Source organism: Bifidobacterium stellenboschense, from assembly GCF_000741785.1.
GTDB classification, from domain to species: Bacteria; Actinomycetota; Actinomycetes; order Actinomycetales; family Bifidobacteriaceae; genus Bifidobacterium; species Bifidobacterium stellenboschense.
Genome location: NZ_JGZP01000012.1, coordinates 57,672 through 115,342, shown reverse-complemented (window position 1 = coordinate 115,342; position 57,671 = coordinate 57,672). Strand labels below are relative to the sequence as shown.

The window sequence follows — 57,671 nt, the reverse complement described above, 5'->3', positions numbered from 1 at the left end:
GATACGCGAAGGGCGGGTCACCAAGGTGCGTTTCCGCGACGACCCGACCCAACGCTACCGGCTGGCGAGCGCCTGACCCGGCAGGCGTATACGCCGCGTATCATACGGCGCGTGAATCGTACGTCGCATCACATGAACACGAACCAGGAGGCCGTGTCCCACCAGATGGCGGCCGGCATGTTCATGCCCGAGGCGAACTGCTTGAAGAACAGGAACAGGAAGGCGGCCGCGATTCCGGTGGTGAACCATCCGAAGGTGAGGCGCCGCGTCACGTCCCGCCACGGACCATACCCCGCCCGGTTCGCCGCGCCGTCGACCGCGTAGAGCAGGACGAGCACGGCGGTCATGATCATGAAGCCGAAGTCGATCTCGTAGCGGAAGTCGACGCCGGGGACGCGAGCGTCGATGAGGAACGTCAGCGCGGATGCGGCGAGCGCGCCGACGATGAGACGCGTGGCGGCGACGCGGCGCAGCGCGAACCGCCACACGAGCATGGTGAACAGCAGGAGCGCGAACGGCGCGGCGGTGAACAGCCACCCGCCGAACATGGGGTGTTCGCTGCGCCATGTGGTCAACGGCACGCTCTGCAATTGGACGAACGGGAAATGCGCGGTGAGGTTCGGCGGCTGGAACAGGTATTGGAACACGAACGACAGGTATTGGGTCAACGGCGGATGCGTGTTCGTCATGTCGTATCCGGTGAGGTTGTATTTCGCGCCGAAGTCGGTGGACCTGCCGAATCGCGCCTGGTTGTAGGCGAGCTGCGGCAGGAAGACGATCAGGTACGGGATGGCCGCCCACGCCCACACGCGTGTCTCCTGCGTCAGCGCCCGCGCGTCATGCAGCCCATGCGTCCACAGGTCGCGGATCTCGTCGGCGAACAACGGGATCGCGACGAACGTGGCGAGGATGACCTGCGGCCGGCAGGCGATGGTCAGGGCCATGCATGCCGATCCCGCGGCGAGCAGCGGCAGATGCCGTTCCAGCCCGCGCAGCTTCGCCTCGATCCACAGCGCGATGCCGAGCGAGGCGAACGCCACGGCTATCTCCTGCGGGATCTGGTAGAACAGGCCGAGCTGGACGAGCATGGCGATGCCGTTGCCGAACATCATGGCGGTCACGCCGAGCATGGTCGCGCCGAGCGAGACGGGACGGCGCCGACCGAGCAGACGCGCCAGCTGGATGGCGAGCAGGGTGGTCGCCGCGGATGCGAGGGCGACGGCAATCGCCACTCCCGCGTTCGTGGGCAGGCGCATGCCGGTGACCGCTTTGAACGGGGCGAACAGGAGCAGCGCGGGAAGCACGCCGAAATACGAGTAGTACCGGCCGTCGTGGAAGGCCACGTCGAAGTAGACGGGCGTATCCGGACTGTCGAGGGCCTCCTGCGTGCGTGCGCGGGTGTCATACGGATTGTCCATGGCGGCGAGCGCGTCGTTGACCGGATAGTCGAGCCATGTCCTGCCATGGAGGATCGCGTCGGCGAGCCGCTGGTACTGGTCGGTCGCCTGGTAGGAGGCGAAGAAATCCCAGTACACGGGCTCGGGGCTTTCCAGCGGCGCGGCCATGGCGAACAGGGCGAGCGGCAGAGTGCATGAGACGGCGGCGCATACGGCGAGCGGCACAATCGTGGAGCGGCGGCGCAAGGCGAGGCGCATGCGGTAGAAGGGCGATGCGGGCCGGAAGGCGATGATGATGAGCGCCGTGAGAATCTCGACGACGAGGCGGATGGGGTCGAACCGCATCGGCACGTGCGGGTTGACGGTGATTGTGTTGACCGGAATGACCGCGCCCTTGTCCATCCGGTAGCGCAGGCGCACGTGCGTGGAGCCGTCGCCGATGCGCTGGTATCGGGAGTGTTCGGCGGACGGCGAATAGCCGACGTCCGCGTTGGCGTCGTACCAGCCGGAGTCGGTCGGCTTCATCGTGGACACCTGCCAGCGCACCGCGTCGTTCTGGCTGGGGCGTTCGGATGCGGCGTGGCCGATGTACAGGTAGTCGATCGGTTCGTCGGAGGAGATGTCGCGCCACGCGTGGTCCGGGTCGGTGACGACGGCGGTGCCGCCGGATTCGACGACGAGCCCGTTGCCGAACCCGTCGTCGTGCGCCGTCCGCGGCGTCGAGCCGAGCGTCTGCCAGAACGGCAGGTTGAACACGAACAGTTCGAGCGTGACGATCACGGCGAGCGCGACCACGCAGGGTCTCGTCCACGGCGAGAGCCGGGATGCGGAACGTCGGGGATCCGGCATCGGACTCACTGCTCTCCTCCCTTCGCTCCGCACCAGTCCGTCGCCATACCGGAATCCGAATCACCGCCGTCGTCATCGCCGTCGTCCGTCCACAGGCGGCGGGATGCCGGCGCGTACGCGATCTCCTTGACGCGTTCCAGTTCGTCCTCCTCGAGCTTGCGCTGGGTGCGCAGCACTTCGGAGACGATGAGCAGCAGCAGGGAGACGACCATCCAGATGAAGAACATGACGCCGAGCAGCAACGACTGCATGTGGCCGCGTCCCTGTCCGGCGAAGAAGAACGTGAGATAGCGCACGAAGACGACGAGCGCGGCGATGCCGGGCAGGATCGCGGACCACGTGAACACCGAATGCGCCCGGAACATGAGGAAGCTGCGCACGATCGCGCCGGCGGATTTGCGCATGTGCTCGAAGATGTTGTGGAACAGACGCGACCTGCGCGTCTTCGGATTGGTGACGATCGGCACGGAGGTGATGGCGATGCGCTTGTACCCGGCCTGGATGATCGTCTCCATGCAGTAGCTGAATTCGGTGACGATGTTGAGCTGGAGGAGCGAACGTTTCGAATAGGCGCGGAATCCGCTCGCCGCGTCGGGGATGTCCGTGCCGGCGGCGCGGTTGACGACCCATGAGCCGAATCGCTGCATGAGCCGTTTGAACGGGCTGAACTCCCTGATCGTGGCGGTCTGCCGGTCGCCGACGACGATGTCGGCCCGGCCCTCGATGATCGGGCGGACGAGGTCGCCGATGCGTTCAGACGGGTACTGGTTGTCGCCGTCCGTGTTGACGACGATGTCGGCGCCGTGCTTCAACGCGTAGTCGACGCCGTCGCGGAACGCGCGCGCCAATCCCATCGTGCCGTTGTGGCGTACGATGTGGCGGATGCCAAGACTCCTCGCGACGGCGACCGTGTCGTCGGTGCATCCGTCGTCGATGATCATCACGTCGAGCCGGTCGACGCCGGGGATGCGCTTCGGCATGCGCGCCATGACGAGCGGAAGTGTCTTGGCCTCGTTGAGGCAGGGTATCTGGACGAACACGTGCATCAGTCGCCATCCTTTTCCTTGGCTATGGTTTTCCTGGTCGCGGTCCCGCCGGTCGCCGATCCGTCGGCGTCCTCCGTCCGTTTCGCGAACATCGCCGCGATCCCACGCACGTCGAGGACGCCGATCCGCACGAGCACGGCCACGAACGCGCCGTAGACGACCGCGTACACCACCATGAGCGCGACGAAGTCCGTCACGTGGAACGTCGTCCGCGAGACCACGGCCATGACGATCCACAACACCGCGTCGCAGCCGATCGCCGCCCACGCGCGACGGCTCATCACGTCGCCGAACCGGCGCCGGACCTCGACGTACGAGACGGCCATGGCGGTGAACGTCGCGGCCATGCTGGAGACGGCGAGCGCGGTGATGCCGTAGCGGGCCGATGCGACGAACAACGGCACGACCACGGCGAGGGAGACGAGCGACAGCAGGTCGGAGAAGCGCGTGTCCCGCTCGGCGTTGAGCGTCATGTTGAGGATCACGGTGACGCCCATGAAGAAACTCGAGAACGCGAGACACGACAGGGCCGGCGCCGCGGTGGCGTAGGCGGGCGAGTAGAACGCGGCGAGCAGGTCCGGCGCGGTGGCGGAGATCGTCGCGGCGATCGGCGCCACGAGCGCGAACACGAGCAGGAACAGGCCGCGGGCCTTGGCGAGCGCCTCGCCGCGCGCGTCCTCGGCGATCAGACGGGAGACGACCGGCAGGATGATCACGGCGAACGCCTGCAGCAGGTAGTACGTGGTCTTGCCGAAGTTCATGGCGCCCGTGTAGTAGCCGGCCATCCGGTCGGGTAGTTCGGCCTTGACGACGAGCGTGTCGACGCTCAGGACCAGCGACGCCATGATGAAGAACAGGGAGAACGAGAGCGTGCCGTGCATGGCGTCACGCCACGGGAACGGCGTGCCGTCGCCGTCGGGCAGCAGACTCCGTGCTGGGACGAGCATGGCGAGGCCGATGAGGATGGTCAGGACCATGGCGCCGCAATAGCCGACTTCGACGCCGATGACTGGTTCGCGCGGGAACACGAGGACGATGAGCGGGATCGTGCCCAGTTTGACGATCGGATAGAACGTGGAGAGGAACGCGCTGCGGCCGAACCGTTGGAGCCCGTCGTTGATGCCGAGCATGACGACGTACAGTCCGTTGGCCGGCACGAGGAACGCTGCGTAGCGGAAATAGCGGTCCAGCGTTCCGTCGCCGAGCATGAGGCCGAACAGCGGGGCTCCCGCGAAGTCGATGAGGAAGAACACGGCGACGATGGACGCCTGCACGGCGAGCGTGCGCACGATCACCTGACGACCGTCATGACGATGGGAGGCGATGTTGCGCGACAGGGATTGCCGGGCGCCGTTGCTGACGAACAGGTATTCGAAGTCGAGCACGGTGATGATCGTACCGACCACGCCGTAGTCGGCAGGCGAAGCGAATCCGCCGAGGAACCAGTGGATCGCGTATCCGGCGACGAAGAACGCGATATTGCTGATCAGGTTGAGGACGAGACCACGTCTCATACGTCGGCCCTCCTGATGCTCCGCTCGAAGCCGTTCCCCCTGTCGCGCCTCGTATCTCGCCCGTCGTCCCACAGCCGTTCCGGCGCGACCATGTCGGCGCGGAGCAACGCCAGCATCAGCATGATCGTGACGGGGGCCCACATCATGTAGCGCGTGGCCGTCGGCTTCAACGGGATCGAGATCGCGTTCGGCAGCAGCGAGAGCAGCGACCAGAACAGCGGGATCGTGAACGGCCACCATGCGCGGCGCGGCGGCTTCTGCGGAAGGGTTGCGGCGCGCTCCCCCGGCCGGCCGGCGCGGCCGATGAGATGGAACGCGAGGAACAACGGGAGGATGAACGTCCACATCGCGGTGAACGCGGGAAGGTTCAGGACCGGCGTCGACCGCCACGTGTCCCAGAGCCGGTAGACGGCGGGGCGGTCGACGGTGAAGCGCGGCGAACGTTTCGCCAGCGGACGGAACGACGGGCTGACCGCGTCGTTGATCTGGAACCACATGGTGTTGCCGATCGCCTTGTCCGCGTGCCGGCACAACCGGTCGAGGGAGATGCCCCGGTTCGTGGTGTTGAGAGGAGTGCGGCGCAGCGAGAACCACCCGGATTCCAGAGCGGTGAACGCGGCGGCGTACGAGTCCGGGTGCCGTAATCCCATGACGGCCCAGACGCTCAGGTATTCGGGCACGGCCGCAGGGTCACGCAGCGAATACTGGATGACCGGGTCGGCGAGATACGGGTTGTAGCGTGACGCCATCTGTTCGAACGGCACACGGTTGACCCGGTCGATGATCCGACGTTCCCGGTCGGTCACGTCATGGGGATGGTCGAGCGCGTAGCGTGCGGTCATCTGCATGGGCACGACGAGCAGCTGGTTCGCATCCTCCCCACGCACGCGCAGCGGGCCTCGCACCATCGCAGGGAACGCCACGCCGGAGACGAACGCCACGACAAGCATGCAGGCGAGCGCCGCGATCCGCCGGCCGCGACGTGCGCGCAGCAACGGCAGACAGGCCGAGGTGAGGATGACGATAACCAGACCGGTCATCGTGGTGAGCGCGCACAGCGTCGAAACGACGATGAAGCCGATGAGGAACCGCCGCGAATCGAATACGGCGAGACGCGTGCGCGTCGCTTCGGCGACCATGACGAGCCATGGGATGAGCGCCATCATGTGCAACGTGTCCTTCACGATCGACATCGTGAAGATGGGGAACGCGGGGAATACGGCGAAGAACAGCAGCATGCACGTCGAGGCGGCGCGACCGCATCCGATGCGGCGCGCGTACAGGCACATGCCGGCCAACTCCATGCCGGTGACGATCACCTGGACGGCGAGATAGCAGGCGAGGCCGGCGCCGTAGCCGCCGAACAGGCTCTCCCCCATCCATGCGGCCGTTCCGAAGACGATGGTGTCCAGCAGAGGATGATGGGCGGACACCACGCCCGTGGTTCCGTCCGGCGAGACGACGGCGAGGAACTGGACGATCTGATCGCCCGTGTCGTACCATATCGTGCCCGGAGCCATCATCACGATGACCGGCAGCCAGCATACGAGGATAACCGTCGCGCAGACCGCCAGTCTCACAGGCGCGCGGAGCGCGTCGAACCGGTCGAATCCCCCGCGTGCACGGGCGACGAACCGTCTCGCGGGCCCGGGGAGGCCGTCGGGCATTCCGACACGCAGCCGGGCGGACAACAGCCATTCGCCCGCGGTGAACGCCGCGTACAGGACTCCAGCGGCCGCGCACGTCTCCAGCCAGAAGCCGCCGTCGAGCGGGCCGGCCACGGCGCGCACCGCCATGCGGTCGGCGAGGGAGATCACCAGTCCGCCGGCAACGCACGACGCGAGCCGCGCCGCAGCCGACGGTCCGATACTCCTCAACAACATGGTTACGACCATAGGCGCGACGGCATGCCGCTACGTTCCATTTGGCCTAAAGTTCATCCAATGCTGGCGTGCCGGTAACGTCCGCCGCACCGATGCCGGTGTATGTACCGGTGCGTATGCGGCGGTCTACTTGTGGTAAAGGCTCAGACGCTCGTACTTGGGTTCGCAGCACACGTTGACGCCGAGCTTACGGTAGAGCGCCTCGTCGGCGGCGGAGATGATGACCGAGAAGAACGCGTCGCAGCCACGCAATTGCTCCAGTCCGGCGATCACGCGCGCGGCGGTCTCGTCCTCGGCGCTCGTGATGGACAGGGCGATGAGCGTCTCGTCGGAGTGGAGGCGACGGTTCATGCTGTTGAGATGCTCGGTCTTGAGACGGCAGATCGGTTCGATCGCCTTGTCGTCGATCACCGGCAGGTCGGCGTCCACACCGGTGACGGCCTTCAACGCGTTCATGAGCAGGGCGCTGGCGGCACCGAGCAGCACGCCCGTCTTGCCGGTGACGACGCGTCCGTCGGGCAGGACCATCGCGCCGGCCGGTGCGCCGGTCTCCTCCTCGCGGCGCAACGCGGCGGCGCGCGCCGGCGACAGGTCCTCGTCCACGCCCGCCTTCTTCATGATGGAACGCAGACGTTCGATCTGCTCCTCGCCCGTGCCGGTGCGTTTGAAGTTCACGGCGGCGGTGAAATAGCGGCGCACGATCTCCATGTTCGCAGCCTCGCGGCACGCCTCGTCGTCGACGATCGCGTAGCCGGCCATGTTGACGCCCATGTCGGTGGGACTCTGGTACGGGCTTTCGCCCATGATGCGTTCCATCAGCGCCTTGAGCACGGGGAACGCCTCCACGTCGCGGTTGTAGTTGACGGTGGTCTCGCCGTGTGCCTCCAAGTGGAACGAATCGATGATGTTCGCGTCGTCCAGGTCGACGGTGGCCGCCTCATAGGCGATGTTCACCGGATGGTTGAGCGGCAGGTTCCAGATGGGGAACGTCTCGAACTTCGCGTAGCCGGCCTCCACGCCGCGCTTGTGCTCATGGTAGAGCTGCGACAGGCAGGTGGCGAGCTTGCCCGAGCCGGGGCCGGGTGCGGTCACGACGACGAGCGGACGGCTGGTCTCGATGTAGTCGTTACGCCCGTAGCCATCGTCGGAGACGATGCGTTCGATGTCGTGCGGATAACCGGCGATGGGATAGTGCAGGTAGCAGGTGACGCCGAGACGCGCGAGCCGACGACGGTACGCGTCGGCGGCCGGCTGCCCGGCATACTGAGTGAGCACCACGGAGCCTACGTAACAGCCGCGTGAGCGGAACACGTCGATGAGCCTCAGCACGTCCTCGTCATAGGTGATGCCGAGGTCGCCTCGCGTCTTCGCCTTCTCGATATGGTTCGCGTTCACGGCGATGACGATCTCCACATCATCGGAAAGGCTCTCCAGCATGCGGAACTTCACGTCCGGCTCGAACCCGGGCAACACGCGCGACGCATGATGGTCGTCGAACAGTTTGCCGCCGAATTCAAGGTAGAGCTTGCCGCCGAACCGGGCGATGCGCTCCTTGATCCTCGCGGCCTGCAGCTCGATGTACTTGTCGTTGTCGAATCCCTGTCGCATATGCTGTGGCAACCCTTTCGAACGGCGGAACGGCACGAATCGGCCTGAAATCCCGAAACGATGACCACAACAGTATAGGCGATGCCATACTTGCGCCACGAGGACGCGACGTGCGACTACGTAGCCGATCATCCGTTATAATCCCTATGTCGGCCATACGCCCCCTCGAAGAAGAAGGAGACGAGAGTCCCTTGGATGTGTCCTTTGCCTATTTCGTGCAGCAGGTGCTGTCGAATCCCGCACTCGCCGTCACGACGTTGCTGACATTGGGCGTGATCTTCGTCAACGGTTGGACGGATGCGCCGAACGCGATCGCCACCTGCGTGACCACGCGGTGCATGCGCGTACGCTCCGCGGTGATCATGGCGGCCGTGTTCAACTTCCTGGGCGTGTTCCTGATGACCCAGTTCAACGCGTCCGTCGCCTCGACGATCAGCAACATGGTCGATTTCGGAGGGGACACGGATGCCGCGCTGATCGCATTGTGCGCCGCGCTGTTCTCGATCGTCGTCTACAGCGTGGGCGCGTCGATGCTGGGCATCCCCACGTCGGAGAGCCATAGCCTCATCGCAGGTCTGACCGGTGCCGCCATCGCCATCCACGGCGGTGTGGACGCCGTCGACATGGGCGAATGGGTGAAGGTGTTGTACGGCCTGGCCGCGAGCCTCCTGTTCGGGTTCGCGATGGGCTGGATCGTGTGCAAGATCGTGACGCTGATCTGCGCCGGATTCGACCGTCGTCGCACGAACGGCTTCTTCACCGGCGCGCAGATCGTGGGCGCCGCCGCGATGAGCTTCATGCATGGTGCGCAGGACGGTCAGAAATTCATCGGCGTGCTGTTCCTCGGCATGGCGTTCTGCAACGGGCAGCCGTCCGTCGCGGGCGTGGTCATCCCCGTGTGGCTGATGATCCTGTGCAGCACGATCATGGGCGTCGGTACCTCGGTGGGCGGCGAGAAGATCATCAAGTCCGTCGGCATGGACATGGTCAAACTGGAGAAATACCAAGGATTCTCCGCCGACCTGTCCAGCGCGTTATGCCTGCTCGTCATGACGGTGCTTGGTGTTCCCGTGTCCACCACGCATACGAAGACCAGCGCGATCATGGGCGTCGGCGCCGTACGCCGCCTGTCCGCCATCAATTTCGGTGTAGTGCGCGACATGATGCTCACCTGGGTGTTCACGTTCCCCGGCTGCGGCATCATCAGCTTCATCATGGCGAAACTGTTCATGGTCGTGTTCTAACGATTCCGACCCGTATCCACGGTATGTTCAAAGGAGAGAACCACTCATGGCGAGAAAGAACGACGCCTTCTACTTCGACGGATTCCGCAGGAGCGCGGCCTACGCGTGTGAGGCGGCGCATCTGCTGTCCGATGTGATGCACGGTTTCGATCCGTCGACGCTCGAGGCGCGTACCGATGAGATGCACCGCATCGAACAGGCGGCCGACAAGGTCCGTCACGGCATCATGGACGAGCTGGTGACCGCGTTCATCACGCCGTTCGAACGCGAGGACATCGCCGAACTAAGCCACGCGCTCGACGATGTGACCGACAGCATCGAAGGCGTGCTCGACCGCCTGTACTACGACAATGTGACCGACATGCGCGACGACGCCGTCGAAATGACGGATATGATCGTCCGCGCCTGCGAGCAGCTGGAGAAGCTCGTCGACGAACTCCCCCGGTTCAAACGGTCGAAGGCGCTGCGTGAGCTCGTATTCGCCATCAACACGATCGAGACCGACGCCGACCACCTGTTCGTCAAGTCGATGCGTACCCTGCACACCACGGGCGGCGACCCGCTGCAGGTGTTCGCCTGGCATGACGTCTACCGACACCTCGAACAGTGCGCCGACGACTGTGAAAACGCCGCCAACGCCATCGACAACATCGTCATGAAAAACAGCTGACAGTTCCCGTCCACCCCGTTCGACCCCCAAGCCTCCACACGCCGTCTCCCGCTGAAAGGTAACGTGACGTTCTTCCTCCCGCTGGCGGGAGGTGGCGCGCGCAGCGCGCCGGAGGTGGTCCGGCGTGTGGCCTGTGTGGGGTCCACCCCCACCCGCTTCGCGGGAGCCCCCGCCGGCGGGGGCGGCATCCCGCGCGCGTGTGGTGTGTGGTGGGCACGGCTCCCGGTGTGGTCGCGCGTGTGGTGTGGTGTGTTCCTCCCGCTGGCGGGGAGGTGGCGCGCGCGGAGCGCGCGTCGGAGGGTGGTCCGCCGGCTTGCCGGCGGGGGGCGCGCGTGATGGTCCGGGGGATATGCGAAGGCCCTTGGGAGCTGTGCTCGACCAAGGGCCTTCCTTATCGTGTGGTGCGGCGGCGTGCTACTCTCCCACATCCTCTCGGGTGCAGTACCATCGCCGTGCCAGGTCTTAGCTTCCGGGTTCGGAATGGGACCGGGCGTCTCTCCTGGCTATGACCGCCGCAAATCTTCAATTATCAGGGATTTCATATCCCTGATGGCTGGTGGTTTGGGGACCGGATGGTGGACGCTGTTGATTGGTTCTGTTGTGACCACGGTTCGTGTTGCTCCGTGTCGCGTGTATCCGCAGAAAGAGGTCGATGCCGTCCCAACATGGTTGGGATGTGTGTGTCGCGCTTCCCCGTTAGTACCGGTCGGCTCCACCCCTCGCGGGGCTTCCACGTCCGGCCTATCGACCACGTGTTCTACATGGGGGGTCACGGGTTTCGAAAAGCCCAGGGAATACTTATCTTGGAGCGGGCTTCCCGCTTAGATGCTTTCAGCGGTTATCCCTTCCGAACGCAGCCAACCGGCGGTGCCACTGGCGTGACAACCGGCGTACCGGAGGTTCGTCCACCCAGGTCCTCTCGTACTATGGGCAGGTCTCCTCAGTATTCCGACGAGCGCAGAGGATAGAGACCAAACTGTCTCACGACGTTCTGAACCCAGCTCGCGTGCCGCTTTGATCGGCGAACAGCCGAACCCTTGGGACCTGCTCCAGCCCAGGATGCGACGAGCCGACATCGAGGTGCCAAACCATCCCGTCGATATGGACTCTTGGGAATGATCAGCCTGTTATCCCCGGGGTACCTTTTATCCGTTGAGCGATGCCGCGTCCGTACACCGGCACCGGATCACTAGTTCCGACTTTCGTCCCTGCTCGACCCGTCGGTCTCGCAGTCAAGCCCCCTTGTGCACTTGCACTCGCCACCCGATTGCCAACCGGGCTGAGGGGACCTTTGAGCGCCTCCGTTACTCTTTGGGAGGCAACCGCCCCAGTTAAACTACCCGCCAGGCACTGTCCCAGAGCAGGATCACTGCTCGTGGTGAGACATCCAATGCGAACAGAGCGGTATTTCACCTTGCGACTCCACACGATCTGGCGACCATGCTTCCCAGTCTCCCGCCTATGCTACACAATCCACACCGAATGCCAATACCAAGGTATAGTAAAGGTCCCGGGGTCTTTTCGTCCTTCTGCGCTTAACGAGCATCTTTACTCGTACTGCAATTTCGCCGAGCTCCTGGTCGAGACAGTGGGGAAGTCGTTACGCCATTCGTGCAGGTCGGAACTTACCCGACAAGGAATTTCGCTACCTTAGGATGGTTATAGTTACCACCGCCGTTTACCGGGGCTTGAATTCACCGCTTCACGCCGAAACGCTGACGGATCCTCTTAACCTTCCGGCACCGGGCAGGCGTCAGTGCATATACAGCGGCTTGCGCCTTCGCATGCACCTGTGTTTTTGGTAAACAGTCGCTACCCCCTGGATTGTGCCACCCCCAACCGCTCCCCGGGCAAGCCGGTTCACCATCGGGGGTCTCCCTTAAACCGAAGGAACGGGAGTGATTTGCCGAGTTCCTTGACCAGGATTCGCTCGATCGCCTTGGTATGCTCTACCTGACCACCAGTGTCGGTTTGGGGTACGGGCGCCCATGCGCCTCGCGCCGAAGCTTTTCTCGACGGACGGACCCACCGGAAGACACACCAGAGTGTGCCCCCATCACGCCTCGGGCCATGTTTTCCCCGGATTTGCCTGGGGAAGGCCCCGCACGCTTGGACCCGGAAAACCACCTCCGGACCCGGCATGCCATCCGCGTCACTCCACGCGCTACCCTACCGGGAATCGGTTCCCAACACCCGGCCCGTCACCCACCCGAAGAGGATCAGAGACGGACGGAGGTTAGCATCATCCTTTCAGGTCTGTTCGGTTCATGGCCGGTACGGGAATATCAGCCCGTTCATCCATTCGACTACGCCTGTCGGCCTCGCCTTAGGACCCGACTCACCCAGGGACGACGAACGTGGCCCTGGAACCCTTGGTCATCCGGCGGCGGGGATCCTCACCCCGCTCTCGCTACTCATGTCTGCATTCTCACTCCCATGCAGTCCACGGACCGTTTCCACGACCGCTTCGACCCGCATGGGACGCTCTCCTACCCAGCAGCCGAAAAGCTGCTGCCGCGTCTTCGGTGGCGTGCTTGAGCCCCGCTACATTGTCGGCGCGGAACCACTAGACCAGTGAGCTGTTACGCACTCTTTCAAGGATGGCTGCTTCTGAGCCAACCTCCTGGCTGTCTATGCGACTCCACATCCTTTCCCACTTAGCACGCGCTTCGGGACCTTGGACGACGGTCTGGGCTGTCTCCCTCTCGACGACGGAGCTTATCCCCCGCCGACTCACTGCCGGGATACACTTGACGGGTATTCGGAGTTTGGTTGCTGTCGGTACCCGGTATGGGCCCTCAAGCATCCAGTAGCTCTACCCCCCGCAAGCAATCACCCGACGCTGCACCCAAATGCATTTCGGAGAGAACCAGCTATCACGGAATTTGATTGGCCTTTCACCCCCAGCCCCAGGTCATCCCCCCGGTTTTCAACCCAGGTGGGTGCGGTCCTCCACACGGTCCTACCCGCGCTTCAACCTGCCCAGGGCTAGATCATCCCGCTTCGGGTCCAGGACAAGCGACTCAGACGCCTTATTCAGACTCGCCTTCGCTACGCGTACCCCACACGGGTTACGCTCGCCACCTGCCACTGACTCGCAGACTCATTTTTCGATAGGCACGCCGTCACCCCACAAGGAGGCTCCGACGGATCGTAGGCGCACGGTTTCAGGTACTCTTTCACTCCCCTCCCGGGGTGCTTTTCACCTTTCCCTCACGGTACTAGTTCACTATCGGTCGGACAGGAATATCTAGGCTTACCCCACGGTCGGGGCGGATTCACACGGGATTCCACGAGGCCCGCGCTACTTGGGACACGCGATCGCGAGACCATGCGCATACGACTACGGGGCCATCACCCTCCACGGCCAGGCATCCAATCCTGTTCGTCTCGCACACGGCTTTATCACTCACGCCCGGTCCGTCGGAACCGGGACACACGCTCCCGCAACCCCGATGCCGCAACCCCCGACGGGTATCACACGACACCGGTTTGGCCTGATCCGCTTTCGCTCGCCACTACTCACGGAACATCCTTTCCTACAGGTACTGAGATGTTTCACTTCCCTGCGTACCCCCCAGCACAAGGCTGGTGCCACCCCATCGAGGGTGGCGGGTTCCCCCATTCGGACATCCTGGGATCAAAGCCCTGTCGGCGGCTCCCCCAGGCCTATCGCGGCCCCACACGTCCTTCATCGGTCCTGTCCGCCAAGGCATCCACCACTACGCCCTCACCAGCAACACACACGCGTCACCGGCGAAAACCAAATTCGCGAATACATCGGACGACACATCAACACAACATGTCAAAATGATCACAAAACGACCGAACGAACACCCAAGACAAAAAAACATCTCGGAGTCCATTCGAAATCAACAGAAACAAGAAAAACACTTTTCTTGCTCGCGTCCACTATCCAGTTCTCAAACCACCAACACACACCCCGACCAGCCACACCGACGACAAGCCGGCAAGCCAAGCCAGGGAGGCATCGGACCCGCACACCGGAAGACCCACGCGGCAAACACCCGCGCGAACCCCGGCAGTGGCGGTCCGGGAACCCAAAAGCATGCCACACCACTTACCGGCCACCCCCAAGAGGGACGACCCGGAAAGCCAACGATCTCTTCCACACCAGCAACCCCGACCGACCGTGCGACGATCGCACGCGCGGGGCACACACCGGCCACCAGACAGTGGCCTGAATTCTCCGTAGAAAGGAGGTGATCCAGCCGCACCTTCCGGTACGGCTACCTTGTTACGACTTAGTCCCAATCACGAGCCTCACCTTAGACGGCTCCACCCCTCACGGGTTAGGCCACCGGCTTCGGGTGCTGCCCACTTTCATGACTTGACGGGCGGTGTGTACAAGGCCCGGGAACGCATTCACCGCGGCGTTGCTGATCCGCGATTACTAGCGACTCCGCCTTCATGGAGTCGGGTTGCAGACTCCAATCCGAACTGAGACCGGTTTTCAGGGATCCGCTCCATGTCGCCATGTCGCATCCCGCTGTACCGGCCATTGTAGCATGCGTGAAGCCCTGGACGTAAGGGGCATGATGATCTGACGTCATCCCCACCTTCCTCCGAGTTGACCCCGGCGGTCCCCCGTGAGTCCCCAGCCGAACTGCTGGCAACACGGGGCGAGGGTTGCGCTCGTTGCGGGACTTAACCCAACATCTCACGACACGAGCTGACGACGACCATGCACCACCTGTGAACCCGCCCCGAAGGGAAACCCCATCTCTGGAGTCGTCGGGAACATGTCAAGCCCAGGTAAGGTTCTTCGCGTTGCATCGAATTAATCCGCATGCTCCGCCGCTTGTGCGGGCCCCCGTCAATTTCTTTGAGTTTTAGCCTTGCGGCCGTACTCCCCAGGCGGGATGCTTAACGCGTTGGCTCCGACACGGGACCCGTGGAAAGGGCCCCACATCCAGCATCCACCGTTTACGGCGTGGACTACCAGGGTATCTAATCCTGTTCGCTCCCCACGCTTTCGCTCCTCAGCGTCAGTAACGGCCCAGAGACCTGCCTTCGCCATTGGTGTTCCTCCCGATATCTACACATTCCACCGTTACACCGGGAATTCCAGTCTCCCCTACCGCACTCCAGCCCGCCCGTACCCGGCGCAGACCCACCGTTAAGCGATGGGCTTTCACACCGGACGCGACGAACCGCCTACGAGCCCTTTACGCCCAATAATTCCGGATAACGCTTGCACCCTACGTATTACCGCGGCTGCTGGCACGTAGTTAGCCGGTGCTTATTCGACAGGTACACTCAACGCCAAAAAACGCCTTGCTCCCTGCCAAAAGCGGTTTACAACCCGAAGGCCGTCATCCCGCACGCGGCGTCGCTGCATCAGGCTTGCGCCCATTGTGCAATATTCCCCACTGCTGCCTCCCGTAGGAGTCTGGGCCGTATCTCAGTCCCAATGTGGCCGGTCGCCCTCTCAGGCCGGCTACCCGTCGAAGCCACGGTAGGCCATCACCCCACCGTCAAGCTGATAGGACGCGACCCCATCCCATACCAGTAAGACCCTTTCCCAGAAGACCATGCGATCAACTGGAACATCCGGCATTACCACCCGTTTCCAGGAGCTATTCCAGAGTACGGGGCAGGTCGGTCACGCATTACTCACCCGTTCGCCACTCTCACCACCAAGCAAGCTTGATGGATCCCGTTCGACTTGCATGTGTTAAGCACGCCGCCAGCGTTCATCCTGAGCCAGAATCGAACCCTCCACAAAAAAACATTGCAGAAAGACATCCGAAAGATGACCCTCAAAAAAGAAAAGACGGAACCTCTAATAAGGAAAGAGGTTCGCACAAAAACCCCGACACCCATCAAACCCCCTCGGGTACTCCGGAACAACCGAAGCGGGAATCGGACTGGCAATCATTGACTATAAAGAAGTAAGTAGTACAACACACTCTTGAGTTCTCAAACCACCACCACGCCAACACCACGGGAAACCAACCAGAACAAGGCAGACAACCCGCCGCGCCGAGCGGCAACAGACAGATAACCTACATGAACTCCCACCACAACGCAAACCCACCCCACCACAACACCACCGAAACCCCCGGAAACACACGAATCCACCGGCGTGTCGAAACACCACCGAAACACGACGACAAACCCGACAAACCACCCTCCGACGCGCTCCGCGCGCCACCTCCCGCCAGCAGGAGGAACACACCCAGCCCGCCGAAGCCGGACAGCTTCCCCACGGAGGGGGCCGGAAACGAATCGGCGGCGCCTCGAACCGCTCAGCGGCCGTAGAACAGGCGGTCGGTCACCTCGCGGGCCTTGCGCATGACGGCGAGCAGGTCGTTCTCGAAATGCTGTCCGCGGTTCGCGTCGTAGCCGAGGTAGACGGCGATGCCGCCGAGCGAATACATGTCGTCGGGCAGGATGTCGGCCTGGTTGACGCGTCCGGACCACAGGTAGTTGCCGTTGCGCGCCGCGGTGCACATCGTCCACGCGTGGCGCAGGGTCGCGGCGTCGGCGGCGTCGATGAGCTTGCGGCGTTCGAGCACGTCCAAGGCCGCCAGGGTGCCGCCGACGCGCAGCTCCTTGATGTCGCCGGCGTGCCGCAGCTGCATGAGCTGCACGGTCCATTCCACGTCGGACAGGCCGCCTTTGCCGAGTTTGAGATGACGGTCGCGGCGCACGTTGCGCGGCAGGCGCTCCGCCTCCATGCGTGCCTTGAGCTTGCGGATGTCGCCGATTTCGGCGTCGGTCAGGTCGACGTGCGGGTAGCGCAGCGGGTCGGCGAGATTGGTGAGGAAGTCGCGTGCGAGCGCCTCGTCGCCGGCCGCGTACCGGGCGCGCAGCAGCGCCTGCCGCTCCCACGTGCTCGACCAGGAGCGGTAGTACTCCTCGCAGGAGGCGTAGGAACGCACGAGCGGCCCGTTCTTGCCTTCCGGCCGCAGGTCCAGATCGAGTTCGATCTTCGGTTCCAGCGTGGTCGGCCCTTGCAGGATGGCGCGCAAATCCTCGACGACCTTGCGGGCGAACAGGTTCGCCGTGTGCTCGTCGACGCCGTCGCCGGGACGGTAGATGAGGATCGCGTCCGCGTCGGAGCTGAAGTTCACCTCGCGGCCGCCGTAGCGTCCCATGCCGATGACGGCGAGCGCGGCCGGAGCGTCGTCGGGCGTCGCACCCCCGAATTCGCGCATCCGATGGTTGACCGCCCAGGTGAGCGCCGCGTCGATAATCGCGTCGTACACGTCGGTCATGCCTTCCAATGATGCGGCGTCGTCCATCACGCCGCTCATCCAGGCGAGTCCGATGCGTTCGATCTCGTGCCGGCGCATGGCGCGCATCGATGTGGCGAAATCGTTGATATCGCCCGCGTTGCGTTCCAGGGAGGAGCGACATTGCACGTCGAGGCTGTCGCGTGTGCGAGCCTTCAACCGTTCGTCGTTGCCGAGCCATGTGACCGATTCGACGGATTTGTTGAGCGCGTCGCCGAGGAAGCGCGAGTTGGACAGCACGTGGCACAGGCGTTGCGCGGCGGATGTGGAGTCGCGCAGGAAGCCGAGGTATTCGCTTTCGGTGCCGAAATGCTCTTCGAGTTTGCGCCAGTTGAGCAGGCCCATGTCCGGGTTCTGGCCTTGGCCGAGCCATTCGAGTACGGCGGGCAGGATGATGCGGTTGATCTTGGCGGCGCGGCCGATGCCGTTGGTGAGCGCGATGACGTGGCGCATGGCGGCGTCCGGGTCGCCGAATCCGATGGAGCTGAAGCGTTCGCGGGCCGCGTTCTGGCTGAGATTGATCTGATCGTCCTCCAGTTGCGCGGAGACGGGCAGCATCGGCCGGTAGTAGATGTCGAGGTGGAGGTGGCGCACTTCGCGACGCGTCTCGTCGTAGCGTTCGACGAGTTCCTCCGGGTGGAGGCGGAAGGCGCGCGCCACGCGGCGCAGCTCCTGGTTCTGGTTCAGCGCGTCCACGTCCACGTCGCGTTTGCGTTCGAGTCCGCCGAGGTTCGCTCCCGCGCCCAGGTCGGGGAACAGGTGGGTGCGTTTCAGCGCCCACATCTGCTGGCGGTGTTCGAGCACGCGTTCGAACCGGTAGTCGGCGGAGAGCCGTGCGGCCTGTTTGCGCGACACGTAGCCGCCTTCGGCGAGCCGGGCCAACGATTCGAGCGTGGAGCGGGTGCGCAGCGTCTCGTCGGCGCGTCCGTGGACGAGCTGGAGCATCTGCACGGTGAATTCGACGTCGCGCAGGCCGCCTTTGCCGAGTTTGATCTCACGGTCCTTGAGCGGCGCGGGGATGAGGTCCTCGACGCGTTTGCGCATCTTCTGGCAGTCGTAGACGAAGTTGTCGCGTTTGGAGGCGCTCCAGACGAACGGTCGGGTCATGTCCATGTAGGCGCGTCCGAGTTCCGGGTCGCCGGCGACGGGACGTGCTTTGAGCAACGCCTGGAACTCCCAGTTCTCGGCCCACTGCTCGTAGTAGCCACGGTGCGAGTCGATGGTGCGCACGAGCGGGCCGTCCTTGCCTTCGGGGCGGAGTCCGCCGTCGATCTGCCACAGGGTCGGTTCGGCGACGCCCATGATCACGGACTGGCATACGCGCTGCAATGTGGTGCCCATCTTGGTGCCGATGCGGATGAGCTCCTGACGTCCGATCTCCTTGTCGGCGGGTTCGACCGCGTAGATGAGGTCCACGTCGGACACGTAGTTCAATTCCTGGGCGCCGAGCTTGCCCATGCCGATGATGACGAACCGCACGTGTTCGCTGCCGGGCACCTCGTGTCGGGCGATGGCGAGCGCGCCTTCGAGCGCCGCGTCGGCCAGGTCGGACAGTTCGCGGCTGATGGTCGGCTGGATGGCGCACGGGTCGTCGGCGGTGGCGTCCTGCGCCATGATGGCGGCGAGCTGGTGACGGTAGGTGCCGCGCAGTGCGGTCGCGGCTTCGGCGAGGGACAACGTGGCGGCGGGCGCGGCCGTCTCGTCCGGATCGGCGCCGACCGCTTTGAGGATGTGCGCGCGACGTTGCGCGTGGTTGTACAGGTGGCTGTCACAGCTGTCCTTGGAAGCGGCTTCGACGAGTTCGGGGCGGAAGCGCATGAGCTTGCCGAGCGCGTCGGAGACGCCGAGCACGGTGACGAGCCGTTCGAACGCCGCCTCGTCGGGCACCATGGTCTTGAGGTCGCGTCCTTGGCTCTGCACGGCGTTGGTGATGCCGACGAGGTTGGCGAGCGCCGCATCCGGATCGCATGCCCTGCCGAGCGCCGTGAGGATGAACCTCAGCCGGTCGTCCGGCACCCCGTCGGCTTTGAGCCTGTCGAACTGGCCTCGCGCGTCGTCGAGGTCCTGCAGTCCCGCGCGGATGAGGTCCATGGCGGAGGGTCGGAATGCGTCGTTTGCGTTCATACCTAGCTAATGTACACCGCGGGCGGCGATATGCGTCCGATGCGGCGTCGGCTCCTCCGTGACGCGCCGTCCGCGTGCGTTAGACTGGGACGCGGTCGCAATCGTTCCGCGGCGTCCCGTGCACGGCGGGTGGCGTCGCACGTTCGAACGTCCGTCGTACGGACGGTTCGGAAAGGGTATGGTCATGAACGCTGTTGATATCGCGGGCATCGTCGCCTCGTGCGTGGTCGGCGTGCCGATCGGCATGTTCTTCGGATTCATTCCGTTCAGGAAGGACGAGCTCACCGAGGAGCAGAACAAGATGTCCCAGACGCTCGGCGTGGTCGGCGTGGGTCTGATCGTCGTGCTGATCCTCATGAAGCAGGACGCCGCGTCCTGGGCGGCGACGTTCGCGATGCTGGGGGGCGTCGCCATCGCGAAGATCCCGCCGTTGCACGCGTGGACGATTCGTCGTTTCCCGTGGCTGCAGCCGAAGAAGCAGACTCCCTCGAAACGTGCCGGGAAAACACCGAAGAAGAGAAAGTAATGTCCTGTTCCGGTTTTGATGATGACGAAGGCGGTGGGTTCCCGACATGGGATTCCACCGCCTTCGTCGGTTCATGGCCGGCCCGGAATCGATGCGCCGTCGGTCCGGAACCGCCGGTCTACCGTCACTCCTCGGTCTTGGTGAACAGGGGACGCACGTTGCGCCAGATGCGACGCGTGGTGGCGGGACGGTTCATCGTGTACAGGTGAACGCCGTCGACGCCGTGCGCGACGAGGTCGGTGATCTGCGTGGACGCGTAGTTGATGCCCGCCTCGCGCAGCGTGGGCACGTCGCTCCCCCACTTCTCGAGCAACGCCTCGACGGCGGGCGGCACGACCGTGTTGTTCTTCGCCGCCATGGAGCGCAGCGACTTCGCGCCGTTGATCGGCATGATGCCCGCCTCGATCGGCACGTCGATGCCGGCGGCGCGCGCCTTGTCGAGGAAGCGGTAGAAGTCCTCGTTGTCGTAGAACAGCTGGGAGATGAGATGCGTGGCGCCGGCGTCGACCTTGGCCTTGAGATAGTCGATGTCCTGGTCGAGCGAGGCGGCCTGGTAGTGTCCTTCCGGATAGCAGGCGCCGAACACCTTGAGCTCCGGCTTGCGCGCGCGGATGTAGCGTACCAGGTCGATGGCGTGCTCGAAGACGCCGACCGGGGTCTCCCCTTCGATGTAGTCGCCGCGCAGGGCAAGCACGGCGTCGACGCCGGCGTGCTCGAACATCTCCAACGCTTCGTCGACCTTCGCCTCGTCGGAGTAGAGGGCGGTCAGGTGGGCGACCGTGGGGATGCGGTATTCCTTGCGGATCGTGTTGGCGATGCGCGCGGTGGCGGTGCGGTCGGCGTGCGTGCCGTGGCCGTAGGTCACCGAGATGAAGTCCGGGTGCATGCCCTGCAGGCCGTCGAGCGTGTCGTAGATGGTGCCGACGGGCGCGTCCCGCTTGGGCGGGAACACTTCCAGCGAGAACATCGGCTGATGCATGATTGCAAACCTTCCTCGATAAAGGAGGCTCCCTCGGACGAGGGAGCCTCACTCATTCATTGCGTTTCGCGGGACGCGGTCACTTGGCGAGCTGGGCGCGCACGGCCTTGGCGGCGGCGACGAGGTGCTCGAGGCTCGGCCAGGTCTCCGCGTTGCCGCGGGTCTTCAGACCGCAGTCCGGGTTGATCCAGACCTTCTCGACGCTCATCTTCTTGAGGATTTCGCCGATGCGCTCCTCGATCTCCTGCTCGGAGGGGATGCGCGGGGAGTGGATGTCGTAGACGCCCGGGCCGGCCTCGGTCTCGAAGTTGGCCTCGTGGATGGCGTCGAGCACGACGAGGTCGCCGCGGGACGCCTCGAAGGAGATCACGTCGGCGTCCATCGCGTCGATGTCGCGGATGATGTCGTTGAACTCGGAGTAGCACATGTGCGTGTGGATCTGCGTGGTCGGCTTGACGCCGGAGTGCACGAGACGGAACGCGGGCACGGCCCAGTCGAGGTACTTGGAGTGCCAGTCGGTCTTCCTGAGCGGCAGCTTCTCGCGCAGGGCGGCCTCGTCGATCTGGATGACCTTGATGCCGGCGGCCTCCAGGTCGAGCACCTCGTCGCGGATGGCGAGGGCCAGCTGCTGGGTCTGCTGCTCGTGGGTGATGTCCTCACGAGGCCAGGACCAGTTGAGGATGGTGACCGGGCCGGTGAGCATGCCCTTCATGACGTGGTTCGTGCGGCTCTGCGCGTAAGCGGACCATTCGACGGTGATCGGCTTGGCGCGGGAGACGTCGCCCCACACGATCGGAGGCTTGACGCAGCGGGTGCCGTAGGACTGGACCCACGCGTTCTTGGTGAACAGGAAGCCGTTGAGGTTCTGGCCGAAGTACTCGACCATGTCGTTGCGCTCGAACTCGCCGTGGACGAGCACGTCGAGGCCGATCTCCTCCTGGTGCTTGATGCACGCGTCGATCTGGCCCTTGATGAACTCGTCGTATGCTTCCTTGGTGATCTCGCCCTTGCGGAACTTCGCACGCTCGGCGCGCACCTCGCGCGTCTGCGGGAAGGAGCCGATCGTGGTGGTGGGCAGCAGCGGCAGGCCGAGGGCCTCGCGCTGCAGCTTCTGGCGCTCGGCGCGGGCCGGCTGGCGCGTGTAGTCGGCTTCGGTGAGGGCGGCGATGCGCTCGGCGACCTTCGGGTCGGCGGACACGCGGGTGCCATCGAACAGCTCCTGGTTGGCGGCGAGCGCCGGGTCAGCCTTGCGGGCCTCGTCGTCGGCGTCGGCGAGGGCGGCGATCTCCTTGAGCTCGCCGAGCTTCTCGACGGCGAACGCGAAGTGCTTGAGCACGGCCGGGTCGAGGGCGGTCTCGCCTTCGGTGCTGAACGGCACGTGCAGCAGGGAGCTGGCGGTGGAGACGGCGACGTTCGGCGTGACCTGCTTGAGGGCGTCGACGAGGCCGAGGCTCACGGCGTAGTCGTTGCGCCAGATGTTGCGGCCGTTGACGACGCCGGCGAAGATCGTGGTGTTCTCGGCGACGCCGTGCTTGGAGACGGCAGCGAGGTTCTCGTCCTTGCCTTCGTTGAGGTCGAGGCCGATGCCGTCGAAGCCGAGCAGGTTGACGGTCTCGTACACGTCGGCGATGTGGCCGAAGTACGTGTTGAGCAGCACCTTGATCTTGCCGTCGCGGGCGGGCAGGATCTTCGCGTAGAGGCTCTTGAACAGCTCCACGTCGCCCGGCTGCTTGTCGAGCACGAGGAACGGCTCGTCGATCTGGATCCACTTGGCGCCGAGCTCGTTGAACTTGGCGAGCACCTGGGCGTACACGGCGGCGACCGCGTTCACGAGGCCCTTGTCGAAGGTGAGCTCCTGGGCGTCGTCGTCGCGGGCGAGCTTGAGGAAGGTGTACGGGCCGATGAGCACCGGCTTGGTCTCGATGCCGAGATCCTTGGCTTCGAGGTACTCGTCGAACGGCTTGGTGCCGTTGAGCTTGATCTCGGTGGACGGCTCGATCTCCGGCACGATGTAGTGGTAGTTGGTGGTGAACCACTTCTTCATCGGCAGGGCGGTCACGTCGCCCTTGTCGCCCTGGTAGCCGCGGGACATGGCGAACAGGGTCTCCTCCGGCTCGGTGAAGCCGAGACGCTGGTAGCGCTCGGGGATCACGTTGAGCAGGATCGCGGTGTCGAGCAGCTGGTCGAAGTAGCTGAAGTCGTTGCTCGGGATGAGGTCGACGCCGGCGGCGGCCTGGAGCTTCCAGTGCTTGGCCCTGAGCTCCTTGGCGGTGGCGTGCACCTCGTCGAGGGTGGCGTTGCCCTTCCAGTAGGCCTCGATGATCTTCTTCAGCTCTCGGTTCTGACCGATGCGCGGGAATCCGGACACGGACGTGAGTGCAGCCATGAATCCTCCATACTGCTAGCGTTAACGAAACGGCTTTTCAACCCGCCCAGCCTATCAAACACATCCGCAAACAGGGTCATCAGCGACGGTTAAGTGTCGCTATCAATCGGCTTTATAGCGCCGTTTCCCGACCTTGTTCAACGAGCGCTTGGCAACCGGACGAATACACGAGCGGCGAGTATACGCCGCCCGCGTCATTCCTGCGCCGCCATGACCATATACCGGTTGCGATACCGGTTGCGATACCGGCCGCGTCCGTCCGCGCCCGCCCCGGCGAGGGCGCTCAGTCGAAGTCGGAGGAGCTCATCACGGCGAGCAGGTCGCCGGAGTGCACCTGCCACTGCTTGAACGGCTTGTCGGAGCCGAAGATCACGACGCCCGCGGTCTGGAGTCCCAGGTTGAGCAGGTCGAGGCGTTCCGGATCGGATTCGGAGGAGGCGAGCCACTGGCTGGCGATCGAGACGGTGGGCTCGTGGCCGAGCACCATGAGCACGCGCGCCTTGTCCTTGACGTGCGTGAGCTCGTCGAACACGGCCTGCATGCCGCCGTCGTAGAGGCTCTGATGGTAGTCGACCTTGGGCTTGTCGCCGAAGGTCTTGAGCATCTTGCCCAGGGTCTGGCGGGCGCGCGTGGCGGCCGAGCAGGCGATGGCGTCGGGCACGAGCTTCATCTCGGCGAGCCCCTTGGCGGCCTTCTTCGCCTGCTTGAGCCCCTTGGACGTGAGCTCACGGCCGTAGTCGCCCTCGGCACCGAACGGCTCCGCCTTCGCGTGCCGCATGACGATCAGGATGTGGCCGTAGCCTTTGGCCCGCTTCGCGACCTTGTTCGGATTGACTCCCACGTTGGGCCTCCCAGCCTCGTTTGTCCCTCGGCTCGCGCGTCACACACACGTAAGCGCTCACGAATACATCAGTCGATTATACGTCCCCGCGCACGCCCACGCGTCATCATCACCCCGCACGATTTCGACCGCACAATCGGCCCGCACGCCATATCAGACGTCGAGCGAGCCCACCTGCCGGTCGAGGTCGCGCAGCACCTTGCGCAGCTTGCGGTCGGAGATGTCGCGCAGCTCGAGGTCCTCCAGCTGCGCCTCGCGCTCCTCGGCGGTCATCTCGTCCACGTCGGTGACGGTGTCCTTGGCGGGGCGGTCGCGTTTCTTCAGCGCGGTGAAGCCGTCGGCCATGGCGCGCGCGACGACGAGGAAGCCGGTGTGGCCGATCATCTGGTGGTCGGGGCGCACAGCGAGGCCGGCGACCTTCCAGCTGCGTTCGAGCGTCTCCTGCACGGCCGGCTCCGTCCACCGCCCGGATTCGCGCAGCGCCTCGACCATGCGGCTCATCTGCGTGGTCGTGGTGATGTAGGCGACGAGCACGCCGCCGGGCGCGATCACCCGCCACGCCTGTTCGAGACGGTTCCACGGGTCGAGCATGTCGAGCATGATCCGGTCATAGTGGTGTTCGGGCAGCCCGGCCGCCACCGTGTCGAAGTCGCCGGTCCTCAGGTCCCACCACGCGGGCTTTCCGCCGTAGTAGAGCGTGGCGTTCGCCTCGGCGACGCGCGCGAAGTCGGGTCGCAGCTCGATGGTGGTGAGCCCGCCGGTCTCCCCCACCGCGTCGAGCAGGTTGACGCTCATCGCGCCCGATCCGGCGCCGGATTCGAGCACGCGGTGCCCGGAGCGGATGTCGCCGAGCTGGATGACCTGCGCGATGTCCTTCGGGTACATGATCTGCGCGCCGCGCGGCATGGACAGCACGTAGTCGGCGAGACGCGGGCGCATCACCGCGTACTGCCAGCCGCCGATCGCGCGCGCCGCCTTCCACGGCTTGCCGGCGTCACGTTCCGGGTGGAGGGCGTTGACCTGCGCCTCGCGTTTCGCGGTGACGGTGGTGACGACCACGCCTTCGGTGCGGCCGATCACGTCGTCGTGCAGGATCAGACCGTGCTCGGTCTGTGTGCTGCCTCCGGCGACGATCTGGTCGGTGATCTTCTTGCCCTTGCGGTCGGTGAACTGCACCTTCTCGCCCGCCTGAAGCGGTCCACGTCGCATGAACGGTCTCCTTAGCTGTCTGCTGTCGTTCTCGGGAAACGTCGACGGATCGTCGACGGAATACGGTCATCGTGCCCTATCGCACGGACTACCTACCTCACGGACTACCGCCTACCGCGCCGGCCGCCAACCGGTCGCGTCGGCGAGCGCGTCCAGCGCGGCGCGGTACGAGCCGTCGGCGCGCATGTCGCCGAGCGCCTCGGCGATGTCGGCGGCGAGCGTGACGGCCCCGGCCTGCACGGCGATGCCGTAGCGCACGCTCCCGTAGCGCACGCCCGTCACGCGCTCCGTGAGCGTGCCGCCTTCGTCGCGCGCGAGTCCGGCGAGCGTGACCGCGTCGCCGGCGATCGCGTCGGCGGTGCCGACCATGAGATCGGTGACGCATTGCGGATAGGTGTCGCGTTCGCGCGTCTTCGCCCGCGGCGCGACGGCGAGCAACGCGTCCTTCGCGCCGCTGCCGGCGACCGTGCAAACGGACTTGCCGGCGAGCGCGGCGACGTCGCCGATGCCTCCGGCATCGTCGGGGCGTGCGAGCAGTCCCTGCCGCGTGGTCAGGTACGGTCCGGCGTAGGTGGCGTGACTGTCGGAGACGACGCCGTTCTCGCCCGTACCGCCGTCCTTGCCGCCACTGTCCCGGCCGTCGCCGTCGTCGTTCCCGTCGCCGGCGGGCATCGGCATGCCGGCGACGACCATGTCGACGGTACCGTCGGCGAGCAGTTCGAGGCGGTTGGAGGGTTCGACCTGTTTGAAGACAATCTGCTTGTTCGCGTATCCGAGTCTCTTGGCGACGTATCGGGCGATCTCGACCTCGAATCCGCCGTAGCCGCCGTCATGCCAGCGTGACAGTCCCGGCTCGTCGGCGGCGACGCCGATCGCGATGGTGGGGCCGTCCGGCTGTCTCACCGTGGAGGGGGCGCCGCCGCAGCCCGCCGTCGCGACGAGCGCGAGCGCCGTCAGCGCGGCGGCGAGGCCCCGCGTGACGCACGTGCGCGCGCCCGGCCGGCGGCTCGCATGGTAACGCCGCGGGCGATCGGTTCGGTTGCGGATGGCTGCCATGCGGCGTCTCACTTGAACATGCGCGAACGGGTGAGGAACCAGGTGACGGCGACGGACAGCGCCACGGAGATGAGGATGATGACGGCGAAGCCCCATGATTTGTCGGTCAATGGCATGCCGAGCATGCCGTCCTGGAAGTTCATGCCGTACATGGAGAAGATGAGCGTCGGGATGGACAGCGTGATGGAGATGATCGTGAAGATGCGCATCACGTTGTTCAGGTTGTTGGACACAATCGAGGCGAACGCGTCGGTCATGTTCGCGAGAACGCCGCTGTAGATGTTGGCCATCTCGATGGCCTGCTTGTTCTCGGTGATGACGTCGTCGAGCAGGTCCTCGTCGTCCGGGTACTGCTTGATGCGCTGCAGGGTGGTGAGCTTCTCCATCACGATCTCGTTCGATTTGAGGGAGGTTGTGAAGTAGACCAACGTCTTGGAGAGCTCCATGAGCATCACGATCTCGCGGTTCTGCATGGAGTGGCGCAGCTTCAGTTCGAGCTTGTCGCTCTCGCGGTCGATGATGCGCAGGTAGCGCAGGTACATGGTGGCGTTGCGGTAGAGGATCTGCAGGATGAACCGCGAGTGCATGTACGTGTTGAACCCGCGGATCGTGCCCTCCATGAACGGGTGGAGCACGGGCGTGTCCTGCATGCACACGGTGATGATGAGATGCTCGGTGACGATGATCGACAACGGGATGGTCTCGTACCAGTCGCGCCCGCCGCGCTCCTCGACGGTCGGGATGTCGACGATGACCATCGTGTAGTCGTCCTCGACGTCGACGCGGGACCTCTCCTCGTCATCGAGCGGCGCGCGCAGGTCGGCGAGGTCGACGCCGGTCTCGGAGGCGACGGTGGCGAGCTCCACGTCGGTGGGTTCGCTCAGGCACAGCCATGAGCCGTTCTCCGGTTTGTCGACCCGCTCCACTTGGCCGTTAATGGTGCTGAACATCCTCAACATCGTCTCTTCACCCGCCTTTCGCCATGTCCGTCCGATCGGGGCCCGCCCCGAAAACCTCGACAAGTCTAGTCCCATGTGCGGGACGTGCGCCAACGGATATCGCCATTGCGGTTGAATTCACGGTGAATTCGCGAGACGTCACGGCCGGCGCCGTCACCAGTTAATCGGCTGCCAGTCGGGCATGTGCGGGCCCCTCAATTCGGCGGGGCCGTTCTCCCAGTCGCCGAGGTTCGCGACGGCGGGACCCTGGTTGTGCTCGACGAGGTCGAACATCGGCTCGGCCGCGGGCCTCCCGTTGACCGTGTGACGTACGGCGAGACGGCTCCAGCAGGCGTTGCGCATCGAGCCGACCGCGTTCATGCCGTCCGGGTCGAGTCCGAGCAGTTCGCTGATCGTCGCGACGATCCACGAGCCGTGGCCGACGAGCATCAGCGTGACTGGCCGCTCGCCCGCATAGGCGGGGTCGGCGATGATGTCGCGCACGGCCTTCGCGCCGCGCTCCCCCACGGCACGGCGGCTTTCCACCCCGTAGGCGGTCTCGCCGCCCTCATGCCGCTTCCATGAGGCGTAGGCTTCGGCGTCCACCGCGCGCACCTCGTCGCGGGTCAGGCCCTCCCACTGGCCGAAGGAGCGTTCGCGCAGACGCGGGTCGGGCGTGACGGGAAGGCCGAGGATGTCGGCGAAGGCGTGCGCGGTCTGCATGGCGCGGAACAGGTCGGAGCTGATGACGGCCATGCGGCGGCGTGCGGCGGGGGCCTCCTCGTATTCGAACGTGCGGGTCCGTTCCCTCGCCTCGGGCCCCGGCTGCGGGATCGACGCGGGGTCGTCGGCGAGGCGGCTCACCTTCGCCCAGTAGTAGCGGGCGGCGAGCGCGAGGCCGGACTGGTCGGCCTGCCATTGGCCGACGATGTCGAGCGGGATGTCGATCTGCCCCTGCAATCGGCGTTGGAGGTTGTAGTTCGTGCGTCCGTGCCTGAGCATCACGATCTCGTCGATCATCGTCGGTCCTTTCCGTCGCCTGCGGCCGTGCCGCCATCCACGTCCCAGCTTCCCACATGCACGCCGCTGCCGCCGCTGCGACGCGCCGGACCGCCGGTACAATGGAGCGGTGTTGATTTCGGATGCCACGCGCGCCTTCGCCCGCGCGCATAGGGATGAGGACGTGCGCGACCTCGCGCTGCACGCGAAGCCGGGGCCGGACGTGGATCTCACGGCCGCGCTGGAGCAGATCGCCGGATTCCGGACGGCGCGCGTGAAGCTGCCCGGTTGGGCGGCGTGCGAGGACGTCGTCTACCCGCCGCACCTGGCGATGGAGCAGTGCTCGTCGGAGGCGACGGCGCGCTACAAGGCGGACGTCGCGCGGCGGATCATCGCGGGCGGTGACGGCGATGCGGCCGCCGGGAACGCCGCGGCGGGCGAGCCGACGACGCTGATCGATTTCACCGGCGGTTTCGGCGTTGATCTCTCGTACATGGCGCGCGCGTTCGACCGCGCGGTCTACGTGGAGCGGCAGGAGCATCTGTGCGAACTGGCCGCGCACAACCTGCCCGCGCTGGGGCTCGCGCACGCGCGCGTCGTGAACGACGACGCGGCCGTCTATCTCGCGACGCTGCCGGACGATGCGGCGACGATGGCGTTCCTCGATCCGGCGCGACGCGACGCGCACGGCGCACGCACGTACGCGATTGCCGACTGCACGCCGGACGTGCTGGGGCTCATCAATCGGCTGCTCGCCGTCGCGCCGCACGTGATGGTGAAGCTCTCCCCGATGCTCGACTGGCATAAGACGGTCGCCGATTTCGCGGGTCTCGTGCATGAGGTGCATATCGTGTCCGTCGCCAACGAATGCAAGGAGCTGCTGCTCGTCATCGGCCGCGACGCGTGCGCCGCGCCGCGGGTCCTCTGCGTGAACGACGGGCGGGCGTTGGAGTTCGACGCGGACGACGACGGCCGCGACACCGCAGCCGATACCGGCGCTACCGTTGAGAGGACGGGCGGTGAAACGACGGCCGGTGACGCACCCGGACAAGGCGGCCGCACCGCCGACCCCGCCGAGCCCGATTCGTGGCGGTACCTGTACGAGCCGAACGCGTCGATCATGAAGGCTGGCTGCTTCGCCCTGCTCGCACGCCGCTTCGCCGTGGCTCCGGTCGCACGCGACAGCCACCTGTTCGTTTCCGGGAATCCTATCGAGGATTTCCCCGGCCGCGCGTTCGAAATCGACGCGGTCGCCACGATGAACAAGAAGGAGCTGAGGAAACTCACGGACGGGCTCACGCACGCGAACATCGCGACGCGCAACTTCCCGCTCCCGGTCGCCGTGCTGAGGAAGAAGCTCAAGCTCAAGGACGGCGGCGACGCCTATCTGTTCGCCACCACCGACGCCGCCGGCCGCCACATCGTCATCCGTTCGCGGAAACGATGACCCGCTGAGTTTCGCGTCCGAGCGGTTCCGTTTCGCCGCGTCAGTCGACGATCATGTCGGAGCGGACACGCTCGGGGGCGATGTCCATGCCGTTCGGCCACGTGGGGGCTCCGGCCACCAATCGGACACCCCGGAAAACCGACTGGTTCCGCAATGCACGGAAGTCGCCTTCATCGAGGTATTTCGACATGTCGAACACGCCCCGCGCCCCGTCGGAGCAGACGACCCTCAATTTGTATCCGTCCAGCGGAACCACTTCGGTCACATCACACAGATAATCCAGAAACGACATATCCGTCCTCTCCTATCGCAGCGGCTCGATACGCATCGACAATCCAAGCTTCCAGACCATCGTCAAGGTGGTTCGCGCGCTCGGAGGCCGGATCAGCATCCAACCCGCCTGATCGGCCGTAATACGAGACAGGGCCCCGGTCCGATGCGCGGAAGCGATCAATCGGACCAGGGCCCTGCGAAAACGGGAAACGGAACGTGGGCCAGAAGGCTCAGTCCTTCTCGATGGTCTTGCCGGCGGTGGGGCCGGAGGCGAGGTTCTGGATCTCGGTGACTTCGAGCACCGGGATGACGGCCGGCTTCTTGGTGCCCTTCTCCTCGGCGACCTTGACCTGCTCCTCGTAGATGGCGTCGTCGGAGTGCAGGGTCACGGTGCCGCGGAAGCGGTAGCCCTTCTTCTCGGCGAGGTTCGCGAACGCGATGACCAGCGGGGAGCCGTTCTTGAGGTTCTCGTAGGCCTGGCCGGCGGTGCGCTCGTGGTAGGCGATGTGGTTGTCGTCGAGCACGAACAGGCTCATCTTCGGGCCGAGGTCGAGCTGGCCGTCCTTGGAGACGGTGGAGATCCAGCCCAGATTGTTCTCGATGAAGGTCTTCATTTCGGCGGTGATCGTTGCCATGGCAGTGTCCTTTCGTTGCAACGGACGGTTGTATCCGCACCCCACCTTACCCACTCCCCCGCCGCGCCCGGCCGACGTCCGCTGTGAGCATGCACACATGGGCATGTCACGGCCGCGCGGGCCGTATCGTATGAGCGGACGACGCCGGTGCGAACGGTCGGCGCGAATCGAGGGAAAGGCGGCGAGACGGGTATGCGGATGGTCGAACGGTTCAATGCGCTGCGCAGTCGCTGGTCGCGCTCGTTCCCGCCGAATCTGGCGCGCATCATGCTGCTCGCATGCGCGGCGCTGTGGGGCGGCAGCTATCTGCTCGCCAAGGTGGCGATGACCGCGATCACGCCGCAATGGCTGATGGCGTTGCGTATGGCGGGCGCCAGCGCGTGCATGCTCGCCCTGTTCCACCGGCATATCCTTCCGGCGCTCAACCGGTCGATCATCATACCGGCGCTCGTGGTGGGCGTCACCTATTGGGGCACGATGGTCACGCAGATGACGGGGCTGCAGACGATCGACCCGGGGCGCAGCGCGTTCCTGACCGCCGCCTACTGCGTGCTCACGCCGTTCGCCACGTGGATCGTCTCCCGCGTCCGGCCGAGGGCCATCAACCTGGTGGCCGGCGTGATCTGCCTCGTCGGCGTGGGATTCGTCTCGCTCAAAAACGGCATGACGTTGTCCCTGTCCGCCGGCGACTGGCTGACGATCGGCACGGCCGTCGTCTTCTCGTTCAACCTCACCTGCCTCGGCGTATATGCGAAACGCTTCGACCCGATCGCCGTCACCTTCGTGCAGTTCGCGGTGGCCGGCGTGCTGTTCGTCGCGGGCGCAGCGTTCACCGAGCCCGCGCCGACCACCGCGTGGCTGGCACCGCCGGTGGTGGCGAGCGTCCTCTACCTGTTCCTCGGGGCGACGATGAGCGCGCAGATCATGCAGAACATCGGCCTCGCGCACGTACCCGCCTCGCAGGCATCGATCATCATGTGCACGGAAAGCCTGTTCGCTGTCTCGTTCTCCGCCCTGTTCTGGGGCGAGCGGATCACGTGGAGCTCGCTGGTCGGGTTCGCGCTGATCTTCACGGCCGTATTGCTGTCCGTCTTCAGGCCGACGCGCCACTCGCTGCACCGCAATTGAATGGTGGCAGGCGGCAGCACGCCACGACAGTAGACAGACCACGCATGTAACGCCGATATGTCGCTCCTGTGGAGATTCGTGCCGACATGTAAGCATTCTGAATCTTTCGCGTGTGCTTCAGGCGATTCCAAGCAGGTTTGGGTACGTTCTATCTTCGTGAAGAAGTTTTTCCAAGGCATATCGATGTCGCAGATCATCGCGGGATCGCTTGCCGCAGTCACCTCGTTCCTGTTGTCGGCGAAAATCGGCATCGCGGGTTCGGTGATCGGCGCGGCGGCCAGTTACGTGATCTCCACGCTGGCGGCGAACATCTACGGCACGATTCTCAAGGCCTCCGGACAGAAGCTCCAGGAGGTCAACCCGCTGAGCAACACCGGCTCGGATGATGACGCGAAGGGCGAGGATTCCGAGGAATCCGGCGAATCCGAATCCGAGAAGGCGGATGATGCGGCAAGCGCTGACGACGGCAAGACGGACGACCGTGCGGCCGTGACGGATGAGACCGACGACGGCGAGGAGACCGTCATCGGTCGGTTCAACGGCGCTGACGTGCTCGCGGCGGGCGCCGCGGGTGCGAAGACCCGCAGACTCGGCATCGGCGACGTGCCGCTGCCTCCGGCCGCCTCGTCCGCACCCAAGGGGCGGATCGGACGTGTCGCCGGTTCGAACGGGCTCGGAGCACCGTCGCCGAACACGAGCACCTACAACGTGGCCGAACTGCGCGGCAAGCGCAGGATCGATCCGAAGCGCATGGCGATCATCGTCTCCGTGGTGAGCGGCCTGTTGGGCGTGGCGATTACGGCCGGCGTGGTCATGCTCATCACCAACGGCAACGGCACCGACACCGTGGTGCGTGACATCGTGAGCCCGTCCTCCACGTCCAAGACGACGACGGACACCGGCACGACCACGCAGGAGACGCCGACGAAGCCGGACAAGCCGACCGACCAGAACGGTTACGGCACGACCGACGGCACCACGGACGGTACGACCGACGGCACCGACACGGGCACGACGAGTGGTTCGACCGGCACGGATTCCTCGACCGGCACGTCCGGTTCGGGCACGAGCGGTTCCACCGGCTCCTCATCCGGGTCGACCGGTTCCGGTTCCAGCTCGTCCGGGTCGACCGGCAACGGCACGACCGGATCCGAATCCGGTTCCACTGGTTCCGGTTCCAGCTCGTCCGGGTCGACCAGCGGCGAATCCAGCGGTTCCAGCTCGTCCGGGTCGACCGGTTCCGGATCCACGTCGTCGGGTTCGACGAGCGGCGAATCCTCCGGAACGACGAACTGATGGCAGAGCCGACTGGGGTGATCTGGGCCGATGATTGATTGGCGATGACCACCCCCAGTCGGCTTCGCCGACAGCCCCCGCCAGCGGGGGCGACCTTGACGGGCGGGTTAGGCGAGGTGCTGGCGCTGGCGGTAGCGGTCCACCAGGGCGGCGGCGAGCGCGGCGGCGATCACGGCGATGCCGCCGACGATCAGCCAGGTGCGGGCCGTGGCGTCGCCGCCGGTGAACGGCAGCGAGGAGACCGAGGCGAACGCGTTCACGAACGTGGTCCGGTTTCCGCTCGCGGAGGCGCCCTCGCCGTAGATGAGGGTCGCCTGCGGCTTCTGGCCCGGCGTCTGTTCGACCGTCACCGTCACCGTGGCCTTGACGGTCCCGTTGACGTGCGTCGTGTCGTACTTCCATCCCTGCGGCTTGTTCTCGGTGCTTTCGGCGACCTTGAACACGTAGGTTCCGGTCTGGTTGAACACCAGTTCGGGGAAGTCGACGTTCTGCGTCGCGTTCTTCGCGATGTCGCCGGTGGTGGAGGCGCTCAGGCCGGCGTCCGTCAACGCTTCGACCGTGCCCTTGGCCGCGTCCTTGTAGCGGTACACCGGGGCGGTGGTGGCGTCCGGCGAGGACCCACGGGTCAGCGTGAACCGGAAGTCACCGTCGGCACTCTTCCACTTCGCGCCTTCGACCTTCTTGGCGACGCCGGGCTGGGCGGTCACGCCGAACGTGTTGACGAAGTGGGCGTGGCGGTTCTCCTTCTCCTTGGTCGCGCCGGAGGCGACGCCGTTCTCGATCTTCGTGGCGTCATCCTCGGCCTTCACTTCCTTCTGGTAGAAGGGCTGCGGGATGCCGGTCTCCTCCATCGTGTAGTCGGCGGATGCGGGCAGCTCGTCGAACACGGCGATCTCGCCGTCCTTGAGCGTCAGCGTGCCGGTCTTCGCGCCGGACGCCGCCGCGGCCTTCGCCTTCCGCGCGCCGGCGGCGGCCTTCAGCTCCAGCGTGTGCGAACCGGGGTCGTCGCACTGCTGGGAGGCGTACTGCGTCGGATCGGTGCCGGTGAACGTGCACACGCGGTACGTGTACGCGTTGTGTACGTTCGGCAGGCCCTTGCCCGGCTTCAGCGTGATCGTGAAACCGAACTCGGCCTCGGGCTTCGGGTTCGGCAGCGTGCCGTCCGCTCCGGCCTTCTTCGCGTTGTTCTTGAGATCGACGACCACGTTGGAGATCTTCAGCGGCGCGATGCCGTTGTCGGTCACTTGGATGGTGGTCATGCCGGAGAACAGGCCGGACAGTTCCCTGCCGGTGACCTTCTGCTTGCCGTCGCTCGTGATGCCGTGCTTCGCGTCCTTGTAGTTCTGGGTGACGCTCAGCACGGGGAAGCCCTCATCCGTCACGAACGCGTCCGGATAGTCGGCGTCGTTCTCGTACAGGTGCTTGCCGTCCTTCGTGTTCTGCGCGTATTCGAAGATCGCGTTCGACGAGTCGAGGCCCGCGTACGACAGGTGCGCCTTCACGTCGGCGTCCTTGAGTCCGCCCATGAACCCGCTCCAGCTGGAGCTGCGGGCGGTGTCGGGATCGCGGTACGCGTAGGTCAGGTGCTCGGTGTCGCCGTTCGAGTTCGCCAGTTCGGGGAACCAGCTGGCCTCCGGGGTCGCCGTGTTGATGAAGTGGTAGTAGTGCGCCGACTTCAGTTCCCTGAACGCCTGCCCCTGCTTGAGCTGTACGCCGCCCACGTTGTAGTCGGCGTCGTACGTGCCTTCGGTGCGGTAGTCGACTCCGGAGCCGGTGTGGACGCCGTAGAGGAAGTTCGGCACGTCGCCGTTCGTGTTCGTCGTGTTCGTCGCGTTGGCGTCGGCCGCGGCCTGGTCCTCCTTGGCGAGTTCGCCGTTCATGGATGCGGTGTCCGCGTTCTTGAGGTCGACGATCATGTCCTGCAGCGTGTTGCCGTTGACGCCGTCCACGTTCGTGTACATGGATTTCACGATGCCGCCCAGTCCGACCTGGACCTTCACGTCGTCGTCGGCGGTGCCCGCGTCGGCGAACACGCCGTTGCCGTTGACGATGATCTTCGTCCAACGGTCGTTGAGACCGTAGCCTTCCGGCGCCTTCGTCTCCTTGACGTAGTACGTGCCGTTGGAGAGCCGCCTGCCGCTGCCGGGTTCGGGGAACATCGCCGCGGATTTGCGGTCGACGGCGTCGCCGTTCTTCTTGGACAGGTCGCGCGTCTTCATCGTGGCGTACGGCTGGGCGCCGTCGGCCGGGCCGGTCGGGTTGCCGGCGGCGTCCTTGGCGACGTTCTCGTCCTTGTAGATCGAGAAGACGGCCGGATTCGTGTCCGCGTCGGCGAGCGGCTTGCCGTCGGCGCCGAGCTTCTGCACGGCGATCGTGTTCTCGATGTTCGAGACGTAGATCGTGGACGACAGCTGGTAGGAGAAGCTCGAGAAGTCGACCTTCTTCAGGTCGCCGGTGAAGTTGCCGCCGGGCTGGGGCTTCTGGTTCGTGTAGTAGTACTCGATGCGGTACAGGTACTTGGGATCGGAGCCGGTGTGGATGCCGAGGAAGTCGTAGCTTTCGATGTCGCCGGGGAGCTCGTCGAAGTCCATGTGCCACTTGCCGGTGTCGCCGATGGTGGCGATCGGCACCGTCGTCTTGTTGATCAGTTCGCCGACGCTGCCCCACGTCTTCCAGCCGTGCTCCGTATCGCCGGTGATCGGCTTCCACGCGTCGCCGTCCTTCGTGAAGACGACACCGAACAGGTAGCCGTCCTTCAGCGAGTATTCGACCGGCTTGCCGTTCTGCTTCTCATCCTGCGACAGGACGGTGTTCGCGTGGTCGCCGGACGGCACCTCCACGTTCGCGCCGGTGACGGTCTGCACGCCGGAATCATACGGGTTGGCGGATTCGAGATACGTGTAGGTGACGTTCTTGTCCGCGGCGCCGGGCACCGGCGTCGACTTGACGGCGATGTGCGCGCTGTCGGTTCCGGCGCGACGGTAGCCGTCCGGCACGCCCGTCTCCTTCGCGACGATGTACTTGACGTTGTTCTCCTTCAGGGAACTCAGGCTCCTGGATTCGCCGGTGGTCGGGTCGGTCAGGTTGAACACGCCGTTCTCGTCGGTCACGCCCGAGGTGAACGGCAGCTGGCCGGAGTCCGTCGTGTAGTCCGAGTACGCGGTGTAGAAGGCGAATCCGGCGCCCTTCACCGGGTCGCCGTACTGGTCGATCTTCTTGACGGAGTTCTCCGGAATGTCGAACAGGTTGAACTTCAGGCTGCAGTTGGAGTCGGTGTTGCCGCGTTCCATGTAGAAGAACTTCAGCGTGTGGCGGCTGTTGTTCGGCAACGTGTCGGACTCCCAGTTCGACACGTCCACGCCGGCGGCCTTGAACTGCTTCTTGAGGGTCGTCGCCTCGAACTGCTTGTCCTTGCCATCGCCCATGTCATGCTTGGTGACGGTGATCTTGCCGGTCGAGAAGTCGATGGCGAAACCGTCGCGGTTGTGGATGCCGCCGAGGTCGGTGACGAGCACGCCGTCGATGTACACCCACACGTCGTCGTCGCCGGAGAACTCGTACTTGACCGGGGTCTTCTCGTCGGAGCCCGTATGGCCGTTGAACTTCTGGCTGAACTTGGTCTCCATCGTCATGCCGAAGTAGTGGTTGACGTTCACGTTCTCGGAGAACACGCCGGCGTTGCCGTCGCTGCCCGTGTTCGGCGTGCGGTTCACCCAGTCCTTGTCGTATTCGATGCCGCCCTTGCCGTCGGCCTTGAACACGTCGGAGGCTTTGACGAACGGGAAGAAGTTGTACATCGGGGTGCCGTTCTCGTCACGCGTGTTGCCCGCGGTGATGGCGCCCTTGTTGTAGACGTGGAACGAGTTCTCGGCCTGGTCGTATTCCGCGAAGTTCTTCGCGGAGTCGAACGTGTAGTAGCCGTCCTTCAGGGAGAACAGGTTCTTCACGTCCGGGTACGAGGCCTTGCCGTTCCGGCCGGAAGCGTCGAACAGGTAGTTCAGGCTCTCCGGGTTCTTGCCCTGCTTGTCCTTATCGGACGAGTCCTTCGTCAGCGTCGGGTAGCCGTCGGCGCCGAGCGTGTCGCTCACGATGCCGTTCCCGTCCTTGCTGCGGTACGGGTCGCCGGCGGTACCGGTCCACGCGTTGATGGGGTTGGAGTCCCTGCCGTTGGTGCCCCAGCGGCGGAAGCGCAGCGAGTGGCCATTGTTGATGCCCGCGTTCTCGATGTGCTGGACGTCGTAGTCGTTGTAGTCCCACGAATCCTGGTTCTGCAGCCAGTAGTCGAACAGGTTGACGGTGGTGTTGGCCGGCTGGAGCGTGTCGATGCGGTTCGCCTTCAGGGTGTCCGCGTCCGCACCGGCGCCCGGCTTGTCGAACTTGAATTTGACGAGGATCGGGATCTTGTTGTCCGTGTATTGGGCGGGAAGCACCGGGTTCTGGTCGTCGGGGACGTGCGCGTAGATCGTGTAGCTGCCGTAGTAATGGGTTGCGTTCTGGTCCGCACCGTAGTCGCCGGGCTGCATGTCCCAATAGTTGAGCTGGTATTCGTGCTTCGTGCCGCCGACGGTGGACGTCACGATGAGGGTCCTGTCGTTGTAGTTGCCGTTGAACAGGTCTCCGCCGATCTGCCAGAATGCGAGCTGGTTCTTCAGCGTGGCCTTGTCGGTGACATCCGTGTCGACCTGCCACTGGCCGTCGTCATTGAGGAACAGATGCGTGGTGCCGCTGAACGATACCGTATCGCCGTCGGCGGCGGCCGGCGCGGGCGCATTCTTCGACTTGGCTGCGGGCGCGGAACCGTTCTGCTGGGTGCCATCCGCGGCACCGGTGCCGGCGTTCCCGCCGGTCGTTCCGTCACCGGCCGACGTTCCGGTGGAATCCTGCGACCCCCCGTTCGTCGGAGCGCTCGACGACGCGTCCTGACCGGTGGAGCCGGTCGCGGCGGATGAATCCTGATTCTGCGACGTGCCGTCCGCGGCGGTCGCGGGGGCCGCCTGGGCGACACCCGGAATCATCGCGACGAGCATCGCGACCGCCACCAGCAATGACACGACCAGTATGATCTGGCGCCTCACCTGCTTGAGCATGGTCTGTACCTTCCTTCTGACGCGTGGCGTCTTGGCCACACGCGTTCGTTACCGTTCTCTCAATGAACGATCGAACCGCCGGACGCATCCGATGGGCCCGACGTTTCGTTCCATAAGGTACAAGATATTCCATACCTAAGACTTGTTTAAACAAGTTAGACGTTATTGAATGGTTCGTCAATAATTAGACATCGCAGCGATTCGCAGATAACAGAAAAGCCCCGCCGAAGCGGGGCTTTTCCTACGAAGCGACGGCTATTCGCGTCGCGCGATCAGCCGAAGCGGCCGGAGATGTAACGCTCGGCCTCTTCGTTCTGGGGGTTGTTGAACATCGTGGTGGTGTCCGCGAAGTACTCCAGGTGGCCGGGCTCGCCGACGGCCTTCAGGTTGAAGAACGCGGTGAAGTCGGCGATACGGGCGGCCTGCTGCATGTTGTGGGTGACGATGACGATGGTGTAGTCGTCCTTGAGCTCGTTGATCAGGTCCTCGACGGCCAGGGTCGAGATCGGGTCGAGGGCGGAGCACGGCTCGTCCATCAGCACGACCTGCGGGTGGACGGCCACGGCGCGGGCGATGCACAGACGCTGCTGCTGACCGCCGGACAGGCCGATGCCCGGGTTGTCGAGACGATCCTTGACCTCGTTCCACAGGTTGGCGCCGCGCAGGGCCCACTCGACGAGGTCGTCGGCGTCGGACTTGCTCAGGTGCTTGTTGTTCAGGCGCACGCCGGCGAGCACGTTCTCGCGGATGGACATCGTCGGGAACGGGTTCGGGCGCTGGAAGACCATGCCGACGTCACGGCGGACGGAGACCGGGTCCACGTCCTTGTCGTACAGGTTCTTGCCTTCGAGCAGGACCTCGCCCTCGACGTGGGCGCCGGGGATGAGCTCGTGCATGCGGTCCAGGGTGCGCAGCACGGTGGACTTGCCGCAGCCGGACGGTCCGATGAACGCGGTCACCTTGTTCGGCTCGATGTTGATGTTCACATCCTCGACGGCGAGGAAGTCGCCGTAGTAGATGTTCTCGTGGTTGACGTCAATGCGTTGTCCCATGATGAATTCCTTTTGGTTGCTTACGATGCGTTACGTTTCGCGGGGTGACACCCCTCAGTCGGCTTCGCCGCCAGCTCCCCTCAAGGGAGCCGAGGAAGAAAGGTCAGCGCTCGGTCTTGACGGCGAAGACCTTGGCGACGACGCGGCCGATGAGGTTGAGGACCAGCACGATGATGATCAGCACGAGGGCGGCGGCCCAGGCGCGTTCCATCGGGATGGTCGGCACGCAGGCCGAAGTCGCGTTGACCGGGCAGTTCGCGTTGAGCTTCGAATACTCCTGGTAGACGAACACCGGCAGGGTGGTCATCTGGCCGGAGAACAGGTTCACGTTGGTGCTGGAGATGTAGCCGGCGGTCATGAGCAGCGGGGCGGTTTCGCCGATCACTCGCGCGATGGCGAGGATGCAGCCGGAGACGATGCCCGGTAGGGCGGTCCTGAGCACGATCTTGGTGATCGTGCGCTGCTTGGTGACGCCGAGGGCCAGCGAGGCCTCGCGCAGGTCGTTCGGGACGATCTTGAGCATCTCCTCGCAGGACTTGACGACGGTCGGCAGCATAAGCAGCGACAGTGCGACGGAACCTTCGAAGCCGTTGATGGTACCGGGACCGAACACGATGGTGAACATCGAGAAGGCGAACAGGCCGGCGACGATGGACGGGATGCCGCTCATCACGTCGACGAGCAGGGAGATCGTCATGGCGAGTTTGCCGCCGTGCGCGTATTCGACGAGGTACACGGCGCACATGATGCCGATCGGGATGGAGATGACCATGGCGCCGCCGGTGATCTCCAGCGTGCCGATGATCGCGTGGAGCACGCCGCCGTAGCCGCCGGACGGGGTCGGGTTGCCGCCGACCACGCCGGTCATGTTGTAGGACAGGAAGTTGAGGTTGAGTCGCTTCAGACCGTTGACGATGGTCGTCCACAGCACGGAGATCAGCGGCAGGCAGGCGATGACGAAGGCCAGGCCGATGAGGCCGGTCATGAAGTAGTCCTTGCGCTTGCGGGCGTTCTCCGAGGAGCGGGTGGGACGGAACTTGTCGAAGTCGATGACGGGCGCGCCGTCGAGGTTCTTCTTCTTGGTCGCGGTTGCTTCAGCCATCAGACGCTCGCTTTCTCGGTGATCTTACGGGCGGCGTAGTTGACCACGAACGTGATGAGGAACAGGATGAGACCGGTTCCGATCAGCGTGGAGACGCCCAGATCGTTCGCTTCGGGGTACTGCGCGGCGATGTTCGCGGCGATGGTCTGGTTCTGCGAGGCCTGCAGCAGCTTGATGGAGTAGGTGAGGCCCGGGGACAGAATCATCAACACGGCCATGGTCTCGCCGAGGGCGCGGCCGAGGGCCAGCATGGAGGCGGACACGATGCCGGACTTGCCGAACGGCAGCACGGCCAGCTTGATCATCTCCCACTTGGTGGCGCCCAGGCCGTAGGCGGCTTCCTGCTGGAGGGTCGGGGTCTGGAGGAAGATGTCGCGCGACATGGACGTGATGATCGGCAGCACCATGACGGCGAGGACGACGGCCACGGTGGCGACGGTGCGCTGCGGGTTGGCGGCGGGGCCGGCGAACAGCGGAATCCAGCCGAGGTAGTGCGCCACCCAGTTCCAGAACGGGTAGATGGCGGGCACGAGAATCAGGCCGCCCCACAGACCGTAGATGACGGAGGGGATGGCGGCGAGCAGGTCGACCACGTAGCTCAGGGCCGTGGCGATCTTCTTCGGCGCGTAGTGCGAGATGAACAGCGCGATGCCGATCGAGATGAAGAACGCGATCAGCAGGGCGAGGATGGAGACGAGCACGGTGCCGAAGAGCAGCGGGAGCACGTAGCCCCAGAAGCTGTCGGTCTTGCCGCCGGTGAAGCTTGAGATGGTGGCGCTGTTGGCGGACTGGTCGCCGCCGATGAGCGGCCACGCGCGGAAGAAGAGGAACAGGAACACGGCGGCCAGCACGACGAGGATCAGGATGCCGCAGGCATACGCGATGCCTTTGAACACCTTGTCCGCCGTTTTGCCGCCGGCCGGCTGCATGACCGGTGTGTCTTGCGAACTCACGGATTCTCCTTAGTGGAAAGTGGTGCGTTGTGCGGGTGATGAGGCTTGGCGGGCGGCGTTCTTCGGCGTTGTCGGAACCGGCTGTGAGCCGCAGCCGTTCGCACGACTGCGGCTCACAGATTCGGATTGTTCAGTTTGCCGATGTCCGTTCGCCCGGACCGGATGGCCGGGCCTCGGTCATCACTTGGTCTTGATGGCTTCGATCGACTTGGTGATCTTGTCGGTCAGGCTGGACGGCAGCGGGGCGGAGCCGGCGGCGTCCTGGGCGGCCTTCTGGCCGTCGGAGGAGGTGATGTAGGTCAGCCAGGCCTTCGCGAACTCGCCCTGCTTGGCATCCTTGTAGGCCGGGCAGACGATGGCGTAGGAGACGAGGACGATCGGGTAGGCGCCCTTGGCGGTGGTCTCGTGGTTGATCTTCACGACCACGCGGTTGTCGCCCTTGGCGGAGGAGTCGAGATCGGAATCCTCGATGACCTTGGAACCGGCCTCGGCGGAGATCTCGTTGTAGGAGTCGCCGACCTTCACGGCGACGGTGCCGAGCTTGCCGACCTGGGAGAAGTCGGCGTAGCCGATGGTGCCGTCGGCCTGCTGCACGGTGGAGATCACGCCCGAAGTGCCCTTGGCGCCCTGGCCGACGGAGTTCGGCCAGTTCTCGGACAGGTCGTAGCTCCAGTCGTTCGGGGCGGCGTCCTTGAAGTAGGAGACGAAGTTCTGCGTGGTGCCGGACTTGTCGGAACGGTGCACGACGGTGATCGGGGTGTCAGGCAGCTTGAGGTCGCTGTTCTGATCGGCGATGGCCGGATCGTTCCAGGAGGTGATCTTGCCGTCGAAGATCTTCGCAATCGTGGAGGCGTCCAGGTTGATGTGCTTGCCCGCGTCGGACACGCCCTTGAGGTTGAAGACCACGGCGATCGGGGAGATGTAGACCGGCACGTCGAAGGCGGCGCCGGAGGCGCAGACTTCCTTGGACTGGGAGACCTCGTCGTCGGACAGGGCCTTGTCGGAGCCGGCCCACGCGGTGGCGCCGGTCAGGAAGGTGGAGACGCCCGCGCCGGAACCGGACGGGTTGTAGGCGATCTTGGCGTCCGGGTTGTTGCCCTGGAAGCCGGCGATCCACGCTTCGACGGCGGCCTGCTGGGAGGAGGCGCCGGCGCCCTGGAAGTCACCGGAGATGGGCTCGGACTTGGTGGCGGAGCTGGAACCGCCGTCGGGCGTGGAAGCGGTGTTGTCGCCGCAGGCCGCGAGGCCGGCCAGCATCACGATGCCGGACAGGGCGGCAATGGAGCGAACGAGGATGTTCTTACGCATTGTTTCTTTTCCCTCTATCACTTGCAAGAGGCGATCCGGATGCGGTGTGGAGGCTCGCTCCGAATCGTCCGTCATTTCTTGACATCTCCAAGATTAGAGGCGACGAGGGGGCCCGCCCGCCGAAACCGGTGAACGGACGATGAACAATCCGCAATCAATGCCTACGTCGTTTTCGGCCCCAAAACGTAGTCGGCTCCCTTGCGGCGTGAAAGCCGACAGGGAGCCTGATAAAAGCCGAAGCCGTGAAATGGAGAACCCGGTGGGTTCTCCGTAGGCTGAGGGGATGGCGAACGCCATCCAAGACAACTCGCGCGTGACGAAGTCACGCGGCCGGCTGAGCCGTGAAGCAAACGGTCCGGTGAACCGTTTGTAGGCGAAGGCCCGCCGACAGGCGGGCAAGACAACTCGCGCGTGACGAAGTCACGCGGCCGGCCGAAGCCGTGAAACGGAGAACCCGGTGGGTTCTCCGTAGGCTGAGGGGATGGCGAACGCCATCCAAAACGACTCGCGCGTGACCGCAGGTCACGCGGCCGGCTTGTCGATCTTGTAGCCGAGACCGCGCACGGTGGTGAGGTACTTGGGGTGGCTCGGATCCTCCTCGATTTTCGCGCGCACGCGCTTGACGTGCACGTCGAGGGTCTTCGTGTCGCCCACGTAATCGGAGCCCCAGATGCGGTCGATGAGCTGGTGACGGGTCATGACGCGGCCCTTGTTCTGCAGCAGATATTCGAGCAGCTCGAACTCCTTGAGCGGGAAGAACACGTTCTCGCCGCGCACGGTGACCTGATGCTGGCCGACCTGCATGGCGATGTCGCCGCACACGAGCGGCAGGTCGTCGCCCGCGCCCGCGCCGTCGCCCGCACCGGACGGCTGCTGGTTGCGGCGCATGACGGCGCGGATGCGCGCGAGCAGCTCGCGGAACGAGTACGGCTTGGTCACATAATCGTCGGCGCCGAGCTCCAATCCCACGACCTTGTCGATCTCGGCGGATTTGGCGGTGAGCATGATGATCGGCACGCGGCTCTGTTCGCGGATGCGACGGCACAGGGCGGTGCCGTCGATACCGGGAAGCATGAGGTCGAGCAGGACGAAGTCGATGCCGCCCTTGGTGAACAGTTCGAGGCCCTCCTCGCCGGTCGCGGCCGCGGAGACGTCGTATCCCTCGCGCGTAAGCTGGTACACCAGCGGTTCCCTGTAGGATTCCTCGTCTTCCACGATGAGAATGCGCGTCATGATCACCTTTCCCTGTTTCGTTACGTGGACAATCCTAGTCGTTCGTCCACGGTTCACCCCTCGCTAATCTCGACTACGTAACCGCTACCGCGCGGTCTCCGCACCATCGTCTTCCTCATGCGGAATCATCACGGTATCTTCGTCGTCGGCTACGTTGCTTTCGCCGTCCGAGGCGCCGTCGAGCGGCGTCTGGTCGGCGTCGAGCGGCAGTTCGATGGTGAACGTGGACCCCTCCCCCTCGTGCGACCACACGGACACGGTGCCGCCGCAGTCGGCGACGCAGTGCTTGACGATGGCGAGGCCGAGTCCGGTGCCGCCGGTGGCGCGCGAGCGGGCCGGATCGACCCGGTAGAACCGTTCGAAGATGCGGTCGATGGATTCGGCGGGGATGCCGATGCCCTGATCGATGACGCGGATGCGCACCTTGCCGTCGCGCGCGCCCACGGCGACGCGCACGGTGGTGTGTTCGGGCGAATAGTGGATCGCGTTCTCGACGAGGTTCTTCACCGCGGTGGTGATCGCGTCCTCGTCGCACGAGACGATCGCGTCCCGCTCCCCCGCCTCGGGCGCGTCGGTCGGCACCTGCACGCCGTCGTAATGCAGTTCGAGCGCGATATGCCGCCCGTCGGCCTGCACCTGGTTCTCGGCGATGGCCTTGCGCGAGACGGCGAGCACGCCGAGACGCTTCGGGTCGAGCACGCCGGTCGCGTCCTGCGCCTTCTGCAGGTCGATGAGACGGTGGACGAGTTCGGTGAGCCGCGTCGACTCCTTGGAGACGCGTCCGGCGAAATAGCGCACGGCGTCCGGATCGTCGGCGGCGTCGCCGATCGTCTCGGCGAGCAGGGAGATCGCGCCGGCCGGCGTCTTCAGTTCGTGCGAGACGTTCGTCATGAAGTCGCGTCGCATCGCCTCGAAACGGCGCTGCTCGCTCATGTCGCTGATGAGGACCGCGTACAGGTCGTCGCCGATCGCGCTCACTCTGAGCTTCAGATAGCGGATGTTCGACGGCATCGCCTTGCCGGCCTCGACACCGCGGCCGGACTCGACGTTCGCGCCGGCGAGCGTGCGCACGCCGTCGAGCGGCAGTTCGATCTCGCGTTCGCGCGTCACGCCGTCCGCGGCGACGCGCGCGAGGATGCCGAGCGCATCCTCGTCCGCGAGATGCCGCGACTCGTTGAGCTTGAACACGACGGCGTCATCGGTCATGTATCGAATGTCGCCTTCGCCGTCGACGAGAATCACCGCTTCGGGAATCGCCGTGACGAACGCCTCCTCGCGCGCACGTACCGACGGTTCGCCACCGAACAGCACGTCGTCGGGGTCGAGCGGGGCGGCGACGTGCGGGCGCGTCTCGCGCCCCACGCGCTCGCCGCGCTCCATGCCGTCGCGATAGGCGACGACGCCCACGACGAACGCGACGAACGCGACCAGAACGAGCACCTGCCACCAGACCATGTCCCACCTCACAGACGGACGCCGGCGGGCGCACGACGGAACGTCGCCACGCCCGCCGGGTGAAAACGTTTGCCTCTCCAGACTAGCGGGAGAACATGTAGGAGTCACGCCGGACTACGTAAGTTCAGCGGATGTTCACCTTCCGTCGGCGCGAGGCGTGCGCGACGCGAGGCAATCGCGCGGCACGTGACGTGGCTGCCCATGCGTGGCACGCACGACGCGCAGCACGTGGCACGGTGGCACGTGGCGGCCGCGCGCGTGCTATCCCGGCATCGCACGCGCCACACGCCTCACATGCGGTGCAGCATGTCGACGACGAGGCGCGCGGCGGTGTCCGCGTACTCGGAGATGTCGAACTCCTTGAACACCTCGTAGTCGGTGTCCGCGTTGTCGGACAGGGCGCGGATGACAAGCGCGGGCACGTCGTTGCGTGCGGCGACCTGCGCGACCGCGGCGCCCTCCATCTCGACGGCGTCGGCACCCGTGTCGTGGATGACGCGGCTCACCTGCTCGGGGGAATCGACGAAATAATTGCCGGAGGCGATGATGCCGGTGATGTGCTTGGTGCCGGCAGCGTCGAGCGCCTCGTCGGCGATGTGGAGCAGATGGTCGTCGGAGTGGAATTCGGTGACGGGCGCGTCGGGCATGCCGGGCTTCCACTGGCCGACGAGACGCATGTCGGTGTCGAGGAAGCGCAGCGTGCCGCCGAGCACGACGTCGTTGACGTGCAGTTCGCGGTTGAGGTTGCCGGCGATGCCGGAGAAGATCACGGCGTCGGGTGCGTATGTGCTGATGAGATGCTGCGTGGTCGCGGCGGCGGCGACGAGGCCCATGCCGCCCACGGTGGCGACGACGGCGAGCTCCTCGCCCTTGTTCGTGGCGATCGTGCCACGCGTGACGTCGAGACTGGCGGCGTGGTCGTGCTCGACGTTGTCGAGGGCGGCGGCGATGAGTGCCACCTCCTCGTCCAGCGCGCCGATGATCGCGATGGTCCTAGTGGCGGATGCCGTCGTGGCGGGTGCCGTGTGCTTGCCTGTCATACGAAATCTCCCCTATGTTCGATGCGTTCGTTTTCGCAACCGAGCATAGGGGAGCTCATGGTCAGACGTTGGACCGGTGCCGGCGCGGCGTCAGCGCCAACGTCGCGTGGCGACCGCCTCGGCGAGTTCGCGCAGCAGGGATTCCGTATCCGGCCAGCTCAGGCACTTGTCGGTGATCGACTTGCCGTAGACGAGCCGGTTCAGCGGCGCCGCCGGCTGGTTGCCGCCCTCGATGAAGCTTTCCATCATCACGCCGGTGATGCCCTGCTCCCCCGCGGCGATACGCGCGGCGATCTCGCGCACGACCTCGGCCTGACGGTGCTCGTCCTTGCCGGAGTTGCCGTGCGAGCAGTCGACGATGAGCCCGTGCGCGGCCGCGGACTCGGCGGGCATGCGTCCGCGGATCGTCTCCAACGCCGCCGCGATGTCCTCGCGCGAGTAGTTGGGGCCGGAGCTGGCGCCGCGCAGCACGACGTGACAGTCCGGATTGCCGAGCGTCTTGACAACGGCCGCACGACCCAGATGGTCGATGCCGAAGAACGTGTGCTGCTGCGCGGCCGCGAAGCAGGAGTCGGACGCCGCCTTGACCGAACCGTCGGTCGCGTTCTTGAAGCCGATCGGCATCGACAGGCCGCTCGCCAGCTGGCGGTGCACCTGGCTTTCGGTGTTGCGCGCGCCGATCGCACCCCAGCTGACCGCGTCCGCGATGAACTGCGGGCTGGTCGGCTCGAGGAACTCGGTGGCGGCGGCGAGCCCCTCGTCCAGCACGCCGAGCAGCGTGCGACGGGCGAGCAGCAGGCCCTTGCGGATGTTGCACGAGCCGTCGATGTCCGGATCGTTGATGAGACCCTTCCAGCCGACCGTGGTGCGCGGCTTCTCGAAGTAGACGCGCATGACGATGAGCAGTTCGCCGTCGAGCTCGTCCTTGAGCTTGGCAAGGCGACGCGCGTAGTCGAGCGCCGCCGCAGGATCATGCACCGAGCACGGGCCAACGACGACGAGCAGACGATCGTCCTGCCCGTACAGGCAGGCGCGGATCTCGTCACGCGAGTAGGCGACGATCTCCTGCGCCTCCGGGCTGAGCGGCAGGTCGGCGAGCACCTGGGCCGGGGTGGGCAGCACCTCGAACTCCAGCACACGCCGGTTCACGATGCGGCTCACGCCGACCTGATCCTCCCAGCGCGGCACATCCGTGGCGACGAGCGGGTTCTTGCCCGCGTCCATCGCCTCACGGATGGCCTTGAGATCCTCCGGCTTGTTGAGTGGCTGCTGCTGTTGCATGACGATCGCTTCTCCCTTGGCTCACATATCCAGTGCCCAAGGATAGCGGATACCGTCAGCGGGAGGCGCGACGGGCGGCGACCGCGTCGGCGAGCGTGTGCAGCAGCTCCTCGGTGCGGTCCCACGGCACGCACGAGTCGGTGACCGACTGGCCGTAGACGAGCTGGTCGAGCGGGGCCGGCTTCTGATGGCCGGCGACAAGGAAGCTCTCCATCATCACGCCGAGAATGCCCGGCTCGCCTTCGGCGACGCGCTGCGCGATCTCCTCGACGACCTCGGCCTCGCGCACCTCGTCCTTGCCGCAGTTGCCGTGCGCCGCGTCGATGATGAGACCATGCTCGCTCGGACCGGACGCCTTCGACTTCCTGAGGTCTTCGAGGGCCTGCGCGACCGACGCCTTGTCATAGTTCGGGCCATGGTTGGAGCCACGCAGCACGAGATGGCAGTCGGGATTGCCCTTCGTCTCCGCGGAGATGACGCGGCCGTCCAGATTGATGGACAGGAAATGATGCTCGAACGCGGCGGCATAGCAGGAGTCGGCGGCCGGCTTGATCGAACCGTCGGTCGCGTTCTTGAAGCCCACCGGCATCGACAGACCGCTCGCGAGCTCGCGGTGCACCTGGCTTTCGGTGTTGCGCGCGCCGATCGCACCCCAGCTGATGAGATCGCAGATGTACTGCGGGGTGATCGGGTCGAGCCATTCGGTCGCGGTGGGCAGCCCGAGTTCGAGCACGTCGGACAGCACCTTGCGCGCCAACCACATGCCCTTGCGGATGTTGAAGCGTCCGTCGAGGTCCGGATCGTTGATGAGGCCCTTCCAACCAATCGTGGTGCGCGGCTTCTCGAAGTACACGCGCATGACGATGAGCAGCCGGTCGTTGAGCTCGCGGTTCACGGCGGCGAGCTTCGTCGCGTACTCGTGCGCCGCCTTCGGATCGTGGATCGAGCACGGGCCGACGATGACGAGCAGACGGTCGTCGCGACCGTGCAGGACGTTGCGGATCTCCTGACGGGAGGTGAGCACCAGTTCGCTCATCTCATCGGTGAGCGGCAGTTCCCTCAGGAACGCGCGCGGCGCCGGAATCGGGTCGAGCTGGCGGATGTTGACGTCGACGGTCTCGGGAAAGACGGCCTGCTCCCCCAAACGACGCGCGTCCTCGGAACTGTCCGGACCACGAAGTGCTGCCATGCCGACTCTCCTTTCTTGACCATGAGTCATTCGATATGCATGCGCTGCGCATGCGACATGCATGCGACATGCGATATGCGCCGCACCGTGCGGCAACCACTTCACTGTAGTGGCCGGCGCCCGAAATACGAAACCGGCCGGCCGTTTCGTGGAACGGCCGGCCGCTCACCGAACCTACGGACAACCCACCGGGTTGCCCGCTTAACGGTTCGGCGGCTCAGGAGCTCTCGCCTTTCAGGCGAGAGCTCCCATCGGATCCCATGCGGGCAGGGAGATGGCGGGCTCTTCGAGGACGGCCTGGTACTCCTCGGGCAGGAGCGCCTTGGGGACGGCGACCTCGTAGACGTACTCGGTGAACCAGTCGTCGCTCATCGTGAAGTAGCCCTTGTCGGCGATCTTCGCACCCCAGGAGTTCTCGACGCGCCAACGGCGGGTCGTCGTGCCATCCTCGGCGACGTCCACGCCGGCGAAGGCCATCGCGTGGTTCATCGCGGAATCGGCGAAGCGCACGCGCTCCTCCTTGTCGAGATCGAAGTCGAAGTCGTAGATCGAACCGTACTCGAACAGATCGGTCGCCCACGCGCCGGACTCACGGTCCATGAACGGGTGGCAGTCGGCGCCGAACCACACCGGGATGCCCTGCTCGACAAGGATCTTGCGCACGCAGTCCTTCATGAACTGGTTCGGCACGTTGAGGTATTCGGTGGCATCGCCGCCGGCCACGTTGCCGAGGTGCTCGATGGCGATCTTGCGGCCCTTCGGATGCTCCTTGCGCGGATCGTCGACGAGGCAGACGTAGCTTTCCAGATCGGCGGAGCCCACGTACTTCTTCCAGAACTCCTGCGGCGTGATCTCGCCGTCGCGGTGGAACTCGCCGTCCGCGTCGGTCCACTCCCAGTCGAAGGAGACCGGCGGCTCGCCGAGGTGGATGGTGAGGATGCGGTGGCCGGCGGCGCGCGCCTCGGTGACGATCTCGTCGATCGTCGCATCGTCGCCGGCTGCGAACGCGGCGAACATGCGGGCGACGGCGGTGTGCAGCATGTGGCGCAGCTGCGTGTTCATCGCGCCGGTGTTCTTCGAGGAAGCGGTCTCCGGGTAGAGGTCCTTCGGCACGGCGCCGTACTTCTTGTACACGTTCATCGCCATCGTCCACTGGCCGCCGTCGCCCATCACGTCGGCGAGCAGGTGCTGGACGAGACGGGAGTCGGCGGGCTCGCCGGCGCGCACGAGGGCGGCCACGTCCTGCAGGAAGTAGTTGATGCGCTCGAGCTTGTCGTAGTACATGGCGTAGTTCTGGGAGAACTCGAACTCCTTGACGTTCAGGTTCTTCTTCGCCACGAAACGCGCCACGTTCAGGGAGCTGAACAGCCAGCAACGGCCGGAACGGTCCTGGTGGGTGGCTTCGCCGTTGTCCACGACGGTGGAGAAGCGGCGCTGCAGCAGGCGTGCGCGGTCATAGTTCTTCGCGACGGTGTCGATGCCGGCGGCGGTCACCGCGTTCATCGCCATACGGTTGGTGCCGTCATCGTCGAAATCCTCGCGCAGGACGGTCAACGCGTCGTTGCTCAACGGCTGCAGTTCAGTCATATCCGATTATCTCCTTAGGTCTCCTTGTGGGCGGATAACAACCGGAACCAGCTTACTCGCCGCCGCGCCGTGGCGGAACCGCGCAAGCGGCGTTCCGCATGGTGGACGCGACGCGCTCGAAAAACGACGACGCCCGTCTTCCGCGCGTATACGTGCGGAAGACGGGCGTCGTGGCGCCGTTGCGGCACGGCCGTCGGTCGGTCTCAGTCGGCGTCGTCGGGCTGCGGGACCGGCGCGGGCGCCTGCTGCGCGTCGGCGGCGGGCGCCGTCTCGACACCGGTCTCGGCGCTGCCGTCGCCGGCGTTCTCGCCGTCGGCCGGCTGCGCGGCTTCCGGAGCGGGCACGGCGTTCTTCACCGGCACGTCCGGCGCGGCGACCGGATCGCCGAGGAAGCCGGAGAACGCGTTGGCGAACATGGAACGCAGTTCGGTGACGCGCTGCGTGATCTGCGCCTCGCGCTGCTGCAGCTCGTGGATGTTCTTCTTGAGACCGTCGAGCTCGACCTGCGCGGCGGTGCGACGCTCCTCGATCTGCGCTTCGGCGTCCTCGCCCGCCTTCTTGAGGATCGCGGCGGCCTGGGCGTCCGCATCGGCGCGCTTGGACGCGGCGTAGGAGTCGGCCTCCTCGCGCACGGTCTTCGCCTGGCTGACGAGCTTGTCGGCCTCGGCCTTGGCGGCGGTGCGACGCTCCTCCAGATTGTCGAGCAGCTCGCTGACCTTCTTGGTCGCCTCCTCCTGCTGGGCGGCGATGTCGGTGCGGATCTGCTGGACCTCGGCGTTCACCTGGCTCATCGTCTTGGTGCGGTGCACTTCGGCGTCGTCGGTGATCTCCTGAGCCTTCGACTTGGCCTCGTCGGTGATCTCGCCGGCCTTGCGCTGGGCGTCGGTCATCATCTTGGAGACCTGCTCGCGCACGTCGGCGAGCTTCTTGTTCGCCTCGGCGAGCGCGGCCTCGATCTGGTCGTTCGCTTCGGACTTGAGGCGGGAGAGCTCCTCGTTGGTGCTCTTGCGCTGGGCGGCGATCTGCGCGGTGGCCGTGGCCTTGAGGTCGGACAGCTCGCGCTCCTGCGCGGCGCGCTCGGAGGCGAGCTTCTTGTTGTGCTCCTCGCGGGAGTTGCTGAGCTCGAGTTCGACGGTCTGGCGCTGCTCGGTCACGTTCTTCGCGGTTTCGGCGCGCAGCTGGGCGGCGTCGTTGCGGGCGGTGGTGGTGATGGTCTCGGCCTCGTTGTTCGCCTGGTCGAGAGTGGAGGAGGCGCGCTGGTTGGCGTCGTCGATGATGTGCTGGGCGTCGAGCTTGGCGTTGTTGATGAGCGTCTGCGCCTGCGCCTGGGCGGCCTTGCGCGTGGTGGCGGCGTCGGCCTTGGCGCGTTCGAGCAGCTCGGAGCTGGTCTGTTCGGCGGAGGCGAGCATCTGCTGGGCGTTGGCGCCAAGCGAGGCGAAGCTGTTGTTGGCGGGCTTGCGCTTCTTCTCCTCCTCCAGCTGCGCCTGCAGCTGCAGGATGCGGTCGTCGCCGGCCGCGATCTGCTCGCGCATGCCGGCGAGCGTGCGCTGCGCCTGACGCACGCGCTCCTGCGCGGCGGCGAAGGCCTCGTCGACCTTGTCTTTGTCGTAACCCCTCAACACGATCGGGAACTGATCCATGTCTGTCCTTTCGGCTCCATCACATCGCTCTACCCATAATGCGCCCTATGCGGGCATATCGAGCAAAATCGTATCCCATCACGGCCGGAAACGGGCCGGACGCGCCCGCAATGCACACATCATTACCCACTTTTGTTCGATGTCGGCGCGTCGCGGCGTCACGCGATGAGGATCTCCTTCGAGCTGGGACGACGGTAGTAGCGCACCGTCTCGCGCACCACGTCGCCGCCGGCCGAGACGAGCTGGCGCAGCGGCAGACCATGCTGCGGGTGCGGCGACTCGTTGACGAGCGGGAAGCTCACGAATCCGGCGAGCACGCGCTCCTGGCCGTGTGCCCAGTTGAGCAGGTTGTAGAACAGCGAGTTGCAGACGAACGTGCCCGCGTCCGAGCTCAGGGTGGCGGGAATGCCGTCATGCGCGAAATCGGCGATGATCGCACGCAGCGGCAGACGCGTCCAGTAGGCGGCGGGGCCGTCCGGGTCGATCGGCGCGCGTCGCGGCGCCACGTTGTCGGCGTCCGGCTTGGCGGCGTCCATGAGGTTCGTGGCGCACCGTTCCAGCATCACGCCGCGCGCCGTGTGCTTGAGCCCGGTGGCGATGACGATGTTCGGCTTCGCCTCCTCGATGGCGCCGAGCAGCGTGGGCCATGCCTTGGCGAAGCTGACGGGCAGGCTCACCGCGCGGATGGTGAGGTCCACGTCGTCGAGCCCGTCGACGCCGCGTTCGGCGAGCAGTTTCGGCACCTCGTAGGAGGGGTTGACGCGCACGTCGTCATAATGGTCGAAGCCGGAGATCACGACACTGAGCTGTTGCATGGCCCCCAGTCTACCCGTCCACGGACGGCCGGTCGCGCACGTGCCGCCGTCATCGTTCCAGCGACATGCGGATGAAGGCGGCGTGCTCGCGCAGATATTCGCGCAGATAGGGGATGGCGAAATCCACTTTCCCGTACCCTTTATCCACGATCACCTGCACTTCGAGGAGCCGCATGCGGTATCGCCCCGCGTATTTCACGCTCTTGCCCATGCGCTACGCCACGACGGACGTGGACGCCGGGCCGTCGTCCTGCGCCATCGCCAGCAGATACGTCTTATCGACGGCGGAAAGGCCGTCGAGCTCCGGCCCATGCACCGTGTCGCCGAGACGGCTCAACGCGTCGCGCACCCCACGACGCGCGTCCTCCTCTACAGGAATCTACAAAAGTCTACAAGAATCTACAAAGTCTACAAGGCATGAATCGCGCGCCGAGGGGACTATGCGAACGCCCGGCCGCATACGGGAATGCGGTCGGGCGTGATGGCCGGGCGTGACGGCCGGTCGGATGACGCGCGGTCAGCGGCGGTGCATCTGCGCGGCGGCACCGGCGAACATGGCGTGCATGCGCGCCTTCGCCTCCTCGCGCGTCATGTGATGCGTGAGATCGGCGGCGATGCGCTCGGCGACGGGAATGTCGGCGAGCGTCGTGATCTTGAGATTCGTCTCGCTGCCCGCGACGATCGCGACCGGCACGTCCGGCATGTAGTCGACGACGACGCGCGTGTCGTCGGTCGGATGGAAGTCCGGATCGGCGGCGGCCAACTCGTAGGCGCGGCGGATCGTCGCGAAACGGAACGACTGCGGCGTCTGCGCGCGGAACGTGTTCGGACGATCCGGCACGCTCGCGACGACCTTCCGGTCGCCGAGATCACGCGTGAGCAGCATGGTGTCGGTGGACGCGAACGCGACGGTCGCGGCGTCGTACTCGTCGAGCGCGTCGATCGAACCGTCGATCGCGGACTGCGCGACGAACGGACGCACCGCGTCGTGGATGAGGATCTTCGCATCGTCGGGGATACCGGCCGCGGCGAGCATGTCGAGCGCGGCGGCCGTGCTGTCGACGCGCTCGGCGCCGCCGTCGATGACGACGCGCACCTTACCGTAGCCGGCCTCGGCGATGAGACGCTCGACCTCGCCGCGCACCTTCGCGTTGACGACGACGACGATGTCACTGACGCGCTCGCACCGTTCGAACGCCTCGATGCTCCAGCACACGATCGGCTTGTCGCCCACGGAGACGAGCTGCTTGGGATTGTCGGGATCGAAACGCGTGCCGAAGCCTGCGGCGAGGACGACGCCCACGACGGGCACGATCTGGTTCATGTTCTCTCTCTCGGTCATAATGTCTCCACCGTAGAACGCGCCCCGGAACGGTGACGGAGGTCACACGCGCATCTGCACGGAATATCCGCCGGAACGCGTGGGGTCTGCGTCGGGACACGGGACCGCGGGCCGCGGGACCGCCGGCCACGGGACCACCCTCACCCGCTTCGCGGGAGCTCCCGCCAGCGGGAGCGGATGGGGTCGGCCCGGGGCCCCACGGCACGCAACCCAGCGGCCCACGGCTCAGCCCAGCGGCCCGCAGCCCCACAACCCCGCGGCTCCGCGGCTCAGTGGCGGACGATGAGGGCGAGGAGGCGGCCTTCATGGCGCTTGCCGGCCTTCGTGGCGCGGCGATGCGAGTACCACAGCGGGTTCTCGAGCGTGCACATGCTGTGGCGGATGGCCGCGATGCGCTCACTCAATTCGGCCGGGCCTTCGCCGTCGGCGCGGCACAGTTCGGCGAGTTCGGCGTCCTCCTCCAGATATTCGGTGGCGGCGTGGATACGCGGCATCGAATCGACGATGCGATGCACGCCGGCGAACGCGAGGTCGATGCGCGCGGCCTCGGCGATGTCGATGCCGGCGCCGCCGAAGCGCGTCGCGGTCTTGGTCAGCGGGAAGCGCTTGACGAACGTATCGGCGATCTCGTCGCCCACCTCGTAGCAGTCACCGCAGATGCACGGGCCGAGCGTCGCGACGATGTTCTTGGGGTCAGCGCCCTTGGCGGCCATCAGGTCGACGGTCGACTGGATCACACCGCGTTCGAGGCCGCGGCGACCACAGTGGGCGGCGCCGATCACGCCGCTCACGGGGTCGGCGAACAGCACGGGCAGGCAGTCGGCGGCGAACATGCCGAGCGCGACGCCGGTCTGCGCGGTGACCTGGCCGTCGGCCTCGACGACGTGCGGGGCGGCGTCGGTCGCCTCGGCGGCTCCCCCCGCGCTCGGCTCTGTCGGCTCGCCGGTCGCTTCGGTGGCGGCCGCGCCGGTGCACGTGCCGGAGACGTCGAAGCCGAACGGCGTGTTGATCTCAAACGCCTCGTCCACGTCGACGGCCTTGCCGGAGTGGACCTGCGAGACGAGCGAGAGGCGCGCGCCGACCGCCTCGGCGAGCGCGATGCGGTTCGACAGGACGGCTTCCGGGTCGTCGCCGGACTTGCCGCCCAGGTTGAGGTTGCCGAAGTCGCCGGTCGAGAGTCCCCCGAGGCGCGTCGTGTAGACGACGGTCACGCCGGGCACGAGCGCGATCGGGATGGTGACGGGGATGGGACGGCCCGCCTTGTCGGTGGAGCTGATCTGGTTCGAGTCGAGGATCGTCTCGTCGATTTCACTCATGATTCTTGTTCCTTACGTTGTCTTTGCGCCCCCTTTCAGGGGGAGCTGTCGCAAAGCGACTGAGGGGGGTCATTCAGCCTTCAGTGTGGGTTTCTTCGTGCGCGAGCGGATGGCCGCGTTCTCGGGCACCTCGTGCGGGCAGGGCAGCGAGAACACGTGCGCAGGGTTGTTGATCGCGGCGACGGGCACGCCGTCCGCATCCTCGAGCCCGGTGCCGGGCACCGTGTAGGCGAGCGGCTTCTCGCCGGGCAACAGGAATTCGACGTCCTGGCCGGGTTCGATCTTGTTGCGGCTCATGATGGTCACGCGGCCACCGCGCTCCGGGCTCCACGAGAGCACTTCACCGACGACCATCCACGCGCGGAAGTAGGCGGAGCGGTTGGTGTTCTGCGTCACCTTGCGCTCCGGGTAGTAGAAGCCGGTGGAGTAGTCGCGATGGGCGACCTTGTCGGGTTCGTCGAGCAGCCAGCCGGGCAGTTCGATGTGCGGCGCGGGTCGGCATTTCACGTGATGCCAGCCTTCGGGCAGCACCTCCTCGCGCGTGTTCGACTTACGGCGGGCGGAACGGGCCTTGTAGCTCAGCTGGTCGAGCTGTGCGCCGCCGGCGGAGCGGGCGGCCGCGTCCTCGGTCTTCGATGTCTTCGGCGTCTTCGACGGTGCGACGCGACCACCCTCACCCGCTTCGCGGGAGCTCCCGCCGGCGGGAGCGGCGGCGGCCGTCGCGTCGTCGCCTTCGACCGGCGACTCGCCGGGCACGCCGGCGAACGCCTTGTCCGCGTTCTGCTCGATCGCATCGTCGGCGGTGTTCGCGAAATCGGGGTCGTCGGGGCGAATCACGCGGTCGCGGAACGGCTTGATGACGGTGCCGTCCGCGGTCTCGAAGCCGCGCTGGACCATGTATTCGTTGACGGCGGTCTTGTACGCGTTGGTCATCGCGGCGATGTAGTACGCGGATTTCGAACGGCCTTCGATCTTGAGGCTCGTCGCGCCGGAGTCGATCAGGTCGTCGATATGGTCGAGCATGCACATGTCCTGCGAGTTGAACAGGTACGCGCCCTCCTCGGTCTGTTCGATCGGGAAATACTGTCCGGGGCGTTTCTCCTCGACGATCGAGTACTTCCAACGGCAGGGCTGGGCACACTCGCCGTGGTTGCCGTCGCGGCCGGTCAGATAGTTGGAGAACAAGCAGCGGCCGGAGAACGCCATGCACATCGCGCCGTGCACGAAACATTCGATGTCCATGTCGTCGGGGATGCGCGCGCGGATGTCGCGCACGGCCTGCAGGTCCATCTCGCGGGCGAGCACGACTCGCCTCGCGCCGAACTCGTAGAGCGCCTGCGCGGCGCCGTAGTTGGTGACTCCAGCCTGGGTGCTCACGTGCAGCTCGACGTCGGGGGCGATCTGGTGGGCCATCATCATCACGCCGATGTCGGTGACGATCATCGCGTCGATGCCGGTGTCCTTCAACTGACCGATGTAGTCGCGCATCGCCTCGACCTCGGCGTTGCGGGGCAGCACGTTGAGCGTCACGTACACGCGGCTGCCGCGTTCGTGCGCGTAGCGGGCACCCTCCTCGAAGTCATCGAGGCTGAGGTTCCTAGGGGCGCTGCGCATGCCGAACGCCTTGCCGCCGCAGTAGACGGCGTCCGCACCGTAGTCGACGGCGGTCTTCAGTCCGCGCAGGTTGCCCGCGGGGGCGAGCACTTCGGGCTTGCGGCGCATGCGCAGGGGGTTGTTGCCATTCGTATTCATCACCCAACAGTGTAGCGGCCCGTTCTCCCCTCACGGCCGTGCCCCGCGAAACGGACCGGACGCCACGTGCCCCGCCCGTTTCGCGGACTCCCCTCCCAACGAAACAATCCGGTCATCCCACATCCCATTCGTTTCGCAGAGAGCACTCCGCGCGAAAACGGTGCGCCAGACCACCGTTTTCCGCACGAGAATCGCGCGGAGAGATAAAG

Annotated in this window: 40 protein-coding genes, 3 rRNA genes and 1 pseudogene (1 of these 44 only partly in view); 8 read left to right on the top strand and 36 right to left on the bottom strand. The window is 65.4% G+C overall.

Features of this window, described 5'->3' with window-relative positions:
- On the top strand, positions 1 to 76 hold the 3' portion of the coding sequence (locus tag BSTEL_RS05265) for an ATP-binding protein (RefSeq protein ID WP_034528036.1). 1,406 nt of this gene lie to the left of the window's left edge; only the last 76 of its 1,482 coding nucleotides appear in the window; the start codon falls outside the window, past its left edge; the stop codon is at positions 74 to 76.
- Between the two features lie 52 nt (positions 77 to 128).
- Here BSTEL_RS05265 and BSTEL_RS05260 read toward each other — a convergent pair whose 3' ends face one another.
- The 5 genes from BSTEL_RS05260 to BSTEL_RS05240 all read right to left on the bottom strand — a co-directional run bounded on the left by BSTEL_RS05260 (position 129) and on the right by BSTEL_RS05240 (position 8,297).
- A complete protein-coding gene (locus tag BSTEL_RS05260; RefSeq protein WP_156963173.1) occupies positions 129 to 2,246 on the bottom strand; it encodes a hypothetical protein in 2,118 nt (705 codons plus the stop codon).
- Between the two features lie 5 nt (positions 2,247 to 2,251).
- Positions 2,252 to 3,292 carry a glycosyltransferase family 2 protein gene (locus tag BSTEL_RS05255; RefSeq protein WP_084686127.1) on the bottom strand — a complete coding sequence of 347 codons (1,041 nt, stop codon included), beginning with the start codon at positions 3,290 to 3,292 and terminating at the stop codon, positions 2,252 to 2,254.
- Complete coding sequence (locus BSTEL_RS05250) at positions 3,292 to 4,806, bottom strand: lipopolysaccharide biosynthesis protein (protein WP_034528031.1); 1,515 nt, start codon at positions 4,804 to 4,806, stop codon at positions 3,292 to 3,294. The genes BSTEL_RS05255 and BSTEL_RS05250 overlap by 1 nt, the downstream gene beginning before the upstream one ends.
- On the bottom strand, positions 4,803 to 6,689 hold the full coding sequence (locus BSTEL_RS12330; RefSeq protein WP_162178980.1) for a DUF6020 family protein: 1,887 nt from the start codon (positions 6,687 to 6,689) through the stop codon (positions 4,803 to 4,805). The genes BSTEL_RS05250 and BSTEL_RS12330 overlap by 4 nt, the downstream gene beginning before the upstream one ends.
- Positions 6,690 to 6,815: 126 nt before the next feature.
- Positions 6,816 to 8,297: a DUF1846 domain-containing protein gene (locus BSTEL_RS05240; protein WP_034528025.1), complete on the bottom strand. Its 1,482-nt coding sequence runs from the start codon at positions 8,295 to 8,297 to the stop codon at positions 6,816 to 6,818.
- Between the two features lie 191 nt (positions 8,298 to 8,488).
- On the opposite strand from BSTEL_RS05240, the gene BSTEL_RS05235 reads away from it, so the two are divergent.
- Positions 8,489 to 9,541 carry an inorganic phosphate transporter gene (locus BSTEL_RS05235; protein ID WP_034528023.1) on the top strand — a complete coding sequence of 351 codons (1,053 nt, stop codon included), beginning with the start codon at positions 8,489 to 8,491 and terminating at the stop codon, positions 9,539 to 9,541.
- 46 nt (positions 9,542 to 9,587) lie between these two features.
- Positions 9,588 to 10,211 (top strand): DUF47 domain-containing protein, encoded by a 624-nt coding sequence (locus BSTEL_RS05230; protein WP_034528020.1) that lies wholly within the window; start codon positions 9,588 to 9,590, stop codon positions 10,209 to 10,211.
- A gap of 401 nt (positions 10,212 to 10,612) precedes the next feature.
- On the opposite strand, the gene rrf is transcribed toward BSTEL_RS05230, so the two are convergent.
- The 4 genes from rrf to BSTEL_RS05210 all read right to left on the bottom strand — a co-directional run bounded on the left by rrf (position 10,613) and on the right by BSTEL_RS05210 (position 19,597).
- Positions 10,613 to 10,728: ribosomal RNA gene (gene rrf / locus BSTEL_RS05225) — 5S ribosomal RNA — on the bottom strand.
- Between the two features lie 160 nt (positions 10,729 to 10,888).
- Positions 10,889 to 13,955 (bottom strand): 23S ribosomal RNA (locus BSTEL_RS05220).
- 472 nt (positions 13,956 to 14,427) lie between these two features.
- Positions 14,428 to 15,960 (bottom strand): 16S ribosomal RNA (locus BSTEL_RS05215).
- The 16S, 23S and 5S rRNA genes sit together here, the layout of an rRNA operon.
- A gap of 523 nt (positions 15,961 to 16,483) precedes the next feature.
- Complete coding sequence (locus BSTEL_RS05210) at positions 16,484 to 19,597, bottom strand: bifunctional [glutamine synthetase] adenylyltransferase/[glutamine synthetase]-adenylyl-L-tyrosine phosphorylase (protein WP_034528017.1); 3,114 nt, start codon at positions 19,595 to 19,597, stop codon at positions 16,484 to 16,486.
- Positions 19,598 to 19,781: 184 nt separating this feature from the next.
- On the opposite strand from BSTEL_RS05210, the gene BSTEL_RS05205 reads away from it, so the two are divergent.
- On the top strand, positions 19,782 to 20,123 hold the full coding sequence (locus tag BSTEL_RS05205) for a hypothetical protein (RefSeq protein ID WP_034528015.1): 342 nt from the start codon (positions 19,782 to 19,784) through the stop codon (positions 20,121 to 20,123).
- A 124-nt stretch (positions 20,124 to 20,247) separates the two neighbouring features.
- Here the strand turns inward: BSTEL_RS05205 and metF are convergent, their stop codons facing one another.
- The 7 genes from metF to BSTEL_RS05170 form a co-directional block, all read right to left on the bottom strand.
- Positions 20,248 to 21,102: a methylenetetrahydrofolate reductase [NAD(P)H] gene (metF, locus tag BSTEL_RS05200; RefSeq protein ID WP_034528012.1), complete on the bottom strand. Its 855-nt coding sequence runs from the start codon at positions 21,100 to 21,102 to the stop codon at positions 20,248 to 20,250.
- 79 nt (positions 21,103 to 21,181) lie between these two features.
- Positions 21,182 to 23,488 (bottom strand): 5-methyltetrahydropteroyltriglutamate--homocysteine S-methyltransferase, encoded by a 2,307-nt coding sequence (metE, locus tag BSTEL_RS05195; protein WP_034528010.1) that lies wholly within the window; start codon positions 23,486 to 23,488, stop codon positions 21,182 to 21,184.
- 283 nt (positions 23,489 to 23,771) lie between these two features.
- Positions 23,772 to 24,329, bottom strand: a complete 558-nt coding sequence (locus BSTEL_RS05190) for a SixA phosphatase family protein (RefSeq protein ID WP_034528007.1) — start codon at positions 24,327 to 24,329, stop codon at positions 23,772 to 23,774.
- A gap of 153 nt (positions 24,330 to 24,482) precedes the next feature.
- Positions 24,483 to 25,538, bottom strand: coding sequence for a tRNA (adenine-N1)-methyltransferase (locus tag BSTEL_RS05185; protein ID WP_034528004.1), 1,056 nt, complete (start codon positions 25,536 to 25,538; stop codon positions 24,483 to 24,485).
- A 111-nt stretch (positions 25,539 to 25,649) separates the two neighbouring features.
- On the bottom strand, positions 25,650 to 26,594 hold the full coding sequence (locus tag BSTEL_RS05180; protein WP_051922865.1) for a transporter substrate-binding domain-containing protein: 945 nt from the start codon (positions 26,592 to 26,594) through the stop codon (positions 25,650 to 25,652).
- 8 nt (positions 26,595 to 26,602) lie between these two features.
- On the bottom strand, positions 26,603 to 27,553 hold the full coding sequence (locus BSTEL_RS05175) for a magnesium transporter CorA family protein (RefSeq protein ID WP_034528002.1): 951 nt from the start codon (positions 27,551 to 27,553) through the stop codon (positions 26,603 to 26,605).
- Positions 27,554 to 27,706: 153 nt separating this feature from the next.
- Positions 27,707 to 28,552, bottom strand: a complete 846-nt coding sequence (locus tag BSTEL_RS05170) for a histidine phosphatase family protein (protein ID WP_034527999.1) — start codon at positions 28,550 to 28,552, stop codon at positions 27,707 to 27,709.
- A 109-nt stretch (positions 28,553 to 28,661) separates the two neighbouring features.
- Between BSTEL_RS05170 and BSTEL_RS05165 the strand changes: the two genes are divergently transcribed.
- Complete coding sequence (locus BSTEL_RS05165) at positions 28,662 to 29,978, top strand: THUMP-like domain-containing protein (protein ID WP_034527996.1); 1,317 nt, start codon at positions 28,662 to 28,664, stop codon at positions 29,976 to 29,978.
- A gap of 40 nt (positions 29,979 to 30,018) precedes the next feature.
- Here BSTEL_RS05165 and BSTEL_RS05160 read toward each other — a convergent pair whose 3' ends face one another.
- Positions 30,019 to 30,270 carry a DUF2442 domain-containing protein gene (locus BSTEL_RS05160; RefSeq protein ID WP_034527994.1) on the bottom strand — a complete coding sequence of 84 codons (252 nt, stop codon included), beginning with the start codon at positions 30,268 to 30,270 and terminating at the stop codon, positions 30,019 to 30,021.
- A gap of 25 nt (positions 30,271 to 30,295) precedes the next feature.
- On the opposite strand from BSTEL_RS05160, the pseudogene BSTEL_RS12995 reads away from it, so the two are divergent.
- Positions 30,296 to 30,382 (top strand): annotated as a pseudogene (locus tag BSTEL_RS12995) (addiction module antidote protein); the annotation flags it as partial.
- 99 nt (positions 30,383 to 30,481) lie between these two features.
- Here the strand turns inward: BSTEL_RS12995 and BSTEL_RS05155 are convergent.
- The gene (locus BSTEL_RS05155; RefSeq protein WP_034527991.1) at positions 30,482 to 30,886 is read right to left on the bottom strand and encodes a pyridoxamine 5'-phosphate oxidase family protein; all 405 of its coding nucleotides are present in this window, start codon (positions 30,884 to 30,886) and stop codon (positions 30,482 to 30,484) included.
- 192 nt (positions 30,887 to 31,078) lie between these two features.
- Between BSTEL_RS05155 and BSTEL_RS05150 the strand changes: the two genes are divergently transcribed.
- Positions 31,079 to 32,014, top strand: a complete 936-nt coding sequence (locus tag BSTEL_RS05150) for a DMT family transporter (RefSeq protein WP_034527987.1) — start codon at positions 31,079 to 31,081, stop codon at positions 32,012 to 32,014.
- 183 nt (positions 32,015 to 32,197) lie between these two features.
- Complete coding sequence (locus tag BSTEL_RS05145) at positions 32,198 to 33,310, top strand: hypothetical protein (protein WP_051922864.1); 1,113 nt, start codon at positions 32,198 to 32,200, stop codon at positions 33,308 to 33,310.
- Positions 33,311 to 33,417: 107 nt separating this feature from the next.
- On the opposite strand, the gene BSTEL_RS05140 is transcribed toward BSTEL_RS05145, so the two are convergent.
- The 18 genes from BSTEL_RS05140 to BSTEL_RS05065 all read right to left on the bottom strand — a co-directional run bounded on the left by BSTEL_RS05140 (position 33,418) and on the right by BSTEL_RS05065 (position 57,462).
- Positions 33,418 to 38,397 carry a SpaA isopeptide-forming pilin-related protein gene (locus BSTEL_RS05140; RefSeq protein ID WP_034527983.1) on the bottom strand — a complete coding sequence of 1,660 codons (4,980 nt, stop codon included), beginning with the start codon at positions 38,395 to 38,397 and terminating at the stop codon, positions 33,418 to 33,420.
- Positions 38,398 to 38,669: 272 nt separating this feature from the next.
- On the bottom strand, positions 38,670 to 39,449 hold the full coding sequence (pstB, locus tag BSTEL_RS05135) for a phosphate ABC transporter ATP-binding protein PstB (protein WP_034527981.1): 780 nt from the start codon (positions 39,447 to 39,449) through the stop codon (positions 38,670 to 38,672).
- A gap of 103 nt (positions 39,450 to 39,552) precedes the next feature.
- Entirely contained in the window at positions 39,553 to 40,551 is a 999-nt protein-coding gene (pstA, locus tag BSTEL_RS05130) for a phosphate ABC transporter permease PstA (protein ID WP_034527979.1), read from the bottom strand.
- Entirely contained in the window at positions 40,551 to 41,504 is a 954-nt protein-coding gene (pstC, locus tag BSTEL_RS05125) for a phosphate ABC transporter permease subunit PstC (protein WP_034527977.1), read from the bottom strand. The genes pstA and pstC overlap by 1 nt, the downstream gene beginning before the upstream one ends.
- Positions 41,505 to 41,684: 180 nt before the next feature.
- Positions 41,685 to 42,812: a phosphate ABC transporter substrate-binding protein PstS gene (gene pstS, locus BSTEL_RS05120; protein ID WP_034527970.1), complete on the bottom strand. Its 1,128-nt coding sequence runs from the start codon at positions 42,810 to 42,812 to the stop codon at positions 41,685 to 41,687.
- 522 nt (positions 42,813 to 43,334) lie between these two features.
- Positions 43,335 to 44,045, bottom strand: coding sequence for a response regulator transcription factor (locus BSTEL_RS05115; protein ID WP_034528429.1), 711 nt, complete (start codon positions 44,043 to 44,045; stop codon positions 43,335 to 43,337).
- 84 nt (positions 44,046 to 44,129) lie between these two features.
- Positions 44,130 to 45,500 carry a sensor histidine kinase gene (locus tag BSTEL_RS05110; protein WP_034527967.1) on the bottom strand — a complete coding sequence of 457 codons (1,371 nt, stop codon included), beginning with the start codon at positions 45,498 to 45,500 and terminating at the stop codon, positions 44,130 to 44,132.
- A gap of 290 nt (positions 45,501 to 45,790) precedes the next feature.
- Positions 45,791 to 46,540, bottom strand: coding sequence for a 5'-methylthioadenosine/adenosylhomocysteine nucleosidase (locus tag BSTEL_RS05105; protein WP_051922863.1), 750 nt, complete (start codon positions 46,538 to 46,540; stop codon positions 45,791 to 45,793).
- Positions 46,541 to 46,630: 90 nt separating this feature from the next.
- The gene (locus tag BSTEL_RS05100; protein ID WP_034527965.1) at positions 46,631 to 47,821 is read right to left on the bottom strand and encodes a 3-deoxy-7-phosphoheptulonate synthase; all 1,191 of its coding nucleotides are present in this window, start codon (positions 47,819 to 47,821) and stop codon (positions 46,631 to 46,633) included.
- A gap of 55 nt (positions 47,822 to 47,876) precedes the next feature.
- Positions 47,877 to 49,010, bottom strand: a complete 1,134-nt coding sequence (locus BSTEL_RS05095; RefSeq protein ID WP_034527963.1) for a 3-deoxy-7-phosphoheptulonate synthase — start codon at positions 49,008 to 49,010, stop codon at positions 47,877 to 47,879.
- A gap of 234 nt (positions 49,011 to 49,244) precedes the next feature.
- Positions 49,245 to 50,597, bottom strand: a complete 1,353-nt coding sequence (locus BSTEL_RS05090; protein WP_034527961.1) for a C1 family peptidase — start codon at positions 50,595 to 50,597, stop codon at positions 49,245 to 49,247.
- Positions 50,598 to 50,800: 203 nt separating this feature from the next.
- Positions 50,801 to 52,237 carry a cell division protein gene (locus BSTEL_RS05085; RefSeq protein WP_051922862.1) on the bottom strand — a complete coding sequence of 479 codons (1,437 nt, stop codon included), beginning with the start codon at positions 52,235 to 52,237 and terminating at the stop codon, positions 50,801 to 50,803.
- 158 nt (positions 52,238 to 52,395) lie between these two features.
- Positions 52,396 to 53,052: a pyroglutamyl-peptidase I gene (locus BSTEL_RS05080; RefSeq protein WP_034527958.1), complete on the bottom strand. Its 657-nt coding sequence runs from the start codon at positions 53,050 to 53,052 to the stop codon at positions 52,396 to 52,398.
- Positions 53,053 to 53,101: 49 nt separating this feature from the next.
- Entirely contained in the window at positions 53,102 to 53,263 is a 162-nt protein-coding gene (locus BSTEL_RS12115) for a hypothetical protein (protein ID WP_156963172.1), read from the bottom strand.
- 3 nt (positions 53,264 to 53,266) lie between these two features.
- Complete coding sequence (locus BSTEL_RS12875; protein WP_274518536.1) at positions 53,267 to 53,401, bottom strand: hypothetical protein; 135 nt, start codon at positions 53,399 to 53,401, stop codon at positions 53,267 to 53,269.
- Positions 53,402 to 53,569: 168 nt separating this feature from the next.
- A complete protein-coding gene (locus BSTEL_RS05075; protein WP_034527956.1) occupies positions 53,570 to 54,394 on the bottom strand; it encodes an IspD/TarI family cytidylyltransferase in 825 nt (274 codons plus the stop codon).
- Positions 54,395 to 54,663: 269 nt separating this feature from the next.
- The gene (locus BSTEL_RS05070) at positions 54,664 to 55,710 is read right to left on the bottom strand and encodes a purine nucleoside phosphorylase YfiH/LACC1 family protein (RefSeq protein WP_034527954.1); all 1,047 of its coding nucleotides are present in this window, start codon (positions 55,708 to 55,710) and stop codon (positions 54,664 to 54,666) included.
- Between the two features lie 69 nt (positions 55,711 to 55,779).
- Positions 55,780 to 57,462: a peptidase U32 family protein gene (locus BSTEL_RS05065; protein ID WP_084686124.1), complete on the bottom strand. Its 1,683-nt coding sequence runs from the start codon at positions 57,460 to 57,462 to the stop codon at positions 55,780 to 55,782.
- Positions 57,463 to 57,671 lie beyond the last annotated feature (209 nt).

Bases quoted from the DNA above. Each gene is read 5' to 3' on its own strand.
- BSTEL_RS05260 (WP_156963173.1), bottom strand. From the start codon at position 2,246: ATGCCGGATCCCCGACGTTCCGCATCCCGGCTCTCGCCGTGGACGAGA.
- BSTEL_RS05255 (WP_084686127.1), bottom strand. From the start codon at position 3,292: ATGCACGTGTTCGTCCAGATACCCTGCCTCAACGAGGCCAAGACACTT.
- BSTEL_RS05250 (WP_034528031.1), bottom strand. From the start codon at position 4,806: ATGAGACGTGGTCTCGTCCTCAACCTGATCAGCAATATCGCGTTCTTC.
- BSTEL_RS12330 (WP_162178980.1), bottom strand. From the start codon at position 6,689: ATGTTGTTGAGGAGTATCGGACCGTCGGCTGCGGCGCGGCTCGCGTCG.
- BSTEL_RS05240 (WP_034528025.1), bottom strand. From the start codon at position 8,297: ATGCGACAGGGATTCGACAACGACAAGTACATCGAGCTGCAGGCCGCG.
- BSTEL_RS05230 (WP_034528020.1), top strand. From the start codon at position 9,588: ATGGCGAGAAAGAACGACGCCTTCTACTTCGACGGATTCCGCAGGAGC.
- BSTEL_RS05210 (WP_034528017.1), bottom strand. From the start codon at position 19,597: ATGAACGCAAACGACGCATTCCGACCCTCCGCCATGGACCTCATCCGC.
- BSTEL_RS05205 (WP_034528015.1), top strand. From the start codon at position 19,782: ATGAACGCTGTTGATATCGCGGGCATCGTCGCCTCGTGCGTGGTCGGC.
- metF (WP_034528012.1), bottom strand. From the start codon at position 21,102: ATGCATCAGCCGATGTTCTCGCTGGAAGTGTTCCCGCCCAAGCGGGAC.
- metE (WP_034528010.1), bottom strand. From the start codon at position 23,488: ATGGCTGCACTCACGTCCGTGTCCGGATTCCCGCGCATCGGTCAGAAC.
- BSTEL_RS05185 (WP_034528004.1), bottom strand. From the start codon at position 25,538: ATGCGACGTGGACCGCTTCAGGCGGGCGAGAAGGTGCAGTTCACCGAC.
- BSTEL_RS05180 (WP_051922865.1), bottom strand. From the start codon at position 26,594: ATGGCAGCCATCCGCAACCGAACCGATCGCCCGCGGCGTTACCATGCG.
- BSTEL_RS05175 (WP_034528002.1), bottom strand. From the start codon at position 27,553: ATGTTGAGGATGTTCAGCACCATTAACGGCCAAGTGGAGCGGGTCGAC.
- BSTEL_RS05170 (WP_034527999.1), bottom strand. From the start codon at position 28,552: ATGATCGACGAGATCGTGATGCTCAGGCACGGACGCACGAACTACAAC.
- BSTEL_RS05160 (WP_034527994.1), bottom strand. From the start codon at position 30,270: ATGTCGTTTCTGGATTATCTGTGTGATGTGACCGAAGTGGTTCCGCTG.
- BSTEL_RS05155 (WP_034527991.1), bottom strand. From the start codon at position 30,886: ATGGCAACGATCACCGCCGAAATGAAGACCTTCATCGAGAACAATCTG.
- BSTEL_RS05150 (WP_034527987.1), top strand. From the start codon at position 31,079: ATGCGGATGGTCGAACGGTTCAATGCGCTGCGCAGTCGCTGGTCGCGC.
- BSTEL_RS05145 (WP_051922864.1), top strand. From the start codon at position 32,198: ATGTCGCAGATCATCGCGGGATCGCTTGCCGCAGTCACCTCGTTCCTG.
- BSTEL_RS05140 (WP_034527983.1), bottom strand. From the start codon at position 38,397: ATGCTCAAGCAGGTGAGGCGCCAGATCATACTGGTCGTGTCATTGCTG.
- pstB (WP_034527981.1), bottom strand. From the start codon at position 39,449: ATGGGACAACGCATTGACGTCAACCACGAGAACATCTACTACGGCGAC.
- pstA (WP_034527979.1), bottom strand. From the start codon at position 40,551: ATGGCTGAAGCAACCGCGACCAAGAAGAAGAACCTCGACGGCGCGCCC.
- pstS (WP_034527970.1), bottom strand. From the start codon at position 42,812: ATGCGTAAGAACATCCTCGTTCGCTCCATTGCCGCCCTGTCCGGCATC.
- BSTEL_RS05115 (WP_034528429.1), bottom strand. From the start codon at position 44,045: ATGACGCGCATTCTCATCGTGGAAGACGAGGAATCCTACAGGGAACCG.
- BSTEL_RS05110 (WP_034527967.1), bottom strand. From the start codon at position 45,500: ATGGTCTGGTGGCAGGTGCTCGTTCTGGTCGCGTTCGTCGCGTTCGTC.
- BSTEL_RS05105 (WP_051922863.1), bottom strand. From the start codon at position 46,540: ATGACAGGCAAGCACACGGCACCCGCCACGACGGCATCCGCCACTAGG.
- BSTEL_RS05100 (WP_034527965.1), bottom strand. From the start codon at position 47,821: ATGCAACAGCAGCAGCCACTCAACAAGCCGGAGGATCTCAAGGCCATC.
- BSTEL_RS05095 (WP_034527963.1), bottom strand. From the start codon at position 49,010: ATGGCAGCACTTCGTGGTCCGGACAGTTCCGAGGACGCGCGTCGTTTG.
- BSTEL_RS05090 (WP_034527961.1), bottom strand. From the start codon at position 50,597: ATGACTGAACTGCAGCCGTTGAGCAACGACGCGTTGACCGTCCTGCGC.
- BSTEL_RS05085 (WP_051922862.1), bottom strand. From the start codon at position 52,237: ATGGATCAGTTCCCGATCGTGTTGAGGGGTTACGACAAAGACAAGGTC.
- BSTEL_RS05080 (WP_034527958.1), bottom strand. From the start codon at position 53,052: ATGCAACAGCTCAGTGTCGTGATCTCCGGCTTCGACCATTATGACGAC.
- BSTEL_RS12115 (WP_156963172.1), bottom strand. From the start codon at position 53,263: ATGGGCAAGAGCGTGAAATACGCGGGGCGATACCGCATGCGGCTCCTC.
- BSTEL_RS05075 (WP_034527956.1), bottom strand. From the start codon at position 54,394: ATGACCGAGAGAGAGAACATGAACCAGATCGTGCCCGTCGTGGGCGTC.
- BSTEL_RS05070 (WP_034527954.1), bottom strand. From the start codon at position 55,710: ATGAGTGAAATCGACGAGACGATCCTCGACTCGAACCAGATCAGCTCC.
- BSTEL_RS05065 (WP_084686124.1), bottom strand. From the start codon at position 57,462: ATGAATACGAATGGCAACAACCCCCTGCGCATGCGCCGCAAGCCCGAA.